38 protein-coding genes and 1 tRNA gene are annotated in these 57671 nt (G+C 44.7%); 20 read left to right on the top strand and 19 right to left on the bottom strand.

Features of this window, described 5'->3' with window-relative positions:
- Positions 1 to 70: 70 nt before the first annotated feature.
- The 3 genes from ACBR23_RS07535 to ACBR23_RS07525 form a co-directional block, all read right to left on the bottom strand.
- The gene (locus ACBR23_RS07535) at positions 71 to 9820 is read right to left on the bottom strand and encodes a tetratricopeptide repeat protein (protein WP_371119300.1); all 9750 of its coding nucleotides are present in this window, start codon (positions 9818 to 9820) and stop codon (positions 71 to 73) included.
- Between the two features lie 210 nt (positions 9821 to 10030).
- On the bottom strand, positions 10031 to 11026 hold the full coding sequence (locus ACBR23_RS07530) for a homogentisate phytyltransferase (RefSeq protein ID WP_371115139.1): 996 nt from the start codon (positions 11024 to 11026) through the stop codon (positions 10031 to 10033).
- 126 nt (positions 11027 to 11152) lie between these two features.
- The gene (locus ACBR23_RS07525) at positions 11153 to 11737 is read right to left on the bottom strand and encodes a hypothetical protein (protein WP_371115140.1); all 585 of its coding nucleotides are present in this window, start codon (positions 11735 to 11737) and stop codon (positions 11153 to 11155) included.
- A gap of 149 nt (positions 11738 to 11886) precedes the next feature.
- Here ACBR23_RS07525 and ACBR23_RS07520 point away from each other — a divergent pair, with 149 nt between their 5' ends.
- Entirely contained in the window at positions 11887 to 13446 is a 1560-nt protein-coding gene (locus ACBR23_RS07520) for an NAD(P)/FAD-dependent oxidoreductase (RefSeq protein WP_341736152.1), read from the top strand.
- Positions 13447 to 13480: 34 nt separating this feature from the next.
- On the opposite strand, the gene ACBR23_RS07515 is transcribed toward ACBR23_RS07520, so the two are convergent.
- On the bottom strand, positions 13481 to 14332 hold the full coding sequence (locus ACBR23_RS07515) for a DUF3598 family protein (protein WP_371119301.1): 852 nt from the start codon (positions 14330 to 14332) through the stop codon (positions 13481 to 13483).
- A 289-nt stretch (positions 14333 to 14621) separates the two neighbouring features.
- Between ACBR23_RS07515 and ACBR23_RS07510 the strand changes: the two genes are divergently transcribed.
- Positions 14622 to 15431 (top strand): S-adenosyl-l-methionine hydroxide adenosyltransferase family protein, encoded by an 810-nt coding sequence (locus ACBR23_RS07510; protein WP_371115142.1) that lies wholly within the window; start codon positions 14622 to 14624, stop codon positions 15429 to 15431.
- Between the two features lie 98 nt (positions 15432 to 15529).
- On the opposite strand, the gene ACBR23_RS07505 is transcribed toward ACBR23_RS07510, so the two are convergent.
- Positions 15530 to 16534 (bottom strand): site-specific DNA-methyltransferase, encoded by a 1005-nt coding sequence (locus ACBR23_RS07505; protein ID WP_341736149.1) that lies wholly within the window; start codon positions 16532 to 16534, stop codon positions 15530 to 15532.
- Positions 16535 to 16685: 151 nt separating this feature from the next.
- On the opposite strand from ACBR23_RS07505, the gene ACBR23_RS07500 reads away from it, so the two are divergent.
- Positions 16686 to 17492, top strand: a complete 807-nt coding sequence (locus ACBR23_RS07500) for a helix-turn-helix domain-containing protein (RefSeq protein WP_371115143.1) — start codon at positions 16686 to 16688, stop codon at positions 17490 to 17492.
- Between the two features lie 80 nt (positions 17493 to 17572).
- Here the strand turns inward: ACBR23_RS07500 and leuS are convergent, their stop codons facing one another.
- Positions 17573 to 20128 carry a leucine--tRNA ligase gene (gene leuS, locus ACBR23_RS07495; RefSeq protein WP_371119302.1) on the bottom strand — a complete coding sequence of 852 codons (2556 nt, stop codon included), beginning with the start codon at positions 20126 to 20128 and terminating at the stop codon, positions 17573 to 17575.
- Between the two features lie 393 nt (positions 20129 to 20521).
- On the bottom strand, positions 20522 to 21250 hold the full coding sequence (locus ACBR23_RS07490) for a phosphoadenylyl-sulfate reductase (protein WP_371115168.1): 729 nt from the start codon (positions 21248 to 21250) through the stop codon (positions 20522 to 20524).
- Positions 21251 to 21686: 436 nt separating this feature from the next.
- Between ACBR23_RS07490 and ACBR23_RS07485 the strand changes: the two genes are divergently transcribed.
- From ACBR23_RS07485 to ACBR23_RS07450, 8 genes are all read left to right on the top strand, one after another.
- Positions 21687 to 22052, top strand: coding sequence for a response regulator transcription factor (locus tag ACBR23_RS07485; RefSeq protein WP_340521844.1), 366 nt, complete (start codon positions 21687 to 21689; stop codon positions 22050 to 22052).
- Between the two features lie 148 nt (positions 22053 to 22200).
- Complete coding sequence (locus ACBR23_RS07480; protein ID WP_371115145.1) at positions 22201 to 22701, top strand: chemotaxis protein CheW; 501 nt, start codon at positions 22201 to 22203, stop codon at positions 22699 to 22701.
- Positions 22702 to 22842: 141 nt separating this feature from the next.
- Positions 22843 to 28215, top strand: a complete 5373-nt coding sequence (locus ACBR23_RS07475) for a PAS domain S-box protein (protein WP_371119303.1) — start codon at positions 22843 to 22845, stop codon at positions 28213 to 28215.
- A 348-nt stretch (positions 28216 to 28563) separates the two neighbouring features.
- A complete protein-coding gene (locus ACBR23_RS07470; RefSeq protein WP_371119304.1) occupies positions 28564 to 31368 on the top strand; it encodes a response regulator in 2805 nt (934 codons plus the stop codon).
- Between the two features lie 151 nt (positions 31369 to 31519).
- A complete protein-coding gene (locus tag ACBR23_RS07465; protein ID WP_371115148.1) occupies positions 31520 to 31996 on the top strand; it encodes a chemotaxis protein CheW in 477 nt (158 codons plus the stop codon).
- A gap of 59 nt (positions 31997 to 32055) precedes the next feature.
- Positions 32056 to 32658: a pentapeptide repeat-containing protein gene (locus ACBR23_RS07460; protein WP_371115149.1), complete on the top strand. Its 603-nt coding sequence runs from the start codon at positions 32056 to 32058 to the stop codon at positions 32656 to 32658.
- A 49-nt stretch (positions 32659 to 32707) separates the two neighbouring features.
- Entirely contained in the window at positions 32708 to 34186 is a 1479-nt protein-coding gene (locus tag ACBR23_RS07455; RefSeq protein ID WP_371119305.1) for an amidase, read from the top strand.
- A 559-nt stretch (positions 34187 to 34745) separates the two neighbouring features.
- A complete protein-coding gene (locus ACBR23_RS07450) occupies positions 34746 to 34877 on the top strand; it encodes a pentapeptide repeat-containing protein (protein ID WP_371120923.1) in 132 nt (43 codons plus the stop codon).
- Between the two features lie 28 nt (positions 34878 to 34905).
- Here ACBR23_RS07450 and ACBR23_RS07445 read toward each other — a convergent pair whose 3' ends face one another.
- The 4 genes from ACBR23_RS07445 to ACBR23_RS07430 form a co-directional block, all read right to left on the bottom strand.
- Complete coding sequence (locus ACBR23_RS07445; protein WP_371119306.1) at positions 34906 to 36132, bottom strand: adenylate/guanylate cyclase domain-containing protein; 1227 nt, start codon at positions 36130 to 36132, stop codon at positions 34906 to 34908.
- A gap of 137 nt (positions 36133 to 36269) precedes the next feature.
- A complete protein-coding gene (locus ACBR23_RS07440) occupies positions 36270 to 36854 on the bottom strand; it encodes a PepSY domain-containing protein (protein ID WP_371119307.1) in 585 nt (194 codons plus the stop codon).
- Positions 36855 to 37111: 257 nt separating this feature from the next.
- A complete protein-coding gene (locus ACBR23_RS07435) occupies positions 37112 to 37975 on the bottom strand; it encodes a calcium-binding protein (RefSeq protein WP_371119308.1) in 864 nt (287 codons plus the stop codon).
- 204 nt (positions 37976 to 38179) lie between these two features.
- Entirely contained in the window at positions 38180 to 38839 is a 660-nt protein-coding gene (locus ACBR23_RS07430) for a Fe2+-dependent dioxygenase (protein WP_371120922.1), read from the bottom strand.
- A gap of 165 nt (positions 38840 to 39004) precedes the next feature.
- Here ACBR23_RS07430 and ACBR23_RS07425 point away from each other — a divergent pair, with 165 nt between their 5' ends.
- Complete coding sequence (locus ACBR23_RS07425) at positions 39005 to 39391, top strand: hypothetical protein (RefSeq protein ID WP_371120921.1); 387 nt, start codon at positions 39005 to 39007, stop codon at positions 39389 to 39391.
- Positions 39392 to 39545: 154 nt separating this feature from the next.
- Here ACBR23_RS07425 and ACBR23_RS07420 read toward each other — a convergent pair whose 3' ends face one another.
- The 3 genes from ACBR23_RS07420 to ACBR23_RS07410 all read right to left on the bottom strand — a co-directional run bounded on the left by ACBR23_RS07420 (position 39546) and on the right by ACBR23_RS07410 (position 42342).
- Entirely contained in the window at positions 39546 to 40940 is a 1395-nt protein-coding gene (locus ACBR23_RS07420; RefSeq protein ID WP_371119311.1) for an ATP-binding protein, read from the bottom strand.
- Positions 40906 to 41583, bottom strand: coding sequence for a response regulator transcription factor (locus ACBR23_RS07415; protein ID WP_340521823.1), 678 nt, complete (start codon positions 41581 to 41583; stop codon positions 40906 to 40908). The genes ACBR23_RS07420 and ACBR23_RS07415 overlap by 35 nt, the downstream gene beginning before the upstream one ends.
- 66 nt (positions 41584 to 41649) lie before the next feature.
- A complete protein-coding gene (locus ACBR23_RS07410; protein ID WP_371119312.1) occupies positions 41650 to 42342 on the bottom strand; it encodes a GDSL-type esterase/lipase family protein in 693 nt (230 codons plus the stop codon).
- Between the two features lie 147 nt (positions 42343 to 42489).
- On the opposite strand from ACBR23_RS07410, the gene ACBR23_RS07405 reads away from it, so the two are divergent.
- From ACBR23_RS07405 to ACBR23_RS07390, 4 genes are all read left to right on the top strand, one after another.
- Positions 42490 to 42720 carry a DNA-directed RNA polymerase subunit omega gene (locus ACBR23_RS07405; protein WP_340521819.1) on the top strand — a complete coding sequence of 77 codons (231 nt, stop codon included), beginning with the start codon at positions 42490 to 42492 and terminating at the stop codon, positions 42718 to 42720.
- A 283-nt stretch (positions 42721 to 43003) separates the two neighbouring features.
- Positions 43004 to 43654 carry a hypothetical protein gene (locus ACBR23_RS07400; protein ID WP_371119313.1) on the top strand — a complete coding sequence of 217 codons (651 nt, stop codon included), beginning with the start codon at positions 43004 to 43006 and terminating at the stop codon, positions 43652 to 43654.
- Positions 43655 to 43785: 131 nt separating this feature from the next.
- Positions 43786 to 44154, top strand: a complete 369-nt coding sequence (locus ACBR23_RS07395) for a DUF1818 family protein (protein ID WP_371119314.1) — start codon at positions 43786 to 43788, stop codon at positions 44152 to 44154.
- Positions 44155 to 44201: 47 nt separating this feature from the next.
- Positions 44202 to 44275, top strand: a tRNA-Pro gene (locus tag ACBR23_RS07390).
- Positions 44276 to 44331: 56 nt separating this feature from the next.
- Here the strand turns inward: ACBR23_RS07390 and ACBR23_RS07385 are convergent.
- The 3 genes from ACBR23_RS07385 to petB form a co-directional block, all read right to left on the bottom strand.
- Positions 44332 to 48063, bottom strand: a complete 3732-nt coding sequence (locus ACBR23_RS07385; protein ID WP_371119315.1) for an Eco57I restriction-modification methylase domain-containing protein — start codon at positions 48061 to 48063, stop codon at positions 44332 to 44334.
- A 368-nt stretch (positions 48064 to 48431) separates the two neighbouring features.
- Positions 48432 to 48914, bottom strand: coding sequence for a cytochrome b6-f complex subunit IV (petD, locus tag ACBR23_RS07380; RefSeq protein WP_371119316.1), 483 nt, complete (start codon positions 48912 to 48914; stop codon positions 48432 to 48434).
- Between the two features lie 120 nt (positions 48915 to 49034).
- Entirely contained in the window at positions 49035 to 49703 is a 669-nt protein-coding gene (gene petB, locus ACBR23_RS07375) for a cytochrome b6 (RefSeq protein ID WP_371119317.1), read from the bottom strand.
- Positions 49704 to 50408: 705 nt separating this feature from the next.
- Between petB and ctpA the strand changes: the two genes are divergently transcribed.
- On the top strand, positions 50409 to 51647 hold the full coding sequence (ctpA, locus tag ACBR23_RS07370) for a carboxyl-terminal processing protease CtpA (protein WP_371119334.1): 1239 nt from the start codon (positions 50409 to 50411) through the stop codon (positions 51645 to 51647).
- 185 nt (positions 51648 to 51832) lie between these two features.
- On the opposite strand, the gene ACBR23_RS07365 is transcribed toward ctpA, so the two are convergent.
- The gene (locus ACBR23_RS07365; protein ID WP_341739054.1) at positions 51833 to 52246 is read right to left on the bottom strand and encodes a hypothetical protein; all 414 of its coding nucleotides are present in this window, start codon (positions 52244 to 52246) and stop codon (positions 51833 to 51835) included.
- A gap of 106 nt (positions 52247 to 52352) precedes the next feature.
- Here ACBR23_RS07365 and ACBR23_RS07360 point away from each other — a divergent pair, with 106 nt between their 5' ends.
- Positions 52353 to 53555 (top strand): transposase, encoded by a 1203-nt coding sequence (locus tag ACBR23_RS07360; protein ID WP_341739055.1) that lies wholly within the window; start codon positions 52353 to 52355, stop codon positions 53553 to 53555.
- A gap of 310 nt (positions 53556 to 53865) precedes the next feature.
- Here the strand turns inward: ACBR23_RS07360 and psaM are convergent, their stop codons facing one another.
- Entirely contained in the window at positions 53866 to 53961 is a 96-nt protein-coding gene (psaM, locus tag ACBR23_RS07355) for a photosystem I reaction center subunit XII (RefSeq protein ID WP_015174804.1), read from the bottom strand.
- A 256-nt stretch (positions 53962 to 54217) separates the two neighbouring features.
- Between psaM and ACBR23_RS07350 the strand changes: the two genes are divergently transcribed.
- A complete protein-coding gene (locus ACBR23_RS07350) occupies positions 54218 to 54985 on the top strand; it encodes a TerC family protein (protein ID WP_371118023.1) in 768 nt (255 codons plus the stop codon).
- Between the two features lie 290 nt (positions 54986 to 55275).
- Positions 55276 to 57525, top strand: coding sequence for a DUF1796 family putative cysteine peptidase (locus ACBR23_RS07345; RefSeq protein ID WP_371119318.1), 2250 nt, complete (start codon positions 55276 to 55278; stop codon positions 57523 to 57525).
- Positions 57526 to 57671: the final 146 nt, after the last annotated feature.

The following is a 57671-nucleotide window of genomic DNA, read 5'->3' as shown; positions in this document are numbered from 1 at the left end:
GAGAGAGGGCGGGTTTTTGAAATTGTTAGTTTTGGGGCGATTATTGTTAATGAACCCGCCCCTACGGGAATTATGTATATAGCCCGCCAATCACATCCAAAAAACGCTTAACCTGTTTTTCCCAAGTCCAATCAAGCATGAAATTCGCCGCAGCTAAACCGCGACTTTTAGCTTGTTCCCGATTAGTATAAACTTGTTCCAAAGCCTCGACGACTTCATCAACATCAGACTCTCCCCAGCCTTCTATACCTGAAAAATGAACAGTAGGTTTAACTCGTCCCTGATTTGATAAAGGATAGCAATTATTGCTGCTAATCAAATCTAAATGACCCGTATTTGTTGATAAAATAGTAGGAATTCCGCAGGCCATACTTTCCATTGCGACTAAATTAGTGCCGCCTTCGCAGCGGTTGGTGAAAACGGCTGCATCGGCTTCTCGCAATATTTGTCCGGCGAGATGATTGGGAATTAAGCCAATGTCGATAAAAGAGTCAACAGGTAAACCGTTAGCTACTAACCATTGGGCAATTCCTAAACTGCCATCGCGGTTAATATTCGGAAATCCGATGACGTTTCCGGTTTGTTCTATGCCTAACATATATTGAGGCCAGAAGTTGTGCCATGCTGTTAGTAATAATGCTTCGGGATGTTTTTTTTGAAAGCGTTTGTAAGCGGCGACAATAATATCTTGACCTTTGCGATATTCTAGTTTGCCACCGGAGAAGATGACAAAGCGATCGCCAAATAGATTAGATTTGGGTGCAGGATGGAAAATTGCGGGGTCAATGCCTTGATTTACCATGGCGACATTAGTCAAGCCGTAGCTTTTCAAAACATCGGCATTCCAGTGGGAACCGGCGACTATCGAACTATATTTTTTGGCTTTTTCTAATGCTTCTGCTGTGATTATAGTGTCTTCAAAAAAGATGACTCCTACTTGAGAATCACTGGTAATTTGATTTTCCACACCAGATGATACTAAATTATTGCCCAGGGCGTAAAGTGCTGGAAAGTTGCAATTGATTTGTTTGTCGGAATTGGCTGCTACTAATTCTTGAAATTGTTTCTGTTTTGCTAATAATGGTAATAACAGCGCTTTGTGCAGCGGATTGATAATTTCTGAGAGGGAAGGTGGTGCTAACAGTGCTACTTCCCAGGCGGGATTTGCTGCCAGTTGCAGTGTTAAATTCATGCCGTAAATTCCCCAGCCGCTGGTGACGCTGACTGGCCAGGTGATACCAATTCCTGTTAGTTTTGGGGGTGTTTGTGGGGGTTTAGTTTGAGACTGAGCCTCTGGTTCTGCGTTCCCAGGCTGAGGCTGGGAACGAGGGCCTGTTTCCAAACCCGGAGATCCCCCCCAGCCCCCCTTAACAAGGGGGGAGAATTCACTCAAAGTCCCCCTTTTTAAGGGGGATTTAGGGGGATCTGAATCTAATTGGAAAGCTTGAAAACACTCCCTAGGGGTTAGTGGGGGCGTTTCTGGGGCTTGAATTTGAGGCTGAGGCTGGGAACGAGGGGAAATTAGGTGTTCTAAGGCTGTTTTTAGGCGATCGCACACTCCCTCCCAATCACCCGCTTTTTGCTGCCTAAACAGCCTGACAGTGGGATACCAAGGGCTATCTTCTCTCTCCAACATCCACCGCCAATCGGGCACAAAAGAGAGCAAAATCCAGACTGGTTTTCCTAAAGCACCGGCTAAGTGGGCGACAGCAGTATCTACACAAATTACTAAATCCAGTTGGGAAATAATGGCTGCGGTGTCGGCAAAATCTCCTAACTCTGGGTTCAAATCCTGCACTTGCTGTTGATTTAATAAAGTGCGATCGCCCGGTGACAAGTCTTTCTGAAGGTTATAAAAACTCACTCCTGGCACATCTAAAAACTTCCTAAAATCCTTCAATGTACAGGAGCGATCGTGATTTTTTCGGTGCAGCGGGCTACCAGACCAAACAATCCCTACTTTGAGTTGATTATTGGGTTCTAGGGAATATTTAAAATCCTGTGGGGGAGCTAGGTAAGGAATATTAACGGGTACATTTTCTAAGGTAGTACCCATAATTTTTGGTAGACTCAACAGTGGGGCGTGCAGTTGAAATTCTCGCAAATCCTTTGGCTTCGTTACTACACAATCTATGCCTGCAACTCCTTCAAATAAACGCTGCAAAGATTGATGACAAGCAACAATAACTTTGCCTCCTTTTTGCTTAACTAAAGGTGCATAGCGGATAAAATGAATCGCATCGCCAAAACCTTGTTCGGAGTGCAGCAAAATAGTTTTTCCCTGGAAATTACCACCATCCCAAAGTGGTTGGGCAAAATATCTGGATTCCAACTCTTGAGTTTGCCAGCGCCATTCATATTCAGCAAAACCGCGCGAAAAATTGCCAGTTAGCAGCAAGGCTAAGGCTAGTCTCAAATGAGTATGCGCTGAGTCTGAAGATAATTGAATTGCGCGATCGTAATATTCGATCGCAAGAGCAACTTTTCCCTGTTCTTCGAGGGCGCAACCTAAGTATAAGTTGGTTTCACCTTGATTGGGATCGATTTCTAGGGCTTGTTGATAATGGGAAATTGCCTCGGATATTAGCCCGTCTTCTTGTTGGAGATAGCCTAAATGACTGTGGGCTTCTGGGTGACTCGGATTCAGCGCAATTACTTGTTGGTATCGGGCGATCGCTGCTGCTTTTTTACCCTGTTTATTGAGAGTATTTGCTATGTGAAATTCTACCTGAGCGGGTGATAATAAATTAGACTGTAGGGGCGGTGGATGGTGCGTGCCCGCCCTGTCTTGTGGATGGTGCGTACCCACCATGTGTTGTAAGGCTGTTTTTAGGCGATCGAATACTCCCTCCCAATCACCAGGTTTTTGCTGGCGAAACAACCGTGCTGTCGGATACCAAGGGCTATCTTCTCTCTCCAACATCCACCGCCAATCGGGTACAAAAGAGAGCAAAATCCAGACTGGTTTTCCCAAAGCACCGGCTAAGTGGGCGACAGCAGTATCTACAGAAATTACTAAATCCAATTGCGCTATCACCGCTGCGGTATCGGCAAAATCCTTCAAATTATCGCTTAAATCTGTGACGGGAATTTGATTTAATAAAGTGCGATCGCCCGCCGATAATTCTTTGTGAAGACTGTAAAAACTTACTCCTGGAATATCTAACAATTTCAGAAAATAGCTTAAATCAGTCGATCGCATAAAATCTTTCAAATGTTCCGAACTCCCCGCCCACACTATCCCTATTTTAAAATTGGGGTTTGAATCCAGAGAAAAATTCCCGTCAGCAGGAGGCGATAAATAAGGAATATTTGCCGGGATATTTTCTAGATTGGTTCCCAAAATATAGGGCAAACTCATCAGCGGTGCTTGTAACTGAAATTCCGGCAACTCTTCTACTTTAACTACTACTTGTTCAATGCCAGAAATTGTTTGGAATAAACGCTTGAGTTCTGGATAGCAAGAAACCACTACTTTAGCACCTTTTTGCTGGAGAATGGAGGCGTAACGTACAAAGTGAATCGCGTCCCCAAAACCTTGTTCGCAACGTAACAAAATAGTTTTTTCTGCCAAATCAGAACCATCCCAAACTGGCTGTGTCAAAGGGAACCAGTCCAATTGTTTTCCCTGATTGGTTTCCCATCGCCATTCGTACTCAGCAAAACCGCGCTCGAAGTCTCCATTCAACAGTAATGCTAAGCTTAAATTGAAATGAGCTTTACCACATTTTGCATCAAGTTTCAAGGCTCGTTCGTAAGAGGCAATTGCTTTGGGTATGTCGCCAATTCCTTCTAAAGCACTGCCTAGATTATTCAAACTTTCCACAGAATCTGGCTGCAAAACTAAGGCGGTTTCTAAATTATCAATTGCTGATGCGAATTCGTGTAATTTTAAGTACAAATTACCCAAATAATAGTATCCTTGCGAGTTGTCAGGTTCTAGGTTAATGCACTGTTGATAAAAGCGTTTAGCCTCTTCTGGCTGACCTTTGGCTTCCATTGCCACGCCCAAATTTATCAGTGCTGGCACGTAATTAGAAGTAGCAAAAAGCGCTTGCTGAAAATAAGCGATCGCACCTGGCAATTCCCCCTGCTGCTGGAGAATTGAGCCGAGATTGTTCAGAGCTTTGACATAGAGTGGATTCAGGGCGATCGCCTTTTGAAAACAAGATACAGCCTCAGCTATATAGCCCTGAGATTGGTGCAAAATACCCAAGTTGTTGTATCCTTGAGGGGAGTCTGGGTCGATTTCTATGGCTCGTAAATAATATTTTGCTGCCTCGGTAAAATCGCCGATTTGGTGCAGCGTCACCGCCAAATTAGTTGTAGCTGCTATCAAATCGGGCCGATAAACTAAAGCTTTTTTAAAATAGGCGATCGCCTCGGAAAATTTCCCCTGGGACTTCAGCAGATTTCCCCGATTAAACTGTTGTTGAGCTAAGTCTAAACTGGACTGATTTTCGATTAAATTTTCCTCTGGTTGATGCTCGCAAATCTGAGATTTTAGTGCTAAAGCCACCCGCCCAAAAACCCCTTCCCAATCCCCGGCTTTTTCTTGTCGAAACAACCTCGCCGTCGGATACCAAGGACTCTCTTCCCCCTCCAACATCCAGCGCCAATCGGGGGTAAAACAAAGTAAAATCCACACTGGTTTCCCCAATGCCCCAGCCAAATGGGCAACAGAAGTATCCATGGAAATGACTAAATCCAGAGCCGAAATGGCCGCGGCTGTATCAGCAAAATCATGCAAATAAGCACTTAAATCTGCAATCTGCATTTGCTCTAATAAGGTACGTTCTGCTTCTGGGCTTTCCTTTTGTAAGCTGTAAAACTCTACTCCCGGAATATCTAAGAGTTTTACCAAGCAAGTTAAGGGAAATGAACGCAGGTTATTTTGGGAATTTTTAGGATTTCCAGACCAGACAATTCCTACTTTTAAGTTAGAAGTTGGACGAAGAGTAAATTCTAGACCTGGTGGCGGTGCTAAATAGGGAACCTGGGCGGGTATAGTTGCTAAGGTCGTACCCAAAAGGTGAGGCAAACTCATTAATTGGGCGCGCACATCAAAATCCGGGGCTGCTTCTGGATCGACTATTAATCGATCGATGGCCCAAACCTGTTCAAATAAGCGCTGTAATTGGGGCGAACACCAAACAATGACGTTGCCGCCTTTTTGCTTAACTAAATCTGCGTAGCGGATAAACTGAATGGCATCGCCTAAACCCTGTTCTGGGCAAAGCAAAATAGTTTTTCCCTCCAAATCTTTGCCATCCCAAAAAGGCTGGATAAAGTTATTAGTGGGAAACTGTTTTTCTTGAACGAGCAGCCGCCATTCATACTCGGAAAAACCGCGTTCAAAATCTCCCATCAGCAACAAAGCTAAAGCGAGATTTAAGTGAGCTTCTGGGTGAGTTTTATTGAACTCAACTCCGTGACTGTAGCAGGCGACAGCATCTGTAAACTGTCCTTGTTGTCGCAAAGCATTTCCCAAACCGTTGCAGGAATTAATTCCATCGGGTTGAAGTTCGATCGCCCGTTGGTAACATTCGATCGCCTCTGCGATTTTGCCATCATCCTCAAAAGCCTTACCCAGATTGCTCAAAGCTATTGGGAAGTCAGGTTTCAGACTCAAAGCTTGGTGATAGCAGGCGATGGCGTTGGCAATTTTTCCCTGTTTCTGAAACACAATTCCGAGATTACAATGAGCCTCAGCATGGGATGGCAATTTCTGAATCGCTTGCTGACAAACGGCTAGAGCCTCATCTAACTTTCCTTGCTGTTGCAGCGAACTCCCCAAACCAATCAGAGTTTCTGCTAAACTCGGTTGCAGTGCAGTCGATCGCTCGTAATAGGCGATCGCCGAGGCAATTTTTCCCTGTCGAATAGTAGCGTAGGCTAGATTGTGCAAGGCTTCAAAGTAATTCGGTTCGATCGCGATCGCCCGTTCATAATTGGCGATCGCCCGATCGTAAAACTCCTTGGCTTCCCCTTCTTTATCCCCTTGTTTTTCCAAAGCAATGCCCAAATTCAAGTAAGCTTCAGGACAATTAGGATTAACTTGAATCCCTTGCTGATAGCAGTTTATCGCCTCCGCCAAATCCCCTTGGGCTTCCCGCGCCAGGCCCAGATTAATCCAAGCTTCGGCGCAATGGGGGTTTAAACTCAAAGCGCGATCGTAAACTGCGATCGCCTCTGCTGTTTCCCCTGCATCCGCCAGAGCACTCCCCAAATTGCTGAGAGTTTCCGCCAAATTCGGCTCAAGGGCTAAAGCTTGGCGGTAATGGGCGATCGCCTCTGGGAGCAAACCCATTTGTTGTTTGACAACACCCAGATTGCTGTACGCCATGGAGTTATGAGGATCGATCGCGATCGCCCTTTCATAGCATTCGATCGCACCCGGAAACTTGCCTTGTCGCTGCAAATCACGCCCCTCCAGCAACGCTGCATCGGCCAAATCCGAAGGCGCGCCATGCTGAGAAACCGCCAGCCCCAGAGCCTGCACCACCCGCCCAAAAACATCCTCCCAGTCGCCCCTTATCGACTGACGAAACAACCGCGCCGTCGGATACCAAGGACTATCTTCCCGCTCCAAAAGCCAGCGCCAATCGGGGGAAAACGCCAGCAAAATCCACACTGGTTTGCCCAAAGCCCCCGCCAAATGGGCAACAGCGGTATCGACGGTAATCACTAAATCCAGTTGGGCGATCGCAGCCGCAGTATCAGCCAAATCCCCCAAATGGGGGCTCAAATCGACGATCGAGGTTTGATGTAACAGCGTGCGATCGGTATCTGAAAGCTCTTTCTGCAAGCTATAAAAACTTACGCCATAAACGTCCAAAAGTGGCATAAATGCGCTCAAACTGCAAGAACGCTGCATATTTTTGCGATGTTTAGGATTTCCCGCCCAGACAATCCCCACTTTGAATTTGCGTCCTGGTAATAGAGCAAATTGACAATCTGCTGGGGGTGTTAAATAAGGAGTATTTGCAGGTATTGTTGACTTAGTTGTACCGAGAATGTATGGCAAACTCAACATCGGCGCTTGCACATCAAATTCTGGGATTGGCTCGCCTTTAACTATGAGTAAATCAATACCATCAACGGTGGCCAACAAGCGATTCAATTGCGGGTAACAGCCAACAATTACTCGTCCCCCTTTATTTTTGACGATCGCAGCATAGCGCACAAACTGAATTGAATCGCCCAAACCTTGTTCGGCGTGGAGCAAAATCGTCTTTCCTTGCAAATCAGAACCATCCCAAAGCGGCCGATATTCCCGCGCCGAAACTGTATTATCCGGGCCCGTCAAGAAACAGGAATGACCAGTGTGAAATTCTTTAATTTTCCACCGCCATTCGTATTCAGCAAAACCATTTTCTAAGTCTCCCACTAACAGCAAAGCCAGGGACAAATTCAGGCGAGCGCTAGCGTGTTCTGGATTCAAAGATATCACTCGTCGATAACAGGCGATCGCATCTTCTACCGCACCTTTTTCGAGAAAAGTCCGGCCTAAATTGTTGATAGCTTCCACAAAATCTGGTATCAATTCGAGAGCTTTGTGATAATATTCCAGGGCATCTTCTAGATTACCCTGTTCTTGCAATACTGTTCCCAGATTGTTTAAAGCTTCCCAGCTATGGGGTTGAACTTCCAGCGCTCGCCGATAGAGATTTACAGCCTCTAAAAGTTCGCCATTTTCTTGTAGCGCCACCGCCAAATTTATCAGTGCAGGTACGAAATCTGGCTGCACCGCCAGAGCTTTTTGGTAATGTTCGATCGCCTCTTGTGATTGACCTTTTTCTTCAAAGATTTTTGCCAAATTGTAAGCTGTTTGAGGAATATTTTGGTCGAGTTTCCAAGCTTCTCTATAGTGCGGGATTGCTGCATCTAATTCTCCCTTTTCTTGTTGGAGAAAACCCAAGTTAATTCTGGCTTGGACGCAATTGGGGACAGTAGAGATAATCTGTTCATAAAGGGCGATCGCCTCTTCTTTTTCGCCACTTTCCATTAAGGAGTCTGCTTGCTGCAATTGTGCTTCTATATTAGCAGACACCAATAAACTTAAAGCAGCTTTCACATCCTCAAACAATGCTTGCCAATTTTCCGGCTGACTTTGGCGAAACAGTCTCGCCGTCGGATACCAAGGATTGTCCTCTCTATCTAGCAGCCAACGCCAGTCAGGAGCAAAGGAAAGTAACACCCAAACTGGTTTTCCCAAAGCACCAGCCAAATGTGCAACGGAGGTATCAACGCTGATGACTAAATCCAGTTGAGAGATAGCAGAAGCCGTATCAGCAAAGTCGTTGAGATGGGGACTCAAATCCGGGACTAGGTGTTGATGTAATAAAGCGCGATCGTCCTCGGACAAGTTTTTTTGTAAACTATAAACAGCGATTCCCGGTACATCTAAAAATTGCATAAAATCGCTCAAATTGCAAGAGCGTTGAGCATCTTTTCGGCGTTTGGGATTTCCCGCCCACACAATTCCCACCTTCAATTTAGCATCAGAAGCTAGGGCAAATTTGCATTCAGGAGGCGGGGCTAAGTAAGGAATATTTGCCGGGATTGTTTCCAAAGTTGTCCCCAAAATATAAGGCAAACTCATTAAGGGTGCGTGAACATCAAAGGCAGGCAAATCTTTAAAATTAAGTGACAAATATTCCACACCAGCAACTGTGGCAAATAACCGCATCAATTCTGGATAGCAAACCAAGATCACTTTTGCCCCTTGACTGTAAAGCATCGGCGCGTAGCGAATAAACTGAATCGAGTCACCGAAACCTTGCTCAACGTGGAGTAAAATAGTTTTTCCCTGTAAACTCGAACCATCCCAAACTGGTTGGGCAAATTGTCTCGGTTGTAGTTGGGAAGTACGCCACCGCCACTCATACTCAGCAAAGCCGCGTCGCAAATCTCCGAATAATAACAAACTTAGGGCAAATTCTACGTGGGCTGTACTGTTTTCTGGCTGCAATTCTAAGGCTCGACAATGACAGGAGAATGCTGATTGAAATTGTCCGATATCGACAAAAGCATCACCCAGATTATTAATTGCATCGATGAAATCTGGTTTTAATTTTAAAGCTTGTTGGTAATAGGATATTGCTAGCTGTATTTTGCCTTGTTCGTGGTATCCTGCGCCGATATTATTCACGCATTCAGCATTGTTGGGATCTAGTTTTAGGGCTTGTTGATAACAGTCAATGGCTGCTTGAAATTCACCTTGCTGTTGCCATATTGTTCCTAAAGCGATTATGGTATTGATTAAATTAGGATTGGTATCTAAAGCTTTTTGGTAGCAAGCAATGGCGGCCTGGGTTTGACCTTGCTCTTTGAAAATATTACCTAAATTATGGGCGATTTCGCTCCAAGTTGGTTCTAGTTTCAGGGCTGTTTGGTAGTAGCTAATAGCGGCGTTGGTATCGCCCTGTTGCTGTTTTAGCCAGCCGATATTTTTGTGGGCTAGTGCTGTATGGGGAGCGATTTGAAGGACTTGTTCGTAGGAGGCGATCGCCCTTTGATGTTCGCCAATATCGAGCAAAACATGAGCCTTGTTTAAATGCGCTTCTACAAAATCTGGCTGTTGGGCGATCGCTTGTTCATAAAAGGCGATCGCCTCGGCAATTTTACCCTGCTGTCTCACAGCGATTCCCAACAAACAAAGCACATTCGCAGACTCCGGGTGTACGGCTATGACTTGTCGGTACAAACTTTCAGCTTCTAACAAACGCCCCGCTTGGTGATATTCCCAAGCAATTTTCAAAGAGTCTTCCGCACTCAGTTTACTGACAGGTTGTTGTGATTTGTTTTGAGAAGCCATAGTTATCTTTGTTGTTTGGGATTTCGCTAACTTGTAGTTGCCAACTTGTTGTAATCTGTTAACTATTCCTTTTTTGTATTTCCTCGCGCATCCGCAAGACTTTCATTTTTTTTCCCTCTTCCTTCTTCCGTCTTCTTTCTTCCTTCTTCCTTCTTCCGTCTTCCTTCTTCCTGAAGCGTTCCCTGAGCGTAGTCGAAGGGCCTTCTTCTTTCATCCCAACCAACAAGCTGCTGGAAAAATTATATACTCTAGAAAAAATAACTTCCAGATCGATTGATAAAATTGAGCTACTTGCATTTTATCCTCCAAATCAACTTTGATGCTCCAAAACCACATCAAACCCAAAGCTACCACATGAGTAAGAGCCAGAAATCCTAAATTAACATTTGGCAATATTAACACTCCCGCTAAGATGATGCCGACATAGCAAACAGTCAATACCCAGCGAGACAAATCAAAGACGGCGGGCTTTCCCATTTTAATCGTAAACGTTGTAATATTGTATTGCCGATCGCCCTCCATGTCAGGAATATCTTTAAAAATGGCGATCGCAAAGGTAAACACCACTACAAATACCGTCAGTACCCAAACTTTCCCAGGAATCGCCACAGACAAACTCTCCAAATCCCAGCCCGAAAAAACACTTTTCGCCCTTCCCAAACTCAACACCCAATTAAAGTGCAAAAATAACCCTAAATTTACAATCGCGCCCCGCACCGTAAAAATGCACAACGCCGCCCAAAAAGGAAACCGCTTCAGGCGAATTGGCGGCAGAGAATAAGCAGTCCCGATCGCCAAACTGACACCAACAGTCGCCAGCAAAAACGGTCCCTGCAAAATCGCCGTTAAAATTGCGATCGCACCAGTCAAAGCAACTATTAATTCTCCGGTTTTCTGAGAAAACTCTCCCGATGCTAGGGGCAAATAAGGCTTATTAATTTTATCTATTTCAACATCTTCTAACTGATTCAATCCCACAATATAAATATTACCACAAATACAAGCTAACCAGGCAAACGCCAGCGGTAAAACTACAGGATTCGCCAACAGTAGATCGCTTTGGGCGATCGCATACAAAGCCAACACGCTCAAGCTAGTACCGATAATTGTGTGCGGCCGAGAAAACTCCCAAAACGCCCTCAGCCAGCCTTGGGGAACCAAACCATTGCGATCACTCTCAGACTTACCCAAAGAATCATTACTCATAAACCTAAATTGCCCCAAAAATTAATTAACAAATTGTCTCACAAAATAAGAACCGATCTTAAATTTAAATTTCTTAATCACCAGGTGAGGGAAACAGACTGTTGTCTCCCCACCGCCCTTTTTCTGTTAAACCCTACCCCACAAAGCCAAACCACCACCTCGTCCCCTAGCTGCAATTATCCCATCTTCCACTAGAAAATAAGCAAAAAAAGCCTGTTTCCCCACACTCAAACTCAAAAATTCCGCCTCCCGCGCTTCCCCACCGCGAATATATCCTTGATATACAGTTTTCCCCAACAACTTCACCATAATTCTGGTAAAATCAAAAGCTAAAATATTATTAGGTAAAAACTTAGTAGGCCCGGAAAGAGTCAGTTCCATAGTCCCAACTTTCACAGAATTTTCGACTCTGCCAATTTCACTATTGTCTTCTCCTTCTGCCACAGGTGCTGCGGAGTAAGCTATTTGAATTTTCGCAATCCACTGAGGAATGTATTTTCCCGCACCCAACACAATTCCAGCTTTTTGTCTAGTCTTTTTTGTACCAGTGATAAAGCACAGTTGCCAGTTGCCGATTAGCTGCTGAAAACTATAGCGAGGTTTGGTTTTTTTGGAGTTTTTCTCGGCGGCTAGCAGGGCTGTGACTACTGCGTTGGAAGATGGTTTAGAATTAGATTTGGCAGCTTGTTCTAGAATTGATATATGTTCCATTTAACCAACAATATAGTAGCAGGAATTTTGGTAGTGATGAGTTGAGTCCTCAACAGCGAAATTAGACGCTAATCAGGACTAAAGTCCTGACTACAAATTTAACTACAGATGTATTTTACCGCTCATCTACTTAATTAGTGGAGAAAAACATGGTTACGATCGCCCCAAACAACACAGAAATCATCATCATCGGCAGTGGAATCGGCGGCTTATGTTGCGGTGCAATGCTTGCCCGCTATGGCTTTGAGGTTATAGTTTGCGAAAGTCATTCCCTCGCCGGCGGGGCTGCACACGGCTTTGAAAAGGGCGGATTTAACTTCGACTCCGGGCCCTCCCTCTACTCAGGACTATCTTACAGCCCCTCGGCAAATCCGCTGCGACAAGTTTTGGATGCGATCGGCGAACAACTCCCCTGCATCACCTACGATACTTGGGGCTGCTGTTTGCCCGAAGGCGATTTCGACACTTCCGTCGGCGCGAGTCAATTTGGGGAAGTGCTCGCCAGACTGCGAGGCACCGCCGCCGTCGCCGAATGGCAACAACTCCAGCGCGTCATGGAGCCCTACGCCCAAGCAGCCACCGCCTTGCCCCCCCTGGCTTTGCGCTTCGATTTAGGGGCTGTTTTCACCCTAGGCCAATTTGCCCCAGCTTTCCTGCAAAGCGCCGGCAATGCCCTGAAACTGGCTGGCCCTTTCAGCCAAATTATGGACGAAAATGTCAAAGATCCCTTTGTGCGCAATTGGCTGAACCTGTTGTGTTTCCTGCTGTCTGGACTTCCGGCAGACGGGACTATCTCCGCCGAAGTCGCCTTCATGTTTGCCGACTGGTATCGCCCCAATGCCGTTTTAGACTATCCCATCGGCGGTAGTGCAGGTTTGGTAAATGCCCTGGTACGGGGTTTAGAGCGCCACGGAGGCCAGTTGCTGCTGAATTCCCACGTCGCAGAGGTTTTGGTGGAAAACAACCGGGCTGTGGGCGTGCGGCTGCGATCGGGCAAAGTTATTCGATCGCACAAAGCCGTCATCTCCAACGCTTCGGTGTGGGATACCCTAAAACTGCTGCCTGAAAGTTCCGTGCCCAAAAGCTTTCGGCAACAGCGACAGGCAACTCCCGAATGCGACAGTTTCATGCACCTGCATTTGGGAATTGACGCCACGGGAGTGCGATCGGACTTAGCCTGTCACTACATCTTTGTCAAGGACTGGGAACAGGGCATTAGCGCACCTCAGAACGTCGTTCTCATCTCGATTCCCTCCCTCCTCGACCCCGGACTCGCCCCAGCCGGAAAGCACGTCATTCACGCTTACACGCCCGGAAATGAGCCCTACGATTTGTGGCAAAATCTCGATCGCACCAGCGTCGCATACCAACAGCAAAAACAAGCACGGGCAGAGATCATGTGGGAAGCCTTAGAGAGGATTATTCCCGATATTCGATCGCGCACAGAAGTCACCCTCATCGGCACACCCCTCACTCACCAACGGTTTTTGCGCCGCCATCGCGGTTCCTACGGGCCTGGAATTCCGGCGGGTAGGGGCTTGTTTCCGGGGCCGGGAACACCTTTAGCGGGGCTGTATTGCTGCGGAGATTCCACGTTTCCGGGGATTGGTTTGCCCGCTGTGGCAGCTAGCGGGGCGATCGCAGCTAATTCCATCGCCCCCGTGCACAAACATTTGGAAATGCTGCGCAGTATTAGAAATCTCCAATAATTATTTGTGGTTTCTGGTTTGTGATTTGTCAATTTTAATTAACTTTACGCTCAGTAACCAAAGTCAAACTTACCCATTCACCTTTCTCATTATAACTGCGAATCATCCGCAACCTCAAGTCAGGTTCAACCAACCAACCAGCCTCAAAAAATACAGATTTTCTGAGTTCAACTTGGACAGGTAATGTGCAAGAACCACCGTCAGGAAGCAGCAAAACTTGCATCGGCGTAGTACCTTCCTTAAAATTAATCACCGAACCTTCTATGATACCTGTCGAAGCGATCGTCTTAGCCTCAGCATTCGTGCCAAAACTAATTTTCTGCACCAGGCGATCGCCACTTTCCAAATCCAATTGTAGTTTGGTAGGATAGCAATCAGGGTCGCGCCAATCTGGATACATCGTCACTGCTTCCCCATGCCATTCTCCCAGTAAAGCGTCAATAGTCAAAGGCGGACGTTCAGGCACATTTTTATCCGGCTGATGTTCCCGAATTAAAGTCAAAGTTGATAAATTTCCCTTAGTATCGTACAACTGAACTAACCGCAATCGACGATAATTATAGATAAAACCAAACTCAGCACCGCATTCCGAAAAAGGCGCTATTTGAATAGTCCCCTGACAAAAAGCTCCATTCTCAAAAAATAGGATATCCCGTCCCAAATTTTGATATTCTCGAACAAGTTCCCGGACTTCGGGTTCGCCGACACCACTAGGATTTGGGTAAAAACGACGCAGTTTTAATCGGACAGTTTTGCGATCGTTAAGACTTTCGAGAGTAATAATACTAGGAGTATCTAAAACCACCTCTCCCCGTGGCGATAACTCAGTAAAAGAACCTTGCCATTCTCCCAAGTTTTGCAGAAAGTTTTCCCATTGTGATACCATATTTTTACCTCTTACTTTCTCCCAATCTTATCAGAAAATATGATTTTTTAAGTTACTTAAACTATAGATTTTCCCCCTTCTCCCTTCTTATTTCCCCCCTTCTTCCTTCTTATTTCCCCCCTTCTTCCTTCTTATTTCCCCCTTCTTACTTCTTATTTCCCCCCTTGGGGGGGGTAGGGGGGGGTTCTTCTCCCTTCTTCCTTCCCCCCTTGGGGGGGGTAGGGGGGGGTTCTTCTCCCTTCTCCTTCTCCCTTCTTCCTTCTTCCTTCTTCCTTCCCCCTTCTTCCTTATGTCAAAAAATAGAACTATAACTCTACTGACAGATTTTGGATTAAGCGATGTTTATGTGGGAGTAATGAAAGGTGCGATCGCCCAAATCAACCCCCAACTCAAAATCATCGACATTACCCACAACATTGGGCCTCAAAATATAGCCGCGGCTAGGTTTTGTCTGATGACTGCTTATGCTTATTTTCCCACAGAAACCGTACACATTGCCATCGTCGATCCTGGTGTGGGGAGTAGCAGAAGGGCGATCGCGATTCAATGTGCGAATTGCTTCCTTGTCGGGCCCGATAACGGGTTGTTTAGCGGAGTATTGAGTCGGGAAAGGGCGATCGCCTGCGTCCAACTCACCAACCCCCAATACTGGCGCACACCTCAACCCAGCAGCACTTTCCACGGTCGCGATATTTTCGCTGCTGTGGGCGCTCATGTAGCGACTGGGGTGCGGTTGGAAGAGTTGGGACAGGCGATCGACCCCGCCAGTTTAGTACAGTTACAGATACCAAATTGTGCCATTACAGCCACTGGTATAGAAGGCTGTATCCAATATTGCGATCGCTTTGGCAACCTAATTACTAATATCCCAAAACATAGCATTCAAACCGAAAATTGGTCAATTACAATTAGCAATTTTAACAATACAATATTCATACCCAGCGGCCAAAGCTACAACGACAGCCAGCCCGGAGATTTGATTGCCATAATAGGTTCCGAAGGCTGGGTAGAAATCTCCGTTAACGGCGGCAGCGCTCAATCTATACTAAAATTGGACTGTGGGGCGATCGTGCAATTAGTTTTTGAAACTAACAATTAAAATCATCTCTTTTAGTCCGTGCAGGCGGACTTCGTTCGTGTAGAAGCGATTTCAATCGCCGATTCATATCTGAATAAAAATTAGACTACTTAGCAAAATCAAAAACAATAATTATTGACCTCAAAAAGTAGCCTACTTTGAGGTAAACTAAATCTAGATGGTTCCTCTGTTAACAGTTGATTATATAATTTATTCGCTTGCCCAAAAGAGTCTTGAGGCAAAAATCTAAATATTGATGCAGCAATATATTGTTTTTCTTGTTCAAAACTTATCCAGTTTCGTGATAATTCTTCTGCGGCATGACCAGTAGTATTAGAACCCGAAAAAATATCTACTACCAAGTCTCCCGGTTCAGTAAGGAAATTTATAAAAAATGACGGTAATCTTTCGGGAAAACGTGCGGGATGCACCTTAATATTAAACTCTTTGCACCAACGCAAGTATTGAGAATTACTTTCTGAATTAGCAATTTCTAGTAAATTAGATGGAATAGCACCTCCATTATCTTTAGCAAATCGATCGCTAATATTATGACCGGAAGGACGTTCCTTGGGCGTGTAAAATTCATCAGCATTTTTCAAGAGTTTTTTCATTCTCTCAGAATACTCTACTTTGACTTTAGTAATATTTGCTTTAGGCCGCTCTGTTTTAGCAAGCCACCAAACAGTATTTACAGAATCTTTAGCCCGAATTTTCTGTTTATTCACCCACTCTATAGGAGATGGAAGTTTTGAAGGATTAAACCAGAAAAACTCTTGAGCAAGCTTAAATTCATATTCATCACATAACCTAATAAGTACGCGGTAATTGTAGAGCGAACGTACAGGTATTCCTTTTTGATAAGCACCCCCAAGGTCTATAACAAAACTTCCAGTATCCTTGAGAACTCTTTTAATTTCAGGAGCAAAGCCCAGCAGCCAATCAACATATAAATCTTGATCTTCATTTCCATAACTCTTTTTGCGTTGCAATGCAAAAGGAGGAGATGTCATCACCAAATCTACAGAATTGCTAGCAAGACTATTCAGAAGATGAAGAGAATCTCCCAAATAAGATTGACCGTATTTGGTGGTGTAAATTGGCGCCGGCAAAATGTTACTCATTTGTAATTTAGATTTTAGTTTAAGGTACAACAGACACAAACTGGTTTAATTATCATCCAAATCCGTACTTTCAGTACGTTGTTTAGTCCGTAAATTCTTCGTACTATTCACAAAGCGAACTTTCAGTTCGTTTTTATGAATTGTAAAGAGCATGAATTACAAAGAAGCCAGACGACAATTTGCGGCAAAAGTAAGCCAGTTGCGCCGACAAAAAAGGATAACACAGGACGAACTAGCAGAACTTATAGACAAGACTACTGACTATATCAGCTTATTGGAACGCGGTGAAAGATCCCCATCCTTTGAACTTATTTTTTCTCTGGCTGAAGCCCTTGATGTACCCGCTACTTATTTAATCAGTTTTAGTCAAAGCGGTGAAAATAAAGCTCTCGTTAACACACTCATAGCTGAACCAGTTTCCCCTTCCGTTGTAGAGCCTGTGGAAGAGGCTGTTACTACAAAAGAAGAACGTATTTCAGATGCTAAACGGCTAGAAAATGCGATGAAAAGCATCCAAGAATTGCAAAATCTCGCAAATGAATATGGGATTACCGATATTTTTCAAGATAATGGAGGAAAGACTTTACAGTTATTAATCCTTTTAGGGCTGCGTATATCACCTGGTCGCGAAGGAAATGATGCTATTGATGCCGAAGGAAAAGAATACGAGCTTAAAACAATCAATATTTCACTTAATCGCAGCGGTGGCGTGACGACTCACCATCATTTGAATGAGATTATACTTGAAAAATATCGCAAAGTTGGAGCTTGGTATATTGGATTGTATGAAGGCATAACTCTCAAGCAAATTTATAAACTCACACCCGAACTTCTAGAACCAAAATTTAAAGAATGGGAAGAAAAGCTCAAAGTTAGAAATGACGCACTTAATAACCCTAAAATTCCCTTAAAATTAGTTAGACGGGGGGAACTTGTCTACTCAGATAGTCAAGGATAGCCCCCCGCCAACAAATTTAATTTTGAGAATTAGCTTATGTATAGAGCCTATAAGTGCACGACACCTATCAGCACTTACAATTAAGCAACCACAAAATTAACCAACTTTCCAGGCACCACAATCACCTTTTTAATCTCCTTACCCTCCAGATGCCGCTTAGCCAAATCTGACTCGCGAGCAAAGTTTTCCAAAGCAGCTTTGTCCGCACCAGAAGGCACTTGAATTGTACCGCGAGTCTTGCCCATAACCTGAATTACCAGTGTAATTTCATCAGTAACTAATGCGGAAGCATCCACCATCGGCCAAGTTTGCGTGTGTACCGATTCACTGTTACCTATTAAATGCCACAACTCATCAGCAATGTGCGGCGAAAAAGGCGCTAACAACAAAATCAATGTGCTAATTCCTTCTGCATAAATCGGCGAATCTTTACATTTAGCATCAGTCAAAGCATTGCTCAATTTCATCATTTCCGAAACCGCAGTATTGAACTGATACTCACCCTCCAAATCATCGCTCACTTCCTTAATCGCAATGTGAATCGCCCGCCGCAAATCCTGCTCAGGTTTACTTAAATTATCTTTCTCCCCCCCTTGATAAGGGGGGGCTGGGGGGGGTGCAGCAAACTCTGTCACCAACCGCCAAACGCGATTTAAAAAGCGGAATTGCCCTTCTGCATCAGCCTCATCCCACTCCAAATCTTTCTCCGGCGGCGCTTTGAATAAAATAAACATCCGCGCCGTATCTGCCCCATATTTTGCCATAAATTCTAAGGGGTCAACGCCGTTGTATTTGGATTTGGACATCTTCTCATAGAAGACTTGTAAAGGTTCGCCTGTCTGAGGATCTTTAGGATTCGTAGGGTCTAAATCTGCTGGGGGAACATATTTGCCAGTAACGGGATTTTTATAGGCCATTGCTTGCACCATGCCTTGAGTTAATAGGCGCTTAAATGGTTCGTCGCAATTAATCAAACCCCGATCGCGCAAAACCTTAGTAAAGAACCGTGAATACAGTAAATGCAGGATTGCGTGTTCAATTCCACCGACATATTGATCCACCGGCATCCAATCATTAGTTTTCGCCGTATCAAATACTTGCTCCTCATTTCTCGCATCGGGATAGCGCAAGAAATACCACGAAGAATCAATAAAAGTATCCATCGTATCGGTTTCTCGCTTAGCCGGAGTGCCACAACTCGGACAAGGAACATTCACCCACTCTTCCAGCTTTGCTAACGGCGAACCTTTGCCCGTAAATTCTACATTTTCCGGTAAAACTACTGGCAAATCCGATGCAGGTACCGGTACGATTCCGCAGTTAGGACAGTGAATTACAGGAATGGGAGTACCCCAATAACGCTGTCTAGAAATCAACCAATCTCGCAAACGATATTGGACTCGCGCTTTGCCATAACCTTGATTTTCGGCATATTTAATAATCGCTGCTTTGCCTTTAATTGAATCCATACCGTTAAAGCTTTCAGAATTAATCATAATTCCCGGTTCGGTGTAAGCTTCGGTCAAAGGCATCTCATCATCTGCCACAATTACTACTTTAATTGGCAGTTCATATTGAGTGGCAAATTGGAAATCTCGCGTGTCGTGGGCGGGTACTCCCATCACTGCGCCGGTGCCGTATTCGTACAGCACGTAATCGGCAATCCAAATCGGGATTTCTTCCCCATTGAAAGGATTGATTGCTTTGCCACCTGTGGGAATGCCACGCTTGGGTTTGTCTTCGGCTGTGCGATCGATTTCGGTTTGCAGTGCCACTTCTTTCACAAAGTTTTCGACTGCCGTTTTGTGTTCCGGTGTAGTAACGCGATTAGTTAAGGGATGTTCCGGGGACAATACAACATAACTCACACCATAAACTGTATCGGGACGAGTGGTGAAAACAGCGATTTTTTCCTCCATCCCCACAATGGGAAATTCTAAGTAAGCGCCGACGGATTTGCCAATCCAATTGGCTTGCATTAATTTGACTCTTTCGGGCCAATCTGGCAATTTGTCTAAGTCATTTAATAACTGTTCGGCATAATCGGTAATTTTGAGAAACCATTGTCGCAATAATTTGCGCTCTACTTTGGCACCGGAACGCCAGGAACGACCTTCGTTATCGACTTGTTCGTTTGCTAAGACTGTTTGATCGATGGGGTCCCAATTAACTGTCGCTTCTTTTTGATATGCTAATCCTGCTGCTAAAAATTGCAAGAAAATCCATTGAGTCCAGCGATAATAATCGGATGAACAAGTTGTAACTTCTTTTGTCCAATCAAAGGAAATGCCTAGGCGATGAAATAAGTCTTTCATTTGGGCAATATTTTGATTAGTCCATTGTGCCGGGGGAATTCCTCTCTCGATGGCCGCATTTTCTGCGGGTAAACCAAAAGCGTCCCATCCCATCGGATTCAATACGCGATAGCCTTGCATCCGCTTGAGTCTGGCAATTACATCAATAATTGTGTAGTTGCGGACGTGGCCCATGTGCAGGTTTCCTGATGGATAGGGGAACATGGATAAGGCATAAAATTTAGGCTTTTGGGTATCTTCTGGCATTTGGTCTAAGTTTTGCTCAGCCCATGTCTGTTGCCATTTTTCTTCTATGGATGCGGGGTTATATCTGGAATCCACAACAATTTCTCCTTTTAGGATTTAGTAGTGTTTGCTTGAATATTTTTGCACATTCAAGGGGCTTCGATTCGGATTTTTTTGAGTTCCAAGGATTTTGGCTCCTGTTTGTGTATTATACATTGTAGTATATAAATTTTGGTTGGGGGCAATGGGGAATGGGGAATCGGGAATGGGGAATCGGGAATGGGGAATGGGGAATCGGGAATGGGGAATCGGGCATAGAGCATAGGGTATTACCCATTACTTATTAGCTATTACCCCTTACTTATTAGCTATTACCCATTACTTATTACCCATTCCCCATTACCCATTCCCCATTACCTATTACCTATTCTCGATGGTACATCATCTTTCACCAGAAAGACTGTAGGCGCAACCACTCCCCACCCACAGTTACTGTTTTTGGGCGTTACCAGCGTGCAAACCACACTCTTTTAATGTCGATTCTTCCCACCACCACCGACCTTCCCGTTCGTGTTGATTTGGCAATACTGCTTTCGTACAAGGTTCGCAACCAATGCTGACAAAACCGCGTTCGTGGAGTTTATTATAGGGGACATCCAAAGCACGAATGTAATCCCAAACTTCTGCGGAAGACCAGTTTGCTAAGGGGTTGAATTTAATTAATTCATGGTCGGGAGTAGAAAATGCAGTATCCTGTTCAATCACCGGAATATGGTTGCGGGTACTGGGGCTTTGGTCTTTCCGTTGGCCAGTAATCCACGCATCTAAAGTATTTAGTTTCCGGCGCAGTGGCTTGACTTTTCGCACGCCACAACATTCTTTGTGCCCATCTTCATAAAAGCTAAACAATCCCTTTTCGTCTACTAAGGCTTGTACTTCCGCTGCATCGGGAAACATTACTTCTATTTTAATGCCGTAATGTTTTCTAACTTGTTCTAAAAACTGATAGGTTTCGGAATGCAATCTTCCGGTATCTAGGGTGAAAACGCGGAAGTTTTTGGTGAGTTTTGAAGCCAGATCGATCAGCACTACATCTTCTGCACCACTGAAAGAAATTGCAATATTGTCAAATTTTTCTAGGGCAAATTTAAGAATATCTCGCGGTGTTTTTGTGCTGTACTCTGCTTCGAGGGTCGCAATGTTTAGATTGGTTCCAATGGCTACCATACTTTCGTGTTCTCCGTGTTGTTTTTTGTCTAACCCTGAATTGTAACCGATCGCAGTCTCTCTCATACCGATCGATTTGACAATCCAGCATCCACAGTACATACCGGCGGATTCATCCCTGGAGAAACAGAAAACCTGCTATCCCATTGATTTGGGAACAGATTTATTCCTTCGCCGACAGACTGACGGGGTTGCTTTCTTCAAGAGACTTCTCCTCAAAAGCTGGTAAAGAACAGGTAAGATGCCTGTTCCACCATCATTTTGGGAGATGTCTAATAGTCTCCTCTAACATCTAAAATCGGTATGTGAGTTATATTTGTATTTGCATTGGGGTGAATTTATCCCTCAAGGCTAAAGTCAAAGAGGCGATCGCAGGGCAGCCAATAAAACCGATATACCGTCAAAAATAGCAAGGAAGTGTAGAACCATGTCAAAAATCTTAGTAGTAGACGATGTTCCCAGCGAACTAGAAATCATCTGTCGCATTCTTCAAGATGTGGGACTGGAAGTGATCCGGGCTGGAGATGGCGCAGAAGCGATCGCCCGTATCCAAGAAAAAGCGCCGGATCTGGTCGTTTTAGATGTAGTAATGCCACGAATGAACGGATTTGAGGTGATTCGAGAATTGCGGGGCGATCGCAAAACCGCATATTTGCCCGTAGTATTTTGTACTCATAAAAACACCGAGATCGATCGAGCTTGGGGAACTGATTTAGGGGCTGATGCTTACCTCAGCAAACCCTTTGAACCTCAGCAACTTGTCAACATTGTACAGCGTTTGCTATCAAAATAAACTCCTGCTCAAAGATAGATATTTTTTTATAGTATCACAGGGATCTAGGGCGAAATTTTGCCAAGGGCGAGTTCCGGCGATCGACTAAGGGCAAACAGATAGCACATAATTTCTTTTTTTAAGCTACACTAGAGACTAAAAATAAGCCATGAAAACAACTGCTTCTGGCAGTGCAGGGAATCAGACAAATGGAACAAAGCAATTTCTCGTCTTCGCTCAAGCAGACAGTTTGTTTGGCGTCGAGTTAGAAACAGTGCGGGAAGTGCTTTCCCTCAAAGAACAACCCATTTCGCCGGTGCCGAACACCCAGTCATTTTTGCTGGGATTAACCAACTTGCGAGGCGAAATTTTAGCCACAGCAGACTTTGGTAAATTCACAGGTATCGCACCAGTTGATACCCACCATTCCAGCAGTCGCATCTTAGTTGTGGAAGCGCCCGATCCGCGAGACTTAAGACTGTCTAAAATGCGCATTGGCTTAGCTGTCTCCCGCGTTGAAGGAGTTTTACCTCTGAATCCCGATCGCATTGTCTCCGCCATAGACGTCAGTTCTGACCTCGCCCCCTTTCTCAAAGGTTTGTACAATTGTGATGGACGCTTACTCATGATTGTGGATGTAGAAGCGATCGCCCATTCCGAACGCTGGTAAGGAGCATAATTTTGATTTGGGAATGGGGAATGGTTCATGGGTAATTGCAAATAACCAATAACCAATAACAACTAACCAATAACCAATAACAACTAACCAATAACAACTAACCAATAACCAATAACCAATAACAACTAACTTATGCAACTTATCTATGACTTTGTGGCAACAACTTTTACCCTAACATTACCAGACATCTCCCCGCCATTACTGCTTGGGGTAGCCAATTGTATCATTTCTTTGTGTTACTTTGCGATCGCCTCACTGATTACTTTAGGTTTGTGGCGAAACCGCAAATTCGGCTTCGACACCTTCGCCACAGTCACAGGACTTATATTTTGGAGTTGTGCCTTCGGGCATAGCGGTCACGCAGCAGAACACTTAGGATTGCCACACTCCCCAGTTTGGCAAACGGTGTGCGATTGGATTACTGTAATGCCGGCGATCGCCTTTTTAAGCCTCTCCAACCGCTACAGCTTATTAGTAGGTTCCACCCAGATTCTGCAAGCCAAAAAAGATACAGAACAAGCACTTAGCGAAACTACCCAGCGATTCCAGGCAATTTTCGATCAAGCTTTTCAATTAATCGCGCTATTAGAACCAGACGGTACTCTGATCGAAGCCAATCAAACAGCGTTGGAGTTGGGCAATTTCCAAGCGTCAGAGGTACTCGGACAGAAATTTTGGCAAATACCTTGGTGGGCATCATCCCCAACTAACCAGCAACAACTAAAAGCTAACATTCAACAAGTCTCCGCAGGCAAATTTGTCCGATCGGAATACGAAATCATCGGATTAAATCACCAGGTGACAGTAATTGATGTGTCCTTTAAGCCTTTATTAAATGAAGCAGGGGAAGTATTTCAAATACTCGCAGAAGGCCGCGATATTACCCAGCGCAAACAGACAGAAGCTGAGTTGCAGCAGCTAACCGCAGAACTAGAGCAGCGAGTGAATGAAAGAACTGAGGAAATTCTGCAAACTAACACCCTATTGCAACAGGAAATTGGCGATCGCACCGCAGCCGAACAGCAGCTATTACGGCTCAAATCAATTTTAGAAGCAACAACAGACTGGGTAGCTATGGCAGACGCCAAAGGGCAGAGTCTTTATATGAACCGCGCCACCAGAGAAATATTGAATGTTGGAGACAGTACAGATTTAACAGGAGTCAGCATTTCTGACGTAATATCTCCCAAAAGTAAGGAAACTATTGTGAAAGTCGGCATACCCGCAGCTTGCCGAGATGGGGTGTGGAGTGGCGAGATAATTTGGCAGACTTTAGACGGGAAAGAAATAGCAGTTTCTCAAGTAATCATTGCTCACAAATCCGAGGGTGGAGAAGTAGAATTTTTGTCAACGATCGCCCGAAATATTACCAGTCGCAAGCGCACGGAACAAGTGATGCAGCAAAACTTGCAAATGCTCGACCTTGCCAGCGATGCTTTGATTATTCGAGAACTAGACGGGACGATTAATTACTGGAACCAAGGCGCTGAGAGAATGTACGGCTTCACGAAACAAGAAGCTTTAGGCAAATGCACTCATACTCTATTTACTACCATATTTCCCCAACCTTTAGAAACCATATTGGCACAGTTAGAGGATCGGGAATATTGGGAAGGAGAACTGATTCATACTACAAATTACCACACCAAAATTACCGTATTCAGCCGCTGGAATTTGCAGCGAGACGAACAGGGAAAACCCAAAGCAATTTTAGAAACTAACAACGACATTACAGGGCGCAAGCAAGCCGAAATCGAAAATCAAAGATTGAGATCGATCGTCGAAAGTAGCTCGGATTTTATCGGCATGGCAACAATGGAGGGAGAGCCATTTTACCTGAACTCCGCTGGCATCAAGCTAGTGGGACTCAACTCTCCCGAAGAACTCAAAACTAAGAATACGGGGGAATTCTTTTTTCCAGAAGACCTCCAGCAATTTACCGCAGAAATTATGCCCACAGTCATGGAAACGGGCTATTGGCGTGGCGAGTTTCGGTTCAAGCACTTTGGCACCGGCAAGAGCATTCCCGTTGACTACAGTCTATTTACAGTTAAACACCCAGAAACAGGAGAGCCTTTGGGTTTAGCGACGGTTACTCGCGACATCAGCGATCGCAAGCGGGCAGAAGAGATGTTGCGCGATCGCGAAAGACTATTCCGAGCCATTTTTGACCAATCGTTCCAATTTATAGGTCTGCTAGAACCCGACGGCACGATGTTAGAAGTCAACCAAACAGCCCTCTCCGCCACTGATGTGGGGATTGAAGACATAGTAGGGAAGCCGTTTTGGGAAACCCCGTGGTGGGATATTTCCCCAGAAGTCAAGCAGCGGGTACGAGAAGCTGTCGCCAAAGCCGCCGGCGGCGAGGTAGTTCGCTACGAAGCGGAAGTCCTAGTTACCGGAGGTTTCGTCACAACCATTGACTTCTCCCTCAAACCCATCAAAGACGAGAGCGGCAAAGTCGTGCTGTTAATTCCAGAAGGCCGCGACATCAGCGATCGCATTGCCCTAGAACGAGAACTAACCTTGCGTCAAGCCCGCTTTGATGCCTTTTTCGCCGCTTCACCAGCGGGAATGTTTATCACCGACGACAAACTGCGCTTCGTGCAGTTCAACCAGAAGATGGCCGAATTCGGTGGTCAGCCCGCTTCAGCATATATGGGCAAAACCCTATGGGAAGTTGAACCGGAAATGGCACCGACCATTGAGCCTTTGTACCAGCAGGTTTTGAGTAGCAACCAACCCATTTTAAACCTGGAACTCTGCCTTGCAACTAACGCAGAGCCTAGTGTGATGCGGGACTGGGTGGCATCTTACTTTCCTTTACCCGGACAGGATGGCAAACCGATCGGTATTGGTACCTTCATCTGGGAAGTGACCGATCGCAAAAACCTAGAACGAGAACTCGCGTTGCGTCAAGCCCGCTTTGACGCATTTTTTGCAGCCGCCCCAGCCTCAATGTTTATCTTTGACGACCAACTGCGATTCGTGCAAGTAAATGAAAAATTAGCCGAAACCACCGGGCCGTCAGTATCGGAACACCTCGGCAAAACGGTGAGGGAAATTGCACCCCAAATGGTCGATACTTTAGAGCCGATGCTGCAAAATATTCTGGCGAACAACGAACCTGTTTTGAACATCGAGTTATCCGGTACAACCCTGAGTCAACCGGGCGTCATGCGGTATTGGCTGGCTTCTTACTTTCCTTTGTCAGGAGAGAGTGGCACACCGATCGGTGTCGGCGGAGTAGCAGTCGAAATTACCGATCGCAAACAAGCAGAACAAGAACGCGATCGGTTTTTCACCCTTTCCCTAGACTTGCTGTGCATCGCCGATTTTGAAGGCAAATTCAAGCGCGTCAATCCCGCCTGGGCAACAACCCTCGGCTACACTTTAGAAGAACTACAAGAACAACCTTTTCTCAATTTTGTTCATCCAGACGATCGCCAACATACCGCATCCGAAGCTAACAAAATAGCTCAGGGAGTCGAAACAATCGCGTTTGAAAATCGCTACCGCTGCAAAGACGGTTCCTACAAGTGGCTGTCGTGGAAATCACGACCTTTACACCAAGAAAAGATCATGTATGCAGTGGCTCGCGACATTACCGACAGCAAACACGCAATTAGTCAATTACAAGAAACAACCGCCCAGTTAGCCCGTTCCGAATCCGAATTTAGACAGCAAAAAAACCTCTTGCAACTGCTAATTGATAGCATTGGTGAAGGCGTAGTTGCAGCCGACACAAAAGGCAATTTTTTCCTGTTCAACCCCGCCGCCGAAAATATCTTTGGCTTGGGTTCAACAGACACACTGCCCGACGAGTGGTCGGCAAAATACGGTTTATTTTTGAGCGATGGAGTCACTCCCTATCCCACCGCCGACATACCTTTAACGCGGGCCATTCGAGGAGAAATAGTTGACGACGCAGAGGTTTTCACCAGGCACGCAGGCAAGCCAGAGGGTGTGTGGGTAAAAATTAACGGCCGGCCGCTCAAAGACGAAACAGGGGCGATCCAAGGTGGCGTAGTTGTCTGTCGCAACATCACCGAAGAAAAAGCATCTACCAAGCGAATGCAGCAGTTAGCAGAGTCACAAGAACGCTTACTGCAAGAACTCAAAACGCGGCAAAATGCCCTCGATGAATCCGCCATCGTCAGCGAAACAGACCTCAAAGGCATCATCACCTACGTCAACGAAAGATTCACTCAAATATCTGGTTACAGTATGGGAGAACTCCTCAACCGCGACCACCGCATCGTCAACTCCGGCTATCATCCCAAATCATTTTTTCAAGAAATGTGGCTGACGATTTCTCGCGGCTTGGTATGGAAGGGTGAAATAAAAAATCGGCGCAAAGACGGCTCGTTTTATTGGGTAGATTCCACCATCGCCCCCATCTTTGACACCCATGGTAAAATTATTAAATATATTGCCATCCGCTTTGACATCAATGAACGCAAAGAAGCACAAGAAGGACTAGAAAAATTAGCAGCAGAACGGAAAGCAGAAGCTGATTCAATGACCCAGCAGGTCCTCAAATTGTTAGGAGAAATTAAAGGCGCGGCTCAAGGCGATTTGACAGTTAGAGCAGAAGTTAATAACGATGTTTTAGGCGCTGTCGCCGACTCCTTCAACTTCCTGATCGGTTCCCTGCGAAAAGTGGTTACAGGAATTCAAACTTTAGCAGAACAGGTAACATCAGCCACCGATGAGTCAATTAGTAATACCAGCCAACTGACGCAACAAGCAGAAGTTCAAGCAGCCAAAATATCTGCCATCATGCAAGAAATCGATCGCATTGTCAATTCAATCCGTGACGTGCGAGATGTTTCGGTGCGCGCCGAAACAGTCGCCCAACAGTCTTCTCACACCGCTGAGGCTGGCGGTATGGCGGTCGATCGAGCTGTAGAAGGCATTAACGAACTCCGATTGACAATCGCCTCAACCTCAAAAATGATGAAACGTTTAGGTGAGTCTTCCCAACAAATCGGCAAAATTGTGACATCTATTTCGCAACTTGCTTCCCAAACTAATTTGCTAGCCCTGAATGCTACCATTGAAGCCGCGCGGGCAGGGGAACAAGGTTTAGGTTTTGCAGTTGTAGCCGAAGAAGTAAGAAAATTAGCAGAAAGATCCGCCGGTGCGACGGAAGAAATCTCCGAAATTGTCGGCACAATTCAAGAAGAAATCAGTCGTGTAATGAAGGCAATGGAATCAGGGACACTGGAAGTAGTGGAAGGTACTAAACTCGCCAGCGAAGCTAAAACTCACCTGAACGCCATCATCGAAGTTAGCCGGGAAATGAACGCTTTGGTGCAAAATATTACTCGCGCCTCAGCCAAACAAACTATTTCGGCTGAAGAGATTTCTAACAGTATGCAGCAAGTGAATGAGATTGCGAATACAACTGCTCAAAAAGGTTCGGATGTTAAAGCATCTTTGGACGATCTGTCTGGTTCTGTTTCTAAATTGCAAAAGTCAGTCGCGAATTTTAGGAGTTAGTTGACGGTTGTCAGTTGACTGTCAGCAGGTCGGACACGGCAATGCCCATTGGTGTCAACTTAAGCTATAGCAACCGCCAGTCCTCTCGCCTACCCGCCAGTCCGCCAGGGAATGAATTCCCTGTCTAATAGCTAAAGTCCTCTTAAGAGGACTCATGAGTTCTTCAGTCCTCTTAAGAGGACTTTAGCTTTGAGGCAGGGGTTTAAACCCCTGTCGGACTGTGGAATGAACCTGGTTGTTGACACCAATGGGCTTTTGGAGTGTCCTGATGGTTAACTGTCAACTGCCAACTGCCAACTGCCAACAGCCCACTGCCCACTGCCCACTGGCCACTGCCCACTGACTAATATGAATGATATCGACTTAAACGAATTAATAGATGCTTTTACCGCTGAAACCCAAGAGTTTTTGCAATCAATGGAAACCAACTTATTGGGAATGGAATCTGGTGATTTAAAACAGCGAGAAGCCGCAGTAAAAGAAATGTTTCGAGCGGCTCACTCCATCAAAGGTGCTGGTTCGATGTTGGGGTTTAACAACGTATCTGCCGCAGCTCACACTCTGGAGGAGTGTTTTGTCATTTTTCGCGATCGCACAGACTTGTCAGCCCTAGAACAGACAACAGTAACTCTATTGCTACAAGGTGTGGATGCTCTCAAAAAAATTACTACCGAATCAATTCACCACTCCGATGTCAGCAGTCCCGATCAAACAGAAAACTTGGAGATAATCGCCCAAATTCAACTTCAATTCGAGCGTCAATACGGCAGGCCAGAACCACCGGCAGTTCCGGTAATCAGCAAATCCCCCGCCCCAGAAACCCTGAAATTGATTTTTGAACACGAATTACCACCAGTCTTAAATCGCCTAGAAACCGAACTTTCCCAAGCTTCAGAGGCTGATTTAGCAACCAGCGTCACCGCACTCAACCAGGTTTATTACCAACTCTCCGGTTTAGCTGGAATGTTGCAATTGCCAGACTTTGGGAAAGTTGCCGAACCCCTCAGAGATTTGATCGACTCAAAGGATTTAACACTAGAACAGTTGCAATCCCAGGGTTGGGCGATTGCTCAAAACCTACAAACCGCACGTCAGCAAATATTAGCAGGAAAGGCGATCGACCCCCCCAAAATCTCCCCCCCCACTCAGGAAGAAAGCCAACCAGAACCCAAAACCAAGGACACCCACGCACCATCCACCGCCCCTACACCATCCTCAGTCCCCAGCCCCCAGCGCCCCACAATCCGAGTAGACTTAGAACGCTTGACAGAATTAGTCAATCTAGTCGGGGAATTAGTCATCAACCGCACCAACTTAGAACTTCAAGAATCCGAACTGCGTGGCGAAGTCAAGCGCATCCGTCGCAGTATTATCGATTTGAACCAATTCGGCGGTCAGTTGCGAGAAGAATATGACAGGATGAGCTTTGGAGACTGGAAAAGTGCCCATGACAACCTAGGAATCGGAAAATTTGCAGAACTAAACCAAGAAATTCCCACCATTACTAACGGCAAATCCTCTAGACCCAATTCTCACTTTGATGTCTTAGAAATGGATCAATACACAGAGTTCCACTCTACAGCCTCTGAAGTGATCGAAACCACCGAAGCAATTGCTCAATCTGCCACCAAATTAGACTCCTTATCCATGAGATTCGAGCGCAGTATCGACCAACTGCGCCGCATTACCGAACAACTACGCAGTCGCGTCATGCAGTTGCGAGTCGTCAGTTTCAGTCGCGCCGTCGATCATTTGCCACGAGCACTCAGGGATATGTGTCTCACCTATGATAAAGATGTCAATCTGCTGCTGTTAGGACGCGATACCAAAATTGACGAAAGTTTGCTAGATGCTTTGCGCGACCCCTTGGTACATCTAGTGAGAAATGCTTTTGACCACGGCATTGAAATGCCAGAAATTCGGCAGCAAATGGGCAAGCCAGCCAGCGGTCAAATTGAAATAGAAGCGCGACACCAAGGGGGTCAAACTATTATCACTGTCGCCGATGATGGTAAAGGTATTGACCCGGAAATCATTCGCCACAAAATTGTGAAAAAGGGTTTGGCCACAGAGGAACAAGCCGAAGATTTTTCGATTGCGGAACTCTACGATTTTCTATTTTGGCCTGGTTTCAGCACAGTCGAAGAAGTGAGCGACCTTTCAGGGCGGGGAGTTGGCCTAGACGTGGTACGAGCGAATTTGCGGACGGTTCGAGGCACTGTAAAGGTGGATTCTCGCCTGGGAAAAGGCACGAGTTTTATCATCAAACTGCCACTTTTACTGTCGATTACTGACGCCTTGATGGTGAAGACCGATCGCAATAAAATAGCAGTACCACTGGATGCAGTCGAGGAAATTCTCCACATCAAAGCCTCCGAAGTGCACACCGCCGGAAATCAGCCCATGCTGTGGTGGCGGGAGGAATTTATTCGTTTAGTGCGACTCCAAGACTTGCTCGAATATAGCGTTTTAGGCCCCGATGCCCCCTCTCCTGACCCTTTGACCCAGGATCACATTCCGGTGCTAGTTTTAGCTTCTAGCGAAGGAATGCTCGCGGTGGCCGTAGAACGGCTCATCGGTCAGCAGGAAATTGTGGTAAAACCCTTACCATCGCCTCTGTCTAAGCCTCGTGGGGTTTTGGGAAGTACAATTTTAGGAGACGGGCGAGTGGTGACTATTTTGGATGTCGATGATTTGGTGGGCCAACCTTCAGCCAATAGTTCGATCGCCCCTGTGTCTGGTAAAGTACCACATTTAGCACCAACTTCGAGTCATGCACCGCAAATTTTAGTGGTAGACGATTCCTATACAATTCGGCAATTGCTGTCATTGATGCTGACGAGAGCTCGCTATCGAGTAGTGCAAGCCAAGGACGGCTTGGACGCCCTGGAAAAGTTGCAAAACGGTCTCGATTGCAGTTTAGCGATTGTGGATATTGAAATGCCCCGGATGGATGGATTTGAATTTTTGCGATCGCTGCGATCGACCCAACGGTTTGCTAAAATTCCCGTAGCCATGCTCACCTCCCGCAGCGGTGAAAAACACCGCCAAATGGCAATGGAACTAGGCGCAAATCAATACTTCACCAAACCTTACAGCGAAGCCCAACTTTTAGAAGCCATCCCCAAACTAATCAAACATCAAACAATATGATTAACGAACCGCGAAGACACAAAGAGCGCGAAGAAAGAACAGCATTTTCTTCCTTCCCCCTTGGGGAGTAGAGGGTGGCAGGGGGGTTCTTCCTTCGCGTCCTTCGCGCCTTCGCGGTTCAATAATCTTCAATCCACAATCCCAAATCGACATGACTCACGCCAACTACAATCGCCGCTTCCGCAACCAGAAACAAACTAATGCCAGATCCCCGGCCCGCAAATTAGTTTCCTTTGACCTAGGCAGCGTTTATTATGCTGTTCCCATTGAACGAGTACAGCGCGTTGTCAAAGACTTTAATCCCTACGGTTTTTTAGATAGTGGTAATAGTTTAGTCAGGCATCAGGAAGAACTAATTACGCTAATTGATTTATCTAAAATATTTAAATCCACTAAAAGTATGGCTGACTGCAACTACCTAATTGTTTGCACTTTCAATCAAGGCGAGCGGTTGGGAATTCCCATTCCTGATATGCCGAAGATTTTAGAAATTTCCGAAGCAGCTTTTTGCGAAATTCCCCTATTGTACCGCCAACAGCAACTACCTGCGGCTGTTGAAAAATTAATTCGCGCACCGGATGGTTCCGAAGTCTTTTATTTAAATTTGGATTTATTGAACTCAATTTAGCTCAGTTATAAGATAAAATATAAATGGTATTTTGTCAACGATATATGAAAAAAAATACAATGAAAAAAATTACAATATTGTCGATCGCCCTACTGATGTTGGCAGCAATTCCAGAGTGTCCCCAGGTGGGACTAGGGCTAAGTGCGATCGGCCAACCAAAAACTCCCCAACCACCCAAAAAAGACGACCCCAAAAACCTCGGCTACGTCTCCCCGGAATTTGCCGAAAAGGTGTCCCAACAGGAAATTGAGCAAATCAACGCCAACGTCGAAACCCTGCTGCTAACTCAAAGCTGCATCCGCTGCGACCTCCGAGGTATAAAATTAGTTAACCTTACTTTAAAAAACCCGATCGTTACCGGAGCAGACTTATCAGACGCCAACCTCAGCGGAGGTACTTTCGAGATAGCAGATTTTGTCAACACGAACCTAGCACGCACCGACTTAAGTGGCTCAGTTTTAATAGGAGCCAGAATCAGCAATACTAATTTCAGGAAAGCCAACTTGACAAATACTAATTTAGATGGCGCTGACTTACGCTTTGCTGACTTGAGAGATGCTAATCTTTCTAATACGAACCTCCGCAATTCTAACATGGATGGTGCTAGTCTCGATCGAGCAAGTATGGGAGGAACAACTATGCCAGATGGCAGGAAAAATTAATGATATTCAATCATTTTAGTTTTTCATCGACACCAACTTTTTGTTATTTATGAGTAGCCTGACCTTTGCCTCAGCTCATCAGCTAGCGCTAATGATTCGCGATCGCGAAGTCTCTGCCGTCGAAGTTCTCGACGCTTACCTGACTCAAATCGCCAAGCACAACTCGAAACTAAATGCCATCTGTACGCTGGATGAAGACAATGCCCGTACTAGAGCAAAACTTGCAGATGAAGCCCTAGCCAAAGGAGAAAACTGGGGTGCTTTACATGGCGTTCCCATTACCATTAAAGACATTTTTGAGACAGCGGGACTCCGCACCACAGCAGGCTATATTCCCCTCAAAAATTATGTGCCTCAACAGGATGCAACGGCTGTGGCAAGATTGCGATCGGCAGGTGCTGTCATCATGGGAAAAACCAACATGGCGGAACTGGCTGCCGATTATCAAAGCACAAATTCTCTGTTTCCACGGGTGAATAATCCTTGGCATCTTGACTATACTCCTGGTGGTAGTTCTGGGGGGAGTGCCGCTGCTGTGGCCGCCGGACTTTCACCGTTGGATTTGGGCAACGATTTCGGAGGTTCGGTGCGTCAACCCGCTCATTTTTGCGGTGTCTATGGTTTAAAGCCGACGGATCGCCGTATTTCTACAGCAGGGCAAATTCCAGAAGTGCCGGGAATGCCATTGTGTATCCGGCAAATGATGACTGTGGGGTGTTTTGCCCGATCGCTAGAAGATATCCGGTTGTGTTTTTCCTTAATTGCAGGCGCGGATCTGCGACGCCCTGATGTGCCACCGATTCCACTCGATCGACCTTCTGGCAAGCCTTTGCAAAATCTCAAAATCGCTTGGAGTGAGGAATGGACGGAAGTTCCAGTTGCTGCTGAGATTCGAGCGGCGATGAATGCGATCGCACAAACACTCTCTCACGCAGGTGTCCAAGCCGAACCCTGGCTTCCCAAAGACTTTGATCTTGCACACATATTTAATCTCTACGGACGGGTATCAGCATACCTTAATATCTACGCTCAACCAGTCGATAAATATAATTTACGTCGTAGTTTGGAGTTGCTATTCCGCACAGCAACCCAAGGCGATAAGGAACTCCGAAAATTGGGTAATTTCACCAGATTTCTACCAGAATTATTGAATCCAAGTTTGAAAGGATATTTTGAGGCACTTACAGAACGCGATCGCTTCACTGCCGATATGGATGAAGCATTAGAACCGTGGGATGTATGGCTTTGTCCAGTTGCGGCAACCGCTGCGTTTACCCATCGTCCCGCTTGGAGTGCCGTTGACATTGATGGCAGATCCTATCCTCATGCAGTGGCAAACGGGGCTTACACCATGCCTTCTAATCTTAGTGGACATCCTGCCGTGGTAATTCCAATTGGCAAAACTCAAAATGGTTTACCGATTGGAATGCAAATTGTTGGTAAGCGGTGGTGCGAAATGGAGTTGTTGGCGATCGCAAGTGCGATCGACAAAGTGGTTGGCGGCTTTCAACACCCACCTGGTTACTGAGCATTTTATAAAGTTTCACTTGATGGTCAAGAATACAATCAGTTAAGTTTAAAGAGCAGAACACTGAAGCTTATTTAGCTGCAACAGTAGATAGAGTATTTTGGTTACTGCTAGAAACCTATCTGTCTGATTTTGCTAAAGTAAAGCTGAACGAACAAGAAGAATATGTAAACAAATCGTATGTATCGTCTAGAAGTTTTATAGCACCTGCGATAGTCACTGTCACCTTAAATGGGAAATGGAAAGCAGATATTCCGTTTGGTTCTAAAGATAATATGTCATACAATGCAAGTATAGAGGCGATCGCAAGTCTCTTACAGGCAAGCGGAATACCTAAGCTGAAGTTCTCATTCACAATGGAGTCTATACGCACATAGCTGTTTGCAAAATAAGAGTTGTGGTAGTGTGCGTCAGGTTTTATGTTCTAAATTTGCACATAAATTATGATTCCCGGACACCGTTTGTTGTGTGGTGCGTCAGTTGTGAGATGGTTGGTTTGGATCGAAAATAATGGTAGCTGACGCACCCTACTACTGACGCTAATTTAGACGGTGCAGACTTGCGCTTTGCTGACTTGAGAGATGCCAACCTTTCTAATACGAATCTCCGCAATGCGAACATGGATGGTGCTAGTCTCGATCGAGCCAGTATGGGAGGAACTACCATGCCCGATGGTCGGAAAAACCAATAATATTAAATTCGTCATTCATGACGGCTAGCTATATTAACCGCCATGCAATTAAAGTCGCGGTTTTACCTTTAGCCGCGATCGGTTCGCAAGGTTCAACCCTTAGATTTTGTGACATCCTTTGATAAACAGCATCAGAAATAGTAATCGCACCACCAGGCGTGGCACTTTCTAAGCGTTTTGCTGTATTGACAACATCACCAATCACCGTATAAGTCCGAACATCTTCACCGCCAAATAGCCCTTCAATAACGCTCCCGCAATGCACCCCGCATCCCGCACCAATTCCATATAATTCAAGCATTTCTAAAGCAGCTTTACTCATAGATTTAGCCGCAGCAATTCCCTGCTGTGGCGTAGCATAAATCGCCATAACTTCATCGGCTGTAAATGTTATTCTTAAAGGCTGAAACTTGGCGGCGGCTGGTTCAACACAACGATAATATTCATTGAGAACCGCTGCAACTGTCTCAGGGGAAGTTTTTTCGCACCAACTTGTAAAACCGCGAATATCCATAAATAAAATCGTGCGATCGCACTTTTGAAAAGCCAAACCTGCTGGATTATTAAGCGCTGTTTCTACTACATGACTTCCCATCCCCCATTCTGCCATATTTCCCAGTAGTTGAGCAGTTTTTTGTAGCTGCTTTCTCTGTTTGACAAGCTGTACCGACTGGAACCCTAAAAGCAAACCGATAAACACCATACTCCAACTAAGAAACCAGTGCGTTGCCGACCGTGAAAATGTCACTATCAATTCTAAATTAGCAATTAAATATTGAGACTTAATCCCAATCACAACATAAAAAGCTACCACCATCAGAGCCCTTACCAAACTTTCCAGTGGAATCAGCCAATAATCAATACCCTTAGCCCAATGGAATCGCAATCCTTGCAAAATAGCAATCATCAGAGAAAATAACCAAAAGACAACGTGACTAGGATTTTGGAAAAAATCTAGCCCGTCTATCGGCACATCAATCAGCGTATAGATACCAACGCAGATCAGGTTTCCCCAAAAACGGTGGCATCTCGAGTTCGACAGATACCAAGCCTGAACAAGCATTGCTACTATTAGTAAATATTCAGTTGGATCTGTGATAAATTTGAACAAACCAGCTAATATCAAGTCTGATAAACTCTTCAGAATTAAAAAATGGCCGCTATTACTTAATACTTCACTGAGAAATGCACTGGTGCGGCTTCCTTGTAGCCGACTTTCCCATACATTTTTTGACTTGAGACTTGATTTTGCCATTTCAATACTTCTATTTTTCATCTTAATTAAAGGTCAGCGACCAGAGAATTATTGTATACCAGTCCCCCAAAAAAGATGCAACTGTAGAGAGAATTAAAACCACGATATTCATCAGTCATTCCAGAAAAAAAATGGTATTAGCTATCTTCCTCTGTTGTTTGCTGGCGGCGTTTCCGAAAAATACCAGTCATATTGATTCCTGTTACCAGCATAAAAATCACACCCAAACCCACCAAAAACACATAGATTGGCATCAAAAAATCTCCCAAATATTCTCCTTGGTGGATATTCAAAAAAACTTCTCCTACCTCTTTCGGCATCTTAAACCAGCTTCTGCCAACTCGGTAGATTACACCTGTCACCGTACTGACTGTTAAAGGCAATAAAATAATCGGTGCAGCAATACGGTGAACCTTACGAAAATCAAGTTTAGCACCTGGTCTTTCAGGGCGTGCGCGACCAAAAAATTTGGTCATAGTCAAACCAGTGACTATCAGCCCAATCACTCCCAAAGCCAGCAAAAGCACATAAAATGGTCTGAGTTCCTTTCCGAGATAGCTTCCTTGGTGAATCACCATAAAAATCTCAGCAGCATCACCTTCTATACCAAACCAATCTTCTCCCAGCCGATAGGCAACTCCCGTTATGGCACTCAATAGTAAAGGAATGAAAATAATCGGTGCAACTTGGCGGTGAAGTTTGCGAAAATTAATGCTAGCCATCTATTTATTCTCCTATTTTTTAGATATTTTGTTGTTGACAAATCAGATATTCTTGGACGCACGGGTAGGCAGAAACCGGGTTTTTTTGCGAAAATATTTCGCTTTTGTATAGTTTTGGACGCACGGGTAGGCAGAAACCGGGTTTTTTTGCGAAAATATTTCGTTGTTACCCGCAGATTCGGTAAAAAACCCGGTTTCTTTGGTCGAAGTGGGTAAGTCCTGTTGTGAAAAACCCGGCTACGGCGCAAATCCTAGCATTATGAAAAAGTAAAATCAGTCGCGTTAAGATTTCCAGCATTAACTCCTTTCAACACTGCCAAATATTGACCCGTGCCTGCTATCTGCAACAGAGTATCGCTTGCATAAATTCCAGTTCCTTGAGTGATATTAATGTTAGCAAATCCTAAGCCATCTTTCAGCTTCAGTATGTCTGCTCCTTTTTGAAAGTCCGTGATGATATCAGCGAGATCGAGAGTATTTGCAGCCCCTCGCCCTTCTAGCTCAAATAAATCCAAACCCATGCCGCCGGTCAGAATATCTTTACCCTTCCCTCCATCAAGGATATCATTTCCTGCACCGCCGCTAAGTGTGTCAAAACCCTTGCCGCCTTCTAGTTTATCATTGCCATTGCTGCCAGTCAGAATATCATTACCCTTGCTTCCTTTTAAAGCAATATTATTGCCAAGAATTCCTGTCAAGTTGTCATCACTATCTGTACCTTTAATTTCATTCTCGTAGAAATAGCCGCCGCTTTCGTATCCATAATTACTAACACTCGCTGAAGTGCCGTTTTGATAACCACTTTGGTATCCATCATTGCTGCTACTACTTATGTACCCAGAATTGCTGTTACCATTTTGGTACTCAGAATAGCCGTTGCCATTTCGGTACTCAGAATAGCCGTTGCCATTTTGGTACTCAGAATAGCCGTTGCCATTTTGGTACTCAGAATAGCCGTTGCCATTTTCGTAACGGCTGTCATCACCACTTTCACCACTTTCACCACTTTCACCAATTGAGAGTTGGTATCTCTCCGATGATACTGGATCGACATCGATAGAATTGTCTTGTGTCACATAAGACTGTCCCACGCCTGTCCAAATTTTAGTTTGGTTGCTCATCTGTTAGATCCTCGTTGTTTAAGTCATCTACAATTACTGTGACAAAACAAAGTAAAGAACTCGGAAAGACCTAAAATTTATTTCATCCGCTTCCAAAACCTCCTCAATAGTTCTGGATGCACGACATCTATATCTCGTGTTAATCTAGGGGCAATCCCCGTGGTTGCCCCAATCCCTTAGTCTCTTGCGTAAGTCCTGCTCAACCTAAACATCAGCCCATTTTCGCAGCAAATTAGCAATGCTTTTTGATAGCAAGTCAAACTCCGCTGTCTTTCCAGACTTCTGAAAAAGGGTATCGCGAACCGTATCCAAATCAAAGAGAATTTCTCGTTTGTGAGCATCCCTAACTAAACTCTGCACCCAAGTCACCGCCGCTAGTCTTTCACCTTCAGTGACAGGTTCCACACGATGTAAAGTTGTAGTAGGATAAACAACCATTGAACCAGCATCAAGTTTAAAAGCTTGTTCGCCTTGGGTACTTTCAATCACTAATTCCCCGCCCGTATAAGTTGCAGGATCGCTGAGAAATAGAGTGAGAGACAAATCCGATCGCATTAGTTCTTCATCTCCCATAATTGCATTATCAATATGTGTCCCGTAGTACATTCCTCCCTGATAGCGACTAAACATAATGGGACGAATTGCTTTAGGGCGCGCCGCTATTTGGAATAAAGAATTGCGTTTTAGTGCTTGATTGACTAAGTTTCTGAGTTCCTGAGTTGGAGCCGCATCATTTTTTAGTTGAGAATTATTTTTTACTTGTTGGGCGTACCAACCTGCTGTTAACTTCCCATCGACAAATTCAGCATTTTTTAGGCGATCGATAATTAATCCTAATTCCTCTGAAGTCAGAATATTTGCCATACAGATAATCATTGGGGACACTCCTACAGGTTGCTAATGGACTCGCATTGTAGCAATAAGGTAATGTCTGTGCAAACAATTTTTCGATGTTTTTGGTTCTTTCCGAGTTCTTTACTTTTTTCTGGGATAGTAGCAGTAATCACCCAGAATAAGGCTTTTTTAAAGATGCAAAGTAAAACTAAGATTTGGCTCGGCATTGGAGCTTGTGTTTTAACCTCTGTAGCTGGTAGTGCGATCGCATCCCAGAATGATAGCAGTGTTAATCAATTTTCCCCTATTTCTCTTTTAAGTAATGCTGCTAATTCATCGATGAGCAACAGCAAGCCGGTTAAACCGATCGTCTTAATGAGTAGCAGTGGCGGCGAACAAGGAGAAAGCGGCGAAGGAAAAAAACCAAAACCCCGGAAAAAAAGTAGTTTGACTTCTGAACTTTCCTTGACAGATAGTAATGTCACAATGACAGCTTCCAAGGGCGGGGAAGGTGGAGAAAAAGGGGAAGAGGGAGAAAAAGGAGAAAGCGGTGAAAAAGGAGAATCTGGGAAGAAGAGTTAAGGTTTTCTATTAATATCAACTCTTAAGCTATAGCGATCCTAAATCATTTGCATAATTCTTGTAGGGGCTCCCTTGCCCCGTGGTTGCCCAATCTCTCGGAGGGCGGGCACTCTTGGCACCGCCCCTACATATCTGCATGAATGATTTAGGATTGCTATACTGAGGATAATTTTACTTTAAAACAGCTACCTACTCCTAGCTGACTGGTAACGCTAATTTCTCCTTGGTGGCTTTGGACAATTGCTTGGGCGATCGCCAATCCCATCCCCAAACCCCCTGCACGGCGATTTCTGGCTCGATCTGCTCTCCAAAATCTGTCGAAAACTAACTTGACATCTTCTGGAGCAATGCCGATACCAGTATCCTCTACACTCACAATTGTCGATCGATTCTGTTTGCTCAGAGAAACAGTCACAATTCCGCCCGCTGGTGTGTAATGAATTGCGTTTCCAATCAAGTTGGAAAACAAACGAGTTAGCTGTGCAGCATCTCCCATTACAGACGTATCAATGGCTAAATTTGACTTGAGAATAATTTGCTTTTCTTGAGCTTGCAGTTCCCACAAATCTAGCAAATCCTCTAATAATTCGTCTAACGGAACCGCTATCCACTCGCGGGCGATCGTGGCTGCTGGTGCATCCATTCTAGTTAATAAAAGTAAGTCTTCAACTAACTGAGTCATCTGTTTAGTAGCAGAGGCGATCGCCACCATTTTCTTAACATCGGCTGCATGAATTCTCTCAGGATGACTCTGCATAACTTCCACTGAAGTTTTAATCGCCGTCAGCGGACTTCTCAACTCGTGAGAAGCATCAGCAGTGAATTGTTTTAACTGCTGAAAACTATCCTCAATTGGCTTGAGAGATTGCTTAGTCAGCCACAAACCACCAACCGCAGTCAAGCTCAGAAAAATAATACTCCCATAACCCAAATTCCAGCGGAGTCTGCTGAGAACTTCTTCGACTTCTTTAGTAGATTCGCTGGTGCGAATATAACCTTTTAATTCTTGTTTTTTATCATCATAAGAAATGTAAACTGGAATTGTCGCCGACCGAATTTGCCCATTTTGTATGGTGTGGAAGCCTGATTTTATTATTACAGGCGGTAAAGTCTTGCCGGAATTTCCTAAGATTTTACCTGCTTCATTAAACCATTCTACAGATTGATCTGGTTCCCGCAGATTTTGCCAGGGAATGTCTAAGTCTCCGTCTTTATCTAAATGACGAGTTACTTTTTCGCGATCGAGTTCAATCTGAAAGTCATCATTGCGCTGTTCACTTTGTTGATGAGATAGATCGCCTTTTTTTTCTGGATGTTCTGAAAGGTGCTGCTTTTCGATCGCAACTAAACTGTGAGAAGCTGCTTGAGCCAAAACCTCCAATCGCTGGTCTAATTCTTGATACAGACTGCTGGTAAATAATTCATAAACAGCAATCGCAGAAGTCCCTAAAATAGCTACCATCACTGTTAAGTAAGATAGCAATAAACGCCATCCCAAAGCTTGAAATTGGGGATTAGAGGTTTTGGTTGAGCCGATAACCCATGCCATAAATAGTCTCAATAAAATTAGCTGGTGCGCCTGCTGCTTTCAGTTTTTGTCGCAAACCCCGGAGATGAACTTTTACGGTTTCTTCTCCTGGCGAGTCTTCAAAAGCCCATATATGGTCTAGGATAGCACTCCGTGTTAAAACGCGCCCTCCTGTTCGCAGGAATAATTCTAGCAAACTGTACTCCTTTGGTGTAAAGTGCAGCAATTTATCGCGATAAGTAACTTCGCAGGTATTCGGGTTTAAACGCAGATTTTCCCACTCTAATACTGGTGGCAAAGTTGTACTTCCCCGCCGCAGTAAGGCTCGAATTCTTGCTGCTAATTCTGGCAAATCGAAGGGTTTAACGACATAATCATCAGCTCCGGCATCTAGTCCTATGACTTTATCATTGCTGGTGTCTCTGGCTGTTAGCATGAGCACGGGGGTTTTTAAACCTTGTCGGCGCAAGCGCTGACATAGGGTAATTCCATCTATTTTTGGCAGCATCACATCTAGCAGAATTAAGTCATAGGTAAAAGTTTCTGCAAAGTTCCAACCTTCTTGACCGTCGGCGGCTATGTCTACGGCATAATGTTGGTCGGTGAGGGCTTCTGCTAATGCTTGGGCAATGCGATCGTCGTCTTCTACTAACAGAATCTTCATAGCTCACTGCTAAAATTTTGATATCATTCCTAATTTTTTAATCTCAAATCTAATATCTAAGGCGGACTAAAGACAGATCGCAGCTAGGGGTTCCCAACTTGTGACATCCTCAAACAAAGATTGATACCCCGCCACATTGGGATGCAGCCCATCTGCAATTAAACGCGATCGACACCAATCACTACCCCGATCGCACCATTTGTCAAAAATATCTAAATAGGGGATTCCCCGCTCCAAACAAGCGACTCTGGTTGCTTCCTTATATCGATACTGGTCAGCATGACTGTAGTACAAACAATCCTGAAAAGGCATTTTACTTTCATCCACCGGCACCATCCCGACAAAAATCACTGGACAAAGTTGTTGTGACAAATTTAACAAGTGATCTACAACGGTTTTAAAATGATCGAAATCAGTATAATTGCGCCCGATCGCAGATTGTACCCTCGCCGAATCATTCAGCCCTACCGAAAGAATCATCGCATCCGGGACGCGGTTTCTGAGCTCACCACGGTGACGAAACTCATTCTCTAGCCGCTGGGCGACTTGATAAGCACGATCGCCCCTAACCCCCAAATTATAAAGAACGTGCCCAGGAATCTCCGACAACATCCATTGCCGTCGCAGTCGTTCCACCCAGCCCCCGCCCACATTGTCGCCAAAACCGTAGATTAAACTGTCCCCAAACGCCACCAATTTCATGGGATGAGAAGTTATCGGACGCAAGTGACTAAATGAATGGGCTGTGGCTACCTGCATAACAAAACGGTACTCAATGAATAATTGACATATTTACACTATATTTCAATGGGACTCGATCGCCTTCAACCCGATCGCACCTAGACCGTGGATTTACCCGAATTTGTTGGTAAACTAGAATCTAACATCAGATAAGTAGGTAGTCTCATGGCTAAGCGTCCACCCTTTGATTCAACTCAGCTAACCCGTAGGGCAGAAGAGTTGATCAGTGCTGCATCCAACCGTTATCGGATTACGGTACAGGTAGCGAACCGCGCCAAACGTCGTCGCTATGAAGATTTTGACAACAATGACGACCATCAAATGAAACCAGTGATGCGGGCTATATTTGAAATGTCTGACGAATTGACACAGCCGGAAATTATCGGAGACATCTAGCTATTTGGAGAGTTTTGAGGTGCGAGCAATTATTTTGACTCACACCAATTTTTTATGAGGCTGCATAGAATCCGATCCCCCCTAGCCCCCCTTAATAAGGGGGGGACAAGATTCTGATCAAAGTCCCCCTTCCCCCATCCCCCCTTGGGGGGGGCAGGGGGGGGTGGGGGCTAGGGGGGGGTGGGGATTTAGGGGGATCGAAATATGTGCAACTTCACATTAAATTGGTATTACACTCAAAACTTGCTGAAATTATTTTATATTTGAACAAATTATCAAAACCGTGAAGAAATTAAAGCTGGCCTTGAGTTTTTTGTTAATTACCTTAATTGTGGCGATTTTCACGCTTTTGAGTTGGATACTGGAATCGGGCGAACTAAGTCTATCGGCGATGGAACCTTCGGTATTGCGGGCTAATCAATCTGTGTCTGAAGTACGGGTTGCTCAAGAACCGCAGCCGCAACAAGTGAGAGTCCAAGATGCTTGGAAATTTGTCTATCAAAAATTGCCTGATTTCCCCCTCGCCAATAATTACATTTCTAAAGAAACTGGAAAAGTAGACCCCAATAATACTTTAGTCGGACGCTTGATTCGATATCATGTGTTTGTCAAAGGACGGCCACCCAATTATCGCTTTGATTGGAAATTGAGTTTAGCTGATTATTTGGGGGTAACTCCCGATTATTTGGTCGAAAGTGTGTATCCCGGAAACGATGTTTTGCGATCGAATCCCTTGGAAGGCGATCGGGCTGCGATTCAAGGTTTAAATAGAAGTCAGCGGGATGCTTTGGTTCAAGCTTTGGTTGATGTTTTTACAGGGGATTTGGGCTCATCAGACCCCAAAGCACCGGCGGGAGGAAAACCAGAAGGGCGATCGAACTCCCCCACCATACCTCAGCCCCAGCCAGGAGACGCCAAGTTACTAGCACCTTAAAAATTTTTTTCAATGATTAGGTAGAATCATAATTATGCCCCTCTCTTCTCTTCCTCTGTGTTCTCTGCGTTCTCTGCGGTTAAATCATTCCGATACAACCCAATCAAAAATCAAAAATCAAAAATTTCTCCATGGTCGATCGCGTAATTAAGACAGGTGACGGATGGCGTTTGGGATGGAACCCCAACAGCACCGAGTTTCAGGGTTTAGTGGGTGGCGATGGTTGGGCGATCGAACTCACGGAGGCTGAGTTGAACGATTTTTGCCGCCTACTAGCCCAATTAGCCGCCACCATGACTCAAATGGCCAGTGAGTTGATGGAAGAGGAAAAAATCGCGATCGAAGCCGAAAGCGATTTAGTGTGGGTGCAAGTAGAAGGCTATCCCCAAGCTTACAGCGTGCAGTTCATCCTCAGTGCTGGTAGGAGGTGTGAGGGTTTTTGGCCCCCGGCTGCGATACCTGGTTTGACCCAAGCTGCAAAAATTTTAAAAGTTTTTTGATTTTTTTTGACTTTTTTCTGAATTTGATGATATGCTGTTAAAGCTGTCGGGACGTAGCGCAGCTTGGTAGCGCACTACTTTGGGGTAGTAGGGGTCGCAGGTTCAAATCCTGTCGTTCCGATTGTAACAAAACCCGCTCAATGAGCGGGTTTTACTGTTTTTAGAGTTTTTTCCCTTCTATGCAGTTTCTCCCTCTACAATTTTAATTTCCTCAGCCGTCAATTCGTACAACTGATAAACCAGTCGATCTATTTCTTTTTCTAATTCTGTGGTGTCTGCTTTGGGATCGGATTTTTTGGCGGTCAGGATTTGATCGACTATTGATTCAATTCGTATTACAATTTTTTCATTGTCAAATTGAACAGGTAAATTCTTTAAAATTGTTGGTTTAATTTGCGCCAATGTTCTATTCACTTCCATAGATAACAATCTATAGAAATAAGTTAATAATTTTGAGTTTAAAACACCAACCAGCAATTTATTTGAATATTTACCATTACTCGCCATTACATACAATCCATCTGTCGGAAATATTTGATTAACATCTAATCCCAAAATTATTCTGTCTCCAGTAATTACACCAATAATCTTTTCTTGTTTAAGAAATATTTTTTTATTTCTTGGTCGATGCAAAGACCAAAAAGGATGTTTACCTTCCTCAACCTCTTGACAAGTTATCTGCTCCTTAAACGTTTGTAGATAGTTGAGAATATTAGGAATAAGTTGACAAGCGTCGCTTTTTTGTGTATAAATAATTTTCTTACCAACATCTTGAACTAGATATTTTTTGAGATCGCGACCACCTGTAATCGTAGAAAAAATAAAATCTTTTTCCAATAAACATCTGTGAATAATTTGATCGTCAACAATAAAAGCATCTTTAAAATCAGGACTGATGCCTCTTTGAATCTCATCATTATCTACTAACTCAATCAATCTGGTATGTTTATATTTATTAATTATTTTATAACCACTAAGATTTTTTGTAGGAATAGCTTTATTGGGAATATCCTCGAAAAAAGATGTATTGATTTCTGTTAGTAAAATATTAGATAGCTTGTCAGAGCCACCAACAGAATATTCGCCAATCAAAGAAATATTGCTAATGTTAGATGTGAGGAGTATGATACAAGCAGGTCTTGAGACATCTTCAAAAATTGCATCTCCTAAATTCAAAGCTATCTCTAATTGAGATTTATTGAATATTTTTTCGCGTAACTTTTCATTGTCAATTTGATATAAAATCACATCAGGAATAATTTGACATACCAGACCAAATTTTGATTTTAGGGAAAATGTTAAATTAATAAAAAACATAAAAGAATCTACCATCCTAACAACAATGTCAGAATTCATAGCTTTTATATGTTTAAGCTGATTAGGATCTATATTGGCCCCCCAAGGTGGATTCCCAATCACCACATCAAAACCCACAAAATCACCATCATTATTCAGCACTTCAGGAAACTCAAACCGCCATTCAAACGCATTTTCGTAAAGTTTTCCACTTTCTATTTCCTCAATTTCAACTTCTAACTTATCAATCTCATTACTTAACTTAGTGATTTTCTTTTCCCGTGCCTTTTGCTCCGTCGTTGATTCCTGAAATAACAACATTTGATTCTCTAAATTATAACGCTCACCCTCAAGATTTCTCAACTTAGTCTTTTTTGAATCATTACCATAAAGTGTTGTGCGAAAATTTCCCTTAATAGATGAGATTATGCCTTCCATTTCCCGTTTTTGCTCCTTACTTTCAGCATTGCGGTAAGTTTGCACAGCATTTTTGTAACTATCAATATCACACTTGCTTTTCCTTAAAGCTTGTCGCAAATCAACATCCAACGCAAAACGGCTAATCAAGGAATTACCACATTTGATATTGATATTGATATTTGGTAGAGTTTCCAACTCCGTGTAATGACTTTCGGCTTTATAATAAGCATTTTTCAAAAGTTCAATCCATAACCTCAAACGACATATTTTGACAGAGTTTGGGTTAATATCTACACCAAATAAACAATTTTCAATAATCGTCTGTTTTTCGTGAAATAGAGTTTCTTGTATCCGTTGACTTTCCGGGCTTTTGGGATTATACTCAAATAATAATCCATCATCATCGGTGACAACTAACTCATCATTTGCCACCTCAACCTGATAATCTCTTAATGTTTTCCCTTGTTTATCAATCAAAATTTTTAGTTCACTTTTAATCGCGATCGTTTCATTAAGAGCCGAAACTAAAAAATGTCCAGATCCCACAGCCGGATCGCAAATTTTGAGACTATTGATAATCTGATTAGCTTCTTTCTTGTCTTTAATATTGTCGTACAAGTCGTTAATATTTTGGCAATTCCAGCCTTTAATTTCATTAAAATTCTGCACAACGGCTCGGCGAATTGTTTCGCGGCACATATACATAGTAATGAAGCCTGGAGTAAAGAAAGCTCCATCTTTATAACCGTTGATTTTCTCAAAAATTAACCCAAGCACAGAAGCATTAATCAGCCGTTTATTGTCTTCCTTAATTTCTGATGAACCTTCGCTGCTGAAATCGTAAGCATTCAGAAATTCAAATAAATATTCCAAGCCATTAAGTTCGCCTGTGCGCTTTTTCCCGTTGCTATCTTTCAAGACGCTAGATGATAAAATCGGCAGATTCTCATCCCGGAGATTGCTAATAGAAATAGTTAAGTGTTCGAGTTCGGTTAGCTCAAATAATGAACTGTTTAAATAAGGAACCTTGGCGAAAATATTTTGGATACTACTACTTCTTTCCTGTGGTTTGCGCGCCAAAACGCTAAAGAAAAGGCTATTTAGATCGTCATAGTTCTGTACTTTGCTTAAATTCAAAAATGCCAAGGATTTATCGCCATTGTGATATTTAATTAACTGCGCTTCTAATAATTTCAGGAACAGGATGCGATTTACCCAAGTGATTGCTAATTCTAAGCCAACATTAAACAGTCTGTCTTGGTAAGTATCGCCAAACTGTTCTGGTTTTTCGAGTCGGGAGATTTTGTCTAAACTATCAAGTTGCTCCATCGCATTTTCAATCAGTGCACCAATATGGCGGCCTTCTTTTTTCCGCCCGATCAGTTTTTTGCCGCCTGCTTTGGTTTCCGTCAAACCGATGATGTGGAGTAACTCGCTGTAAAATGCTTTATCCAGACTGTTGTTATCATTCGCAAACGGTAATTTCAATAAATGCTCTGGTGAAAGCAGTTTAAATAGTGAAATTAGTTGATTGTCATCTTGCTTTTCGGTATTCCTTAAAGATTGTTCGTAGTCTCGAATATCGAAATGGGTAAAAGTAATCTCGTCTTTGATTGCTTCAATAGCAGGTGCCGCAATTTCTTGATAGAAAAAGTCAGTTTTTTTCCCCGTTAGTCTTCCTGCTTCAAAATCGGTAAATAGCTTTACCAGTTGTTGATTCTGAGCAAAGGATTTTTCAAAAGTACCAGCATCAAAAATGAACCACTCGTAAACATTGGTTGCGACTAAATATTTGATTTCAAGGTTTTTTCCCGAAATGCGATCGCGCAAAAAATAGAGTACCAATTCCTGAAAGGCTTTGCTATTCAGATTGTCAACCTTAAGCATCTCGCCTTTGTTCGTTGGCTTTTTAGATTCCAGAATGACACCAACGCTGTTTTTGGCATCTTTTCCGTTATGAATAACTAGGTCATTACGCCCTTTTGTGTTGATGAAATGATTGGCTCCATAATAAGTCTCACGCAAAAACTGCGCCACCAGATTTTTGTGAAATTCCTCCGATTCTGATTCGTTGATGTGGTCGATTAATCTAATCAGATTGTGTTTAAATTGTTCAAAATCATCCCGATTGGGTTTCACCTTAAGGAATGCTTTATTTAATGCTTTTATCGGCGGTATTTTATTTGGACTCATCTGCTTTTAAATTTAATTTAATATTGACCATTAATATCGATTCCGGTTGCACTCAGCAATGATTGTTGACTGTTGACTGTTGACTGTTGACCGTGAGTCGAAAAACTGAAAATTGCGCTTATATTTGGTGGCCACTTGACCCGATTTTACAATTCCGATGGTAGCGGATGCGATCTAACTTCTGATCTCTGCCGATTGCCCTTCGCTAAAACCGGAACATTTCTTTAAGGCGGTTGCTATATTTTATCCGATACGATCAAATTAATTAATTATAGCAACCAAATAAAATGACGCCCGCAAAAGTTTCCCTTAAGTACAAAAGCACTTCTAGAAAACCTGCGGGCGTCAAAATCAACCAAGCTTAAATCTTAGAACAGACCAAGAGTGAAAGATTTGTCGATGGGGAAAACAGCGCCAATACCCAACCACAGAGTGATTGCTGTTCCCAATAGGAAAACAGTAGTAGCCACAGGGCGGCGGAACGGATTTTGGAACTTGTTAACGTTCTCGATGAACGGAATCAAAATCAAACCCACGGGAACGCCAGCCATGCAAGCAATACCCAACAATTTGTTAGGCAAAACGCGCAGGAGTTGGAACACTGGCCACAAATACCATTCCGGCAGAATTTCTAGCGGAGTAGCAAAAGGATTAGCAGGTTCCCCAACTAAAGCCGGGTCAAGCACAGCCAAACCGACGCACAGAGAAATTGTTCCCATGATTACTACAGGGAAAACATAGAGCAAGTCATTGGGCCAGGCTGGTTCGCCGTAATAGTTGTGGCCCATGCCCTTGGCGAGTTTAGCGCGGAGCGCTGGATCGCTCAAATCCGGTTTTTTGAGAATAGACATAACGACAGTGTTCTCCTTTTGGTTGTTGGCTGTAAATAAATATGATGAGCGATGAATTCTGAATTTTCAACTCAAAACTTAGCGGGGGGCAAAAAAAATATTGCCCCTACAACTCAAAACTTACAACGGGCCTGAGATTCCTTGTTTGCGAATCATCAAGAAGTGAGCCAACATGAATACTGCAATCAGCCAAGGCAACACAAATGTGTGCAAGCTGTAATAGCGGCTTAATGTGCCTTGACCGACGCTGACGCCGCCACGGAGTAACTCAACCATTAAAGAACCGACAAAGGGGATGGCTTCGGGAACGCCGGAAACGATTTTGACGGCCCAGTAACCAATTTGATCCCAAGGTAGCGAATAGCCGGTCACGCCGAAGGAGACGGTGATGACTGCCAAAATTACTCCTGTAACCCAGGTGAGTTCGCGGGGTTTTTTGAAGCCACCGGTCAGGTAAACGCGGAAGATGTGGAGAATCATCATCAGCACCATCATGCTGGCGGACCAGCGATGGATGGAACGAATCAGCCAACCAAAGCTGACTTCATTCATGATGTATTGGACGGATGAAAAAGCTTCTGCTACCGTGGGACGGTAATAGAACGTCATGGCGAAGCCCGTGGCAAACTGGATGATGAAACAAACCAGAGTGATTCCGCCCAAGCAGTAGAAGATATTGACGTGGGGGGGTACGTACTTGGTTGTGATGTCGTCGGCGAGCGCTTGAATTTCCAGGCGTTCGTCAAACCACTGGTAGGTTTTTGATTCGGTGATTTGTTTAGAAAACATGGAGCCAGAATTCCTAAAAGAATATTGCTGTGGTTGAGATTAAGGGCAGCAGCCACAAGGATTTTTGTCGCCCCGCGATCGCCAGTAAGCTTTTACTAGCAACTGACTTTGGCTATTTTTAAATTGGGAGCTGACTGAGGCACTCGATGGTGCGGTCGCTGTTAGCGCTGGGAAACGGAGCCCTAGCTTGCTCCCCTTTGCTGGCGTTGCCCGATCGAATTCCTGACTATGATAAAAAATGTAACATAATAGCCGTGCAGATTTCACGGAGCGATCGCTTTTGCTTGGGTCTCAAACACCATTTTTCCGAAGCTCCATATCTCTCCCAAGCTGGCATATCGCCATGAGCCTAGCTACACAATAGAATCTGATACAGTGAGCGGACTCAGGTTTCTAAATTTTCATATTTTTGATAAAACTTCACTTAATCTGGGTTAAATGTCAACTTTAACTAATTTTTGGTGCGCGACTGCCACAGGCCTGATGCTGTTTAGGGTTTTGGCGAAAACCAGGTTGGTTCAGGTAATTAGCTGATTTGAGATTAAGGAAGAGAACGACAAACCGGCTTGTTTTCCGTTGAGTGCCTCCTGGACTGGCTGGATGACTTTTGCCTTCCCAGAGTTCAAGTTGAATGTGCAAAAGCTCAAAAACGTACAAACTTAAAATACAACAGATACCAATCTACCCATATTTTACGGAACAATGATGCACAGACGAGTTTTCCAGATCGCAATTTTACTTGTCCTCCAATGGGTTATGGTTTTGGGTTCTTGGGCCGAGCCGGCGATGGCGCTGACTGATGAACAGAAGCTATTGAACGAAGCTTGGCGAATTGTCAACCGCTCTTATGTGGACGATACCTTCAATCATCGCAACTGGAGGTCGATTCGCGAACAGACTATCAAGACCCCCCTGAGCGATCGAGAACAAACCTATACAGCGATTCAGGATATGCTGGCTAATCTGGATGACCCCTTCACTCGACTGCTGAAACCAGAACAGTACCGCAGTTTGCAGGTCAATACTTCTGGGGAACTGACTGGTGTGGGGCTACAAATTGCGATCGACCCCCAGACTAACACTCTGACAGTGATTGCTCCGATTGCCGGTTCACCAGCCGATAAAGCTGGTATCCAACCCCTCGATCGCATTTTGAAAATTGACGGCACTCCCACCTCAGAATTGAGTCTAGACGAAGCCGCCACTAAAATGCGCGGCCGCGCCGGCACTGCTGTCACCCTCACCTTGGGGCGCGAAGGTAGGGAATCTCCACAGGATATTGAGTTAGTGCGCGATCGCATTGCTCTCAATCCGGTATATGCCGAGTTGCAGTCTGGGCCGGAAAATTTACCCGTGGGCTACATTCGCCTCAGTCAATTCAGCGCTAACGCCACTGCTGAAGTCAGTAATGCGATCGACCGACTCGAAAAACAAGGAGCCGCCGCCTACATTCTCGACCTGCGGAACAACCCAGGGGGACTGCTACAATCCGGGATTGAAATTGCCCGGTTGTGGATCGATTCCGGCACCATTGTCTACACAGTGAATCGACAAGGTGTTCTCGGCAGTTTTGATGCCTATGGACAGGCGCTAACAGGCGATCCCCTGATTGTTTTGGTAAACAAGGGAACTGCCAGTGCTAGCGAAATTTTGGCTGGTGCGCTGCAAGATAATGGCAGAGCTAAACTGGTGGGTGAAAAGACCTTTGGTAAAGGGCTGATTCAGTCGCTGTTTGATTTGTCAGATGGTTCGGGATTGGCTGTGACTGTGGCGAAATACCAGACGCCCAATCACACGGATATTCACAAAATGGGGATTGCGCCCGATCGGGTAGTACCTAGCGAGTCGATGACGCGGGATCAAATTGGCACTGAGAGCGACTTGCAATATCAAGCTGCACTCCAACTGCTGAAGCAAAAAACCGTAATGGCGAAGTCAGCTTGAAACCCAAGTTTTAAGTTTTGAGCTAGTACCTAGACCCGCCTTTGAGTTGTTCGACGGACTGTCAACCGTCAACAATCATGGTCGAGTGCAACCGGAATCGAAATCTAGCAAGCAGACTCTTAAGAAATTGTCAATGGCTGAAGATATCTTTGCGACCTTCTTGCTTCTGCCCTCGGACTTCTTCCTTAAGGTTGTTGAGTTGGCTCCTCGGCGTCGGGTGCCTCCGATTCCTGCAAAATCACTGGTTGCTGCTGGGGGTCAACCCGATTGCTTTGCTCTTGCATCACTGTTTTAGCCAGACTGGGATCGAAGTAGCGATTAAAGTCCGATCGCGACTGATTCACTCTCTTTTCGGTAATATTGACTTCAGCTTGGATTTCCTGCAATTTTTCTTGTACTGCCCGGTAGTGAGGCCAAAGCTGAATCAAAGCAGAAGTTGCACAAACTGAAAGTACCATGTTGACTGCTAACTTCACTCCTGCTTCCGCCGCGAGGGTTTGGTGAGGGTAAGAACGCGGGCGGCTGCTAGTACCTGCTGCAACGCGAGGGGAGTTTTTGACAGGACGTAGTGGGGTAACGGTAGGTTTAATCGCTTGCATAATTTTGTTTACCAAAAAAAAGGGTCTAAAGCCCCGTCCTTCTAGGACGGCTTTCAATTTTATTGATGTTGAGCTAGAATAATTATATCCAACACCATAACGTAAAATGCTGGTATTTGAAGCAAAGCTTGAAGGCGAAAAGCATCAGTATGAAAAGCTTGATGAAGCGATTCGTACTGCGCGTTTTGTCCGCAATTCTTGCATCAGATACTGGATAGACAATCAGGGGATTGGGCGGTATGAACTGAGCGCTTATTGCAAGGTTCTTGCCAAGGAATTTCCTTGGGCCAGTCAGCTCAACTCTATGGCTCGTCAAGCTTCTGCTGAACGAGCTTGGTCTGCTATTGCTCGGTTCTACGACAACTGCAAAAAGAAAGCAGCAAAGAAAGGTTTTCCATGTTTTAAAAAGCATCAAACACATGGTTCTGTTGAGTACAAGACCTGTGGCTGGAAGCTGTCGGAGGACAGGAGAACAATCACCTTCACTGATGGTTTTAAAGCTGGAAGTTTCAAGATGTGGGGAACTCGTGCTCTGCACTTTTATCAGTTGGAACAGATTAAGCGAGTTCGGGTTGTTCGTCGTGCTGATGGGTACTACGTTCAGTTTTGTCTTGATGTCGAGCGAGTTGAGAAGAGAGAACCAGCGGGTAAAACTATTGGGCTGGATGTTGGGTTGAATCACTTCTACACCGACTCGGATGGACATACAATTGACAATCCCAGGCATCTCAGGAAGTCTGAAAAAGCGCTCAAACGGCTCGGTCGAAGGCTTTCTCGAACTCAAAAAGGAGCGATTAACCGAACCAAAGCGAGAAACCGATTGAGCAGAAAACACCTCAAGGTAAGTAGGCAGCGTCAAGATTTTGCTGTGAAATTGGCAAGATGCGTAGTCCAGTCTAACGACTTGGTTGCCTATGAGGACTTGCAGGTGCGAAACATGGTTAAGAATCGGAAACTTGCTAAGTCGATTTCTGATGCGGCGTGGTCGGCTTTCCGGAGTTGGTTGGAATATTTTGGCAAGGTATTTGGTGTAGCAACAGTTGCTGTTCCACCGCACTACACCAGCCAGATTTGTTCTAAGTGTGGGAAAGTTGTCAAGAAGTCTTTGAGTACAAGAACTCATAAATGTTCTCATTGTGGGTTGGTTTTAGACCGGGACTGGAACGCCGCTCGTAACATACTGGAACTTGCACTTCGTACCGTGGGGCACACGGGAACGCTTAACGCCTCTGGAGACATCGACAAGAGCTTGGGTGAAGAAATTCCTCCAAGTAAGCCGAGTCGGGGAAAGAGGAAGCCCAAAGAGTGATCTTTGGAATCACCGTGGCTTTAGCCCGGTGAGGATGTCAAAGATGTCTGATAGTGACGTTTTCAAGCTGCTAGTTCCAGAAAACTTTTAGTTGAATCCACACCTATCCTGGTTTGTCAAGGTGATACCAGCTAAAATTTTTGAGACAGAAGGACACCTGGGGACAGATTTTTGATATAAAAATCCCTGCCCTTGCAGTTTTGTCTTGCTGACAACAAACAATCTACTCCACTGTGGCAGCAATTGTCTGCACTCTCAAGATTTAACTGCTGAGGCAGGTACTTTGGCGATTCTCGCTAGTGTCTGTGAACTACTTGTAAAGTTCAGTAGACAGCCGGAAAGCCAAGATTCCAGGAATCAAAGCAATTACGAGGGCGACGTAGACTTGGGTATCTGTTAAAGACATATTGGCAAAACTCCTTTTCACGGACACGAGCTTTCACTAATTTCCGGCAAATTGGCGCTTTTGGGAATCACTTGTAACAACTCGAAATATAAAATACTGTCAGGACTTCTCAAGATGGAACGCAGAAGGAGGGCGATCGGGTGTCGCAGAGTTACCAAATTAGGTTAAGATAAGTGAAGGTGACACTAATTCTCGACAGAGCAGGTGATTAACGCTGAGCTCTACCATTGCAAATTTTAGGTGCACAACATAGTTAATGCTAGATCAATTTATCGAATCTTCTCCGAATCTAGGAGTTGACACCTTTTTATTATTGTTAGTTTTGGTGGCTTTGGAGGCTGTGCTTTCGGCTGACAACGCGATCGCCCTGGCATCTATTTCTAAAGGTTTGGAAGAACCAAAGCAACAGCAACAGGCTCTCAATTTCGGTTTGATAATTGCTTTCGTACTGCGAATTTCACTGATTTTAACCGCTACTTGGGTGATCCAATACTGGCAGTTTGAACTGCTGGGTGCTCTGTACCTACTGTGGCTGGTTTGGCAGCACTTCGCCTCAGATGCTGACTCCGATGGAGAACATCACGGGCCCAAATTTTCGTCTGTTTGGCAAGCAATTCCCATGATTGCTTTTACGGATTTAGCATTTTCTTTGGATAGCGTCACTACTGCGATCGCAGTTTCCGATAACACGGTGATTGTTGTCACGGGCGCTACCATTGGCATTATTGCTCTGCGATTCATGGCTGGATTGTTCATCCGCTGGCTGGATGAATACGTTCACCTGGAAAGTGCAGGCTACATCACAGTCGGGTTCGTGGGAATGAGGTTGTTGGTGAAAGTAATTAATCCAGATTTAGTTCCTCCCCAATGGCTGGTAGTTTCATGTATCGCCTTGATGTTTGTGTGGGGTTTTTCTAAACGCACTCCAGAGTCGAAGGAGATTACAGAGTCCTTAGAATCTGCATTTAAGCAGGACTCGGAAGAGCAAGTCAAGGAGCAGGAAGCACAGAAGTCGGAAATTTGAGATACTTTTATTTTAATATTGACTTTTGTTTCAACATAAATTAGATCGATCTTTTGCTAAAGGTCGATCTATTTTTTGTGTATAAATTCGCCCCGTGAATACCGAGATAGCCGACTGCTTAAACAAGTCTAGTATAGCAATCGCCAAGCCTGTTAAGGCGATCGCTAGATCTCACAGCCAATGTTATTTCAAAGACATATTTAAATCACTCTATGTGTTACTCTCTAAAACAACTTTGAGGATTCAGCCTTCTTGTCCGGCCTTGTATCTTTAAGATCGAGAAAAAACCTATGTATCGATTCCAGATTATTGGACACACGCAAACTGGCGCATCCATCGGTATCGTCGGTTCTACTCCCGAATTAGGACTGTGGGATATCACCAAATGCCTACGACTGAATACCAGTGCCGATCGCTATCCTTTATGGTACACAGATATAGACATTCAGCCTGCTCTCGATTTAGGCGATCGCCAGAAAATAGAATATAAGTACGTGTATATTGATGCCAATGGTATCGCAGCATGGGAAGGATTCGGTTTTAATCGCTGGATACCGATCGACCCAGACCAAAAATCCAGCAAAATAATCGTAGACGATGGCGCATTTGGTTATTTCCAGCCTTATCCATTCGGATACTATGAGGAACCCGTTGTCAAGATACCCTCACACAAAAAGTCTGAAGGTTTAAAAATTGCAGTGATTGGTAGTTCCGTCGCCAAGGGTCAAAAAGCCTGGATGTTGAAAGGTTGGGCTTCCCAGTTGGCAGAGTCTTTGCAGGAAAAATACGGACACCAACTAATCAATTTGTCAGAAGCGGGGGCCAATGTCAGCAAAACGATCGCCCGTTTTCCCTCAGTCGTCGCCCCAGAACAACCAGATGTGGTGATTATTGCCCTGTCCCTGGGTAACGAAGGGTTAGCCTACTGTCGCCCCCACGAACGACGGGGCGCGCAACGCAGGTTTGAAAGTGGTTTGCAGCAGTTGGTGAAAATGACGCGGGCACTGGGAGCACGGCCGATGCTGGGCGGGGTATATCCCCACGGCAATTATAACTCTGAACACTACTGGCTGTTGCGAGATACTCACCAGCGGATGCTGAATTGGGGTGTTCCGGTGCTGGATTGGTTGGGAGTGTTGGATGATGGAGAGGGACGCTGGAAACAGGGGATATCTTTCGACCCGTCTCACCCAAACACGATCGGTCATAAGCTGATGTATGAGACGATCGATCTTAACTTGTTCGCGATCGACAAAGACGAATTGGTAAGAGAAAAACAATACTTTGCCCAACCGAAAACAGTTCCAGTTTTCCTTGACAATGCGGGTTTTCAAGTCACTGCTTGTCTGGAAGAACAGAGTTTGCGGATCGTCAATTCATCACTAAACAATTACACGATCGCTCCCTATTGGCAAGCAATCCAAACTGCATTGCAACGCCAAGCAGGATTGATACCAGGAATCTATATTGCCAAGAATGTCAAGTCAGGGACGCTTCCTTTCTTTGCAGTTCAGGAAAATGGGACGATCGAAACTACAGTAGAAATTCCCCCTGGCGCTGATGTGGAATACACTTCCGCTTTCAATCTTTTTGCACCGAACAACTCACAACTGTTGTTCTATGACGGGCATTTGGGAATTTTGAAATTAGACGATCGCCACCTTTGGATTATCAACGAATCAGACAAAGAATACAACATTCAACCGATGTGGAAGGAAGTTCGTCATGTACTGAAAGCTATGCCATCGGGTGTCTATGATGATCCGCTGAATCCCGACGCCCCTTTTCGCACCATGATGATTGGCGACGGGCTCGAAAGTCGGGTGAAAGCACCGCCTAAGTCCGCTGTGTTGTTTCAATATAAATGTCAATTATCGGAGATCAGCCGTGTGGCGATTTTGCCACTTGGCGATCGATGTGCAGTGCGGATGATGCTGTATAAAATGGAGTACGACGGCCCGGCTTTTCCCTTCGATTTGACTCGCACTACCAATATTGGAGATGTTGCTGATGCGATCGAAAACGGTTTTTATGATATGTGGAATCCGGCTTTTCTCCACTACAGTGCCCAAGCGGGCAGAATCTATCATAGCAAGTGGTCTGGTCTTTCTTTTGCCCATGAAGTTGAAGAGACAGACGATCCGGTTAACGATATGTCTCCGGTATTTGAACGAATGCGCGATCGATATACGGCACGTTCTGCGCGGTTTTGGTACGCACTTAAACATTGCGACAAGGTGCTGTTTGTCCGCACTGGTATTGCCGATCGCAATGGGGCGATCGATCTTATCCATAAACTAGAATACAAATGTCAGGGGAAACCTTTTCAATTGATGCTGCTTTCTCCCCAATCTTCCGATGAATTTGCGGGTCTTGATAATGTGCTGCATTACAATGTGGAGTTTAATCCCGATCGAATGTATGACGATTTGGGACACTGGATGTACTGTACAGATGTGATGCGAGGGATTTTGGAGTCGATCGGGGTTTCTAGTAAAAACCTGTTTTGGTGTCCACCTAAGATACCGAAAAATAGTTAAGGTCAGACCCACAGTCCGGCAGTCCGGCAGTCCGGCAGTCCGGCAGTCCGGCAGTCCGGCAGTCCGGCAGTCCGGCAGTCCGGCAGTCCGGCAGTCCGGCAGTCCGGCAGTCCGGCAGTCCGGCAGTCCGGCAGTCCGGCAGTCCG

It is taken from the genome of Microcoleus sp. (genome assembly GCF_041354475.1).
Taxonomy (GTDB): Bacteria; Cyanobacteriota; Cyanobacteriia; order Cyanobacteriales; family Microcoleaceae; genus Microcoleus.
Note: the sequence above shows the minus strand (reverse complement) of the source record. Positions and strands in the feature narration are given on the sequence as shown.

Coding starts and splice junctions, on each gene's coding strand:
- ACBR23_RS07535 (WP_371119300.1), bottom strand. CDS start 9,820: ATGGCTTCTCAAAACAAATCACAACAACCTGTCAGTAAACTGAGTGCG.
- ACBR23_RS07530 (WP_371115139.1), bottom strand. CDS start 11,026: ATGAGTAATGATTCTTTGGGTAAGTCTGAGAGTGATCGCAATGGTTTG.
- ACBR23_RS07525 (WP_371115140.1), bottom strand. CDS start 11,737: ATGGAACATATATCAATTCTAGAACAAGCTGCCAAATCTAATTCTAAA.
- ACBR23_RS07520 (WP_341736152.1), top strand. CDS start 11,887: ATGGTTACGATCGCCCCAAACAACACAGAAATCATCATCATCGGCAGT.
- ACBR23_RS07515 (WP_371119301.1), bottom strand. CDS start 14,332: ATGGTATCACAATGGGAAAACTTTCTGCAAAACTTGGGAGAATGGCAA.
- ACBR23_RS07510 (WP_371115142.1), top strand. CDS start 14,622: ATGTCAAAAAATAGAACTATAACTCTACTGACAGATTTTGGATTAAGC.
- ACBR23_RS07505 (WP_341736149.1), bottom strand. CDS start 16,534: ATGAGTAACATTTTGCCGGCGCCAATTTACACCACCAAATACGGTCAA.
- ACBR23_RS07500 (WP_371115143.1), top strand. CDS start 16,686: ATGAATTACAAAGAAGCCAGACGACAATTTGCGGCAAAAGTAAGCCAG.
- ACBR23_RS07485 (WP_340521844.1), top strand. CDS start 21,687: ATGTCAAAAATCTTAGTAGTAGACGATGTTCCCAGCGAACTAGAAATC.
- ACBR23_RS07480 (WP_371115145.1), top strand. CDS start 22,201: ATGAAAACAACTGCTTCTGGCAGTGCAGGGAATCAGACAAATGGAACA.
- ACBR23_RS07475 (WP_371119303.1), top strand. CDS start 22,843: ATGCAACTTATCTATGACTTTGTGGCAACAACTTTTACCCTAACATTA.
- ACBR23_RS07470 (WP_371119304.1), top strand. CDS start 28,564: ATGAATGATATCGACTTAAACGAATTAATAGATGCTTTTACCGCTGAA.
- ACBR23_RS07465 (WP_371115148.1), top strand. CDS start 31,520: ATGACTCACGCCAACTACAATCGCCGCTTCCGCAACCAGAAACAAACT.
- ACBR23_RS07460 (WP_371115149.1), top strand. CDS start 32,056: ATGAAAAAAATTACAATATTGTCGATCGCCCTACTGATGTTGGCAGCA.
- ACBR23_RS07455 (WP_371119305.1), top strand. CDS start 32,708: ATGAGTAGCCTGACCTTTGCCTCAGCTCATCAGCTAGCGCTAATGATT.
- ACBR23_RS07445 (WP_371119306.1), bottom strand. CDS start 36,132: ATGGCAAAATCAAGTCTCAAGTCAAAAAATGTATGGGAAAGTCGGCTA.
- ACBR23_RS07440 (WP_371119307.1), bottom strand. CDS start 36,854: ATGGCTAGCATTAATTTTCGCAAACTTCACCGCCAAGTTGCACCGATT.
- ACBR23_RS07435 (WP_371119308.1), bottom strand. CDS start 37,975: ATGAGCAACCAAACTAAAATTTGGACAGGCGTGGGACAGTCTTATGTG.
- ACBR23_RS07430 (WP_371120922.1), bottom strand. CDS start 38,839: ATGGCAAATATTCTGACTTCAGAGGAATTAGGATTAATTATCGATCGC.
- ACBR23_RS07425 (WP_371120921.1), top strand. CDS start 39,005: ATGCAAAGTAAAACTAAGATTTGGCTCGGCATTGGAGCTTGTGTTTTA.
- ACBR23_RS07420 (WP_371119311.1), bottom strand. CDS start 40,940: ATGGCATGGGTTATCGGCTCAACCAAAACCTCTAATCCCCAATTTCAA.
- ACBR23_RS07415 (WP_340521823.1), bottom strand. CDS start 41,583: ATGAAGATTCTGTTAGTAGAAGACGACGATCGCATTGCCCAAGCATTA.
- ACBR23_RS07410 (WP_371119312.1), bottom strand. CDS start 42,342: ATGCAGGTAGCCACAGCCCATTCATTTAGTCACTTGCGTCCGATAACT.
- ACBR23_RS07405 (WP_340521819.1), top strand. CDS start 42,490: ATGGCTAAGCGTCCACCCTTTGATTCAACTCAGCTAACCCGTAGGGCA.
- ACBR23_RS07395 (WP_371119314.1), top strand. CDS start 43,786: ATGGTCGATCGCGTAATTAAGACAGGTGACGGATGGCGTTTGGGATGG.
- ACBR23_RS07385 (WP_371119315.1), bottom strand. CDS start 48,063: ATGAGTCCAAATAAAATACCGCCGATAAAAGCATTAAATAAAGCATTC.
- petD (WP_371119316.1), bottom strand. CDS start 48,914: ATGTCTATTCTCAAAAAACCGGATTTGAGCGATCCAGCGCTCCGCGCT.
- petB (WP_371119317.1), bottom strand. CDS start 49,703: ATGTTTTCTAAACAAATCACCGAATCAAAAACCTACCAGTGGTTTGAC.
- ctpA (WP_371119334.1), top strand. CDS start 50,409: ATGCACAGACGAGTTTTCCAGATCGCAATTTTACTTGTCCTCCAATGG.
- ACBR23_RS07365 (WP_341739054.1), bottom strand. CDS start 52,246: ATGCAAGCGATTAAACCTACCGTTACCCCACTACGTCCTGTCAAAAAC.
- ACBR23_RS07360 (WP_341739055.1), top strand. CDS start 52,353: ATGCTGGTATTTGAAGCAAAGCTTGAAGGCGAAAAGCATCAGTATGAA.
- psaM (WP_015174804.1), bottom strand. CDS start 53,961: ATGTCTTTAACAGATACCCAAGTCTACGTCGCCCTCGTAATTGCTTTG.
- ACBR23_RS07350 (WP_371118023.1), top strand. CDS start 54,218: ATGCTAGATCAATTTATCGAATCTTCTCCGAATCTAGGAGTTGACACC.
- ACBR23_RS07345 (WP_371119318.1), top strand. CDS start 55,276: ATGTATCGATTCCAGATTATTGGACACACGCAAACTGGCGCATCCATC.